Raw genomic sequence first — 54,750 nt, forward strand, 5'->3', positions numbered from 1 at the left:
GGTGGCCACCAAGGAGCTGATCCTCGCGCCGCGGCGCGAGGAGGTGCGGCGCGCCCGCGAGCGCGAGGACGCCGCGTTCGCCCGCCTGCTCGGGGAGGCGGGCGCCGACGGCCGCATCGCCGCGCGGCTCGGCTGACCCGCCGGACGCGCCGGGCTCACTCCTCCGCGGGCAGGCCGCGCAGCGCCGCCTCGCCGAACAGCGGCTCGAAGACCGAGGAGTAGTCGGGGCCCCGGCGCAGGTGGTGGCCGCCGTCCACGTTGAGGATCTGCCCGGTGATCCACGACGCGTCCGGGCCCGCCAGGAACCCGACGGCCGCGGCGATGTCCTCCGGCTCCCCGACCCGGGCGAGCGGCATGCAGGCCAGGTAGTCCTCCAGCACGGGACCGGTGTCGGCGATGCCCGCCACCAGCTCGGTGCGGGTCAGACCGGGGCGGATCCCGTTCACCCGGATCCCCACGCCGCCGAGCTCGTCGGCCGCCAGCCGGACGAGGTGGTCCACGGCCGCCTTCGACACCCCGTACGCGCCGAACCAGCGGTGGGTGTTCGACGAGGCGATGGACGAGATCGCGATGATCGAGCCGCCGCCCGCGCCCGCCATCGCCCGGGAGGCGTGCCGGATCGTCAGCATGGTGCCGGTGGCGTTCAGCTCCATCGTCGCGCGCCAGGCGTCGAGGTCGAGGTTCCCGATCGGCCCGATCGAGCTGGACCCGCCCGCGCACGCCACGGCCGTCCGCAGCGGCCCGCGCCCGGCCGCCGTCCGGACGGCGTTCGCGACCTGCGCGTCGTCGGTGACGTCCGCGACGACGTACCCGATGCCCTTGCCCGCCTTCGCGGCGGCCTCCCGCAGCCGGTCCTCGGTGCGCCCGCAGATGGTGACGGCGGCGCCCTGCTCGGCGAGCCGGACGGCGCACCCGAGCCCGATGCCGCTGCCGCCGCCCGTGACCAGCGCCGCCGTCCCGTCCAGGTTTCCCATGTCGTCTCCTCTTCAGCGGTCGACGGCGGTGGTGCCGCCGTCGACCGTCAGGTGCGTGCCGGTGATGAAGGACGCCTCGTCGCTCATGAGGAACCGGACCGCCGCGGCGACCTCCTCGGGGCGGCCGAGCCGGCCGACCGGGGCCTTGGCCTCGAACAGGGGGCGCATCTCGGCCGGCACGTCCGTGCTGAGCATCGGGGTGTCGATGTAGCCGGGGCAGACGGCGTTGACGCGGACGCCGTCGCCGGCGAGCAGGTGCGCCATCGAGCGGGTGAGGCCGAGCATCCCCGCCTTGGACGCGCAGTACGAGGGGATGAACAGGCTCCCGACGAACGCCTCGATCGAGGCGATCCCGACGATCGCCGAGCCCTCCTGCGCGCGCAGGTCGTCCAGCAGCGCCTGCGACAGCAGCGCGTGCGCCCGCAGGTTGACGTGCTGGACCGCGTCCCAGCGGGCCTCGTCGAGGTCGCCGACCGCGGCCGGTCCGGAGATCCCGGCGGCGTGCACGAGGCCGCCGATCGGGCCGAGCGCGGCCCGGCTGCGCCCGATCGCGTCCGGGAACGCGGCGGCGTCGGTCACGTCGACGGCGACGGCGAGGGTCGCCGTCCCGGTGTCGGCGGTGACGGCGGCGGCGACCCCTGCGGCGTCGGAGCGGTCCCACAGGGCGACCGGGCGGCCGGCCTCGGCGAGGGCGCGGGCGCAGGCGGCCCCGATGCCCGAGGCGGCGCCGGTGACGACGACCGCGGTGCCGGGGGACGCGCTGCGGATCGCCATGGCGACTCCTTGATACTTGATACTTGATGCAAGTTCGGATCGAGATTAGCGTGCTCGCGACCCCGCCGACAGGGGCGGGACGGCCGGCGCTGGAGGGTGCGGTGCGGGAACTGCGCGGGAGGGCGGCGGCCGTGACCGGCGCCGGAAGCGGCATCGGACGCGCGCTCGCGGTCCGGCTGGCGAGCGAGGGGGTGCGCCTGGCCCTCGCCGACATCGACGAAGAGGCCCTCGCGGAGACCGAGCGCGCCCTGAGCCCCGGCACCACGGTCGTCACGCAGGTCACCGACGTCGGCGACGAGGAGTCCGTGCGGGCGTTCGCCGACCGCGCGTTCGCCGCGCTCGGCGAGGTGCGCCTGCTGTTCAACAACGCGGGCGTCTACATGGGCGGGCGCACGTGGACGCGTCCTGCCGCCGACTTCGAATGGACGTTGCGGGTCAACCTCTGGGGCGTCCTGCACGGCGTCCGCGCCTTCGTGCCCCGGATGATCGAGCAGGGCGGCGAGGGGCACATCGTCAACACCTGCTCGGTCGCCGGGCTGTTCGCCGGGCCCGGCGCGGCGCCCTACACCGTCTCCAAGTGGGCGGCGTTCGCGGCGACGCTCAGCCTGGCGCAGGAGCTGGCGCTGGAGAACTCGCCGCTGGGGGTCTCGGCGCTGTGCCCGGGCGGCGTGCGGACGCGCATCCACGAGTCGGAGCGGGGCCGTCCCGCCGGGCTGGCGACCGAGCCGGGCGAGGACTCCGCGTTCATGGAGGAGGTGATCGCCGCCACCGTGGCCGGCGGCATCCCCGTGGAGGACGCGGTGGAGGCGACGCTGAGCGCCGTCCGCGAGGGCCGCTTCCTCGTCCTCACCCACCCCGAGTACGAACCGGGACTCGCCGAGCAGGCCGAGGCGCTCGCCGCCGGGCGGCTGCCGCGCCTGCCCGACTTCGAAGGAAAGGGATGACGATGCCACCGCAGGGGACCGCCGCGCCCAAGGGCCTGGACTCGCCGATCGTGCCGAAGATCCTCAAGGTCATGTCGCGGCTCAACATCGCGGCCTACCGGGCGACCGGCGGCCGGGTGGGCGGGACGTGGCGGGTCGGCAGCGCCTTCCGCAAGGGCGTCCCGATCTGCCTGCTCACCACCAAGGGGCGCAAGACCGGCCGCCCGCGCACGCAGCCGCTGCTCTACATGCCGGACGGCGACCGCGTCGTCATCGTGGCGTCCCAGGGCGGCCTGCCCAAGGATCCCCTCTGGTACCTCAACCTGTGCGCCGACCCGCACGTGACCGTCCAGGTGCGGCGCGACGTCCGCCGCATGCGCGCCCGCACCGCCTCGCAGGACGAACGCGCGGCGCTGTGGCCCCGCCTGGTCGCCGTCTACGCCGACTTCGACAAGTACCAGTCCTGGACGGACCGCGAGATCCCCGTCGTCATCTGCGAACCCGCCTGACACCGACCCCGTGCCGCGGTGGGGCGGGCGGGTTCCGGTTGACGCCTCTATTGGCTAACCGCTATTCATTAGCTAGCCGTTAGGGGTGGTGCATGCAGGACGCGGTGCTGGCGATGCTCGCGAAGGAACCGTCGCACGGTTACCTCCTCCGCGAGCGGCTCCGGCGCGCCCTCGGGCCGCTCGGGGAGTCGATGAACGCGGGCCAGGTCTACGTGACCCTCACCCGGCTGGAGAAGCAGGGGCTGGTCGCGTCCGAACGCGCCGACGGGCTGCCCGACCGGCCGGACCGCAAGGTGTACGCGCTGACGCCGGCCGGGCAGCAGCGGGTGGCCGCGTGGCTGGGCGAGGTGAACTGGCCGAAGCCGAACCTGGCGGAGTTCCACCTGAAGCTCGCCGCCGCGGCCGCGGGCCGGCTCGCCGATCCGGTGGAACTGGTGGACGCGCAGCGCCGCGAGCTGCTGCGCCGCCTGAGCGACGTGCAGCGCGCCGTCCTGGCCGAGCCGGACGGGTCGACCGCCGGCCTGCTGCTGGAGGGCGTCGCGCTGCGGCTGCAAGCGGACCTGCGCTGGCTGGAATCCTGCGAGCGCGTCTGGTCGAGGCTTCGAGACGAATCCGGGGACGCATGAACGAGGCGGGCGCCGTGCTGCAGAGCCGCGGCCTGTGCAAGGAGCACGGCCAGGGGCAGGGGCTGGTCCGGGCTGTCGACGAGGTCGACCTGGACGTCCCGGCGGGCGAGATGCTGGCGGTGACCGGCCCCAGCGGTTGCGGGAAGTCCACGCTGCTGCACCTGCTGGGCGGCCTGGAGAGGCCCAGCCACGGGGAGGTGTGGCTGGCCGGCCGGCGCATCGACGCCCTGAGCGAGCGGGCCCTGGCCCGGCTGCGGCGCCGGTCGGTCGGGTTCGTCTTCCAGGCGTTCCACCTCGTGGAGGAGCTGTCGGCGAGGGAGAACGTGGAGCTGCCCGTGCTGCTGGCCGGCCGTTCGCCGCGCGCGGCCAGGCGCCGGGCGGCCCTGCTGCTGGAGCAGGTCGGGCTCGCCGACCGTGCCCGGCACCTGCCGTGGGAGCTGTCGGGAGGGCAGCGGCAGCGGGTCGCCATCGCCCGTGCCATGGCCAACGAGCCGCTGGTGCTGCTGGCGGACGAGCCGACCGGGAACCTCGACACCGCGGCGACGCTCGACGTCCTGCGGCTCTTCGAGGGGCTGCGCGCCGCCGGGCAGACCCTCGTCATCGTCACGCACGACGAGCGGGTCGCGGCGACCGCGGACCGGGTGGTCTCGATGCGCGACGGGACGTTCGTCGACGACACCCGGCTGGCGGGCCGGGCCACCGGAGGGCTCGGGGACATGCTCGGGCTGGGAGAGTGAGCCGCATGGGCCGCGTCCTGGTGGTGCTCCGGCTCGTCGTGGCGGACGTGCGCCGCCATCCCGCCCAGGCCGCGATGATGCTGCTGGCGATCACCGCGGCCACTGCCACCCTGTCCCTGGGCATGTCGCTGCGCGGTGCGACCGACGCGCTCTACCTGCACACCCGCGCCGCCACGGCCGGGCCGGACGTGGTCGCGCTCGCCCCCGGGGGCGACCGGGCCACGTCCTCGGCCCTGGCGGCGCTGGCACGGCAGTCCGGGGTCGTCGCCCATGGCGGACCGTACCGCCAGTACTACACGACCGCGACGGCGCACGGCGTGACCTCGGCCGCGGTGGTGCAGGGCGCCGGCGGGGCTCCGGGCCCGGTCGATCGGCCGCTGGTCACCTCGGGCACCTGGGTGCGTCCCGGCGGTGCGGTGGTCGAGCGCGGCTTCGCGTCCGCCCTGGGAGTCAAGGTCGGCGACCGCGTGACCGTCGCCGGCCGATCGCTTCCCATTGCCGGGATCGCCGTGACGACGGCGCACCCCATCTATCCCGGGGCGCAGATGATGGGCCCCGGCGGCGGTCCGAGCGACTACAGCGGCCTGGTCTGGATGACCGTGGCGGACACCCGGGCGCTCGCGGCCGCCGACCTCCCGGTGACCTCCCTGCTCTACCTGAGACTGCGGGACCCCGCCGCCGCCCGGGACTTCGTCGCCGCTCGCCGCCACGTCAGCGAAGAGCACCCGACGAACTTCTTCACCTGGCAGTTCATGGCCGAGCAGGACGCGGACATGCTCCGCCAGAGCCGGTCGGTGCTGGTCATCGGAAGCTGGCTGCTCGCCCTCCTGGCCGTCGGCGGCGTGGCGACGCTGGCGGCGGGACGCGCCACCGGGCAGACCCGGCGGGTCGGGCTGCTCAAGGCCGTCGGCGCCGCCCCCGGGTTCATCGCCGCCGTCCTGCTCGCCGAGTACCTGGCGCTGGCGCTGATCGCCGACGTGCTGGGGCTGGTGATCGCCCGGCTGGCCGCGCCCGGCCTCGCCAACCCCACCGCGAGCCTGCTGTCCGCCGCCGCGGGCCCGACCGGTGACACCATCGCCGCCACGACCGTCCTCGCCCTGGCCGCGGCGGTCCTCACCACCCTCGGCCCGGCGCGGCGCGCCCTGCGCACCGAGACCGTCACCGCGCTGGCCGACGCCGCCCGCCGGCCCGCCCACCGGGCCCGGCTGAACAGGCTGTCGGCGCTCCTGCCGACCCCGCTGCTGCTCGGGCTCCGCCTGATCGCCCGCCGGCCCGGCCGCGCCGTCCTGCACGCGTGGAGCATCGCGGTCATGATGATCGGCGCCACGGCCCTGCTGATGGCCCGCGTCCAGCCCGACTACGACTACGGCCTGGGCTCCTCCGCCCTGGGCAACGTGCAGAGAGAGCAGGGCCACCGGGTGATGCTGGCCGTCACCGTCGCCCTGGCCGTGCTCGCCGCGGTGAACATCGTCACGATCACCTGGACGACCGCGCTGGAGGCCCGGCCGGTCATGGCCATCGCGCGCACGATCGGCGCGACCCCCGGGCAGATCACGGCCGGGCTGTCCGCCGCGCAGCTCCTCCCGACCCTGCCCGGCGCCCTCGCCGGCGTCCCCCTGGGGATGTTCCTGGTGCTGTTCTTCTCTCCTCCGAACGTCGCCGTTCCTCCCGTGTGGTCGCTGTTCCTCCCGGCACTCGCCGCCCCTCTGGCGACGGCGGCGCTGACCGCCCTGCCCGCGCGCCTCGCGGCCCGCCGGTCCGTCGCGCGGACCCTCAGCGCCGAAGGGGCCTGAGCTCCGGCGGTCAGATCAGGCCGAGTGAGCCCAGGTCGCGGATCGCGGCGCAGGACCGGGTCGCCATGGCAAGGAACATCCGGTCGCCGCGCTCGGTCCGCGTCCCGTACGCGCAGCCGAGGACGGTGATCAGCGGGCCCTGGAGGGCGGCGAACCGGTAGTCGTCGAAGCACTCCTCCAGGCCGTAGCCCTCCACCCCGTACCCGGTCAGCGCCGCGTGGTAGGCCGCGACCAGCGACCGCTCGTGCTCCGCGCGGTCGCCGGGGTCGAGGCTCGTGCCCAGGAAGAAGGCGAGGTCGCGCAGCGGGTGCCCGAGGCTGAGCGTCTGCCAGTCCACCGCCGTCGCGCCGCGTTCCGGCGCGGGCGGGAACAGCAGGTTGTCGAGCCGGTAGTCGCCGTGGACGAGGCCGAAGCGCTCGGGACGCGCCGTCACCCACGCGGCGATCGCGCCGGCGGTGTCGCGGAGCGTGCGGACGTCCCGGTCGCCGAGGTCGGCGGCGAACCGGTCCGCGAAGGTCTCGACGGCGGGCGCGAACACCTCGGCCAGCGTCGCCGCGTCGTCCGCGCCGACCGCGCTCAGCCACGGCAGGTCGGCGAGCGTCGGGTCGCACCAGCGGGGGCCGTGCAGGCCCGCCAGGTTCGTGACGGCGTCGGCGGCCTGCTCCGGCGTGCAACCCGCGATCTGGTCGCCCTGCGTCGCCGGATGCAGGTCGTCGAGCAGCAGGACGAAGGCGGTCCCGTCGTCGGACTGGGCGCTGTAGTGGCAGCGGGGCGTCCGCACCGCGACGGTCGGTGCGATGTCCCGGTAGAAGGACACCTCGGCGCGGTAGGCGGGGCCGAGGAACGCGCGGGACGCCTCGTCCTCGGCCGCCATCTTCGCGACCAGGCGGCGCGGCACGCCTTCGGCGCCCTCCAGCCGGACGCGGTAGCACGCGCCGATCTGCCCGGAGCCGACCCTCTCCCAGGCGACGGAGGTCACCGGGGCCTCGAAGATCTCGCTGAGCGCGGCGGGCGTCAGCCCGGACGGGCCGTCGATGACGGGCACGGGTCAGCTCCGTCCGGGGTTGTGCCGGGCGGCGCGCGCGAGGCCCTCCGGCCTGACGTCCCGGTAGGCGGCCACGACCGGTTCGACCTCCGACGGCGTCACCCCGTGCAGGATCACGCCGTCGGCCCCGGCGGCGAACTGGTCGAGGACGCGCCGCGCGCACGCCTCGGCGGTGCCGGTCGCGGAGGCGGCGAGCCACTCGTCCGGGACGAGCGTCGCGACGTGCTCCAGCTGCTCCGCCGTGCCGATCGCGTCGAACGCACCGGGGAAGCCGCTGACGAGGCCGTCCGCGCGGAACCGGGCGAGCGGCGCCGGGTCCCAGCCGTTCACGCGGACGAGCAGGTCGCCGTACCCCTGCAGGTAGGTCGCGAACCGGCCGACGAGCTTGCGCAGCCGCTGCTCCTCGTCCAGGTGGTCGCCGACGGTCGCGAGGACCGACCAGACGCGGACGCCCGCGGGGTCGCGCCCGGCGCGCTCGGCGCCCCGCCGCACGGCCCGCACCGAGCGCTCCAGGGTCTCGTCGGTGAAGAAGGTGTGCAGGACGACGCCGTCCGCGACGCGGCCGGCGAACTCGAGGGTCTTCTCGCCCATCGCGGTGAGCAGGATCGGGATGTCCTCGTCGAAGGCCGCGTCCTGGTTCAGGTACGGGAAGTCGCCGGCGGGCCCGTGGTGGTCGACGACCGCCTCGCCGCGCCACAGCCGCCGCATGATCCCGATGAAGTCCTCGAGCTGCGCGGACGTGACCCGCGGCAGGCCCATCACGTCGAACAGCAGGTCGAAGCCGCGGCCGAGGCCGAGCGCGAAGCGCCCGCCGGTGAGCCGGTGCATCGTCGCCGCGAACGTCGCGGTGACGAGCGGGTGCCGGGTGTTGTGGTTCGTGGCTGCGGTGGCGATGCCGAGCCGCTCGCTCACCGCGCCCGCCGCGCCCGACAGGGTCGCGGCGTCCTTGGTGGCGAAGCGCTCGGACAGGAACACCGAGCCGAGGCCGAGCCGCTCGCCGTCGCGCACCTGGCCGAGCAGGTCCCGGGGCGAGGACGAGTGCCCGGCCAGCCCGTAGAAGCCGAGTTCCGGCAGGTCGTCCACCGTCAGGCCCCCAGCGGCGCGGACGGGGTGAACCGCACCTTGAACGACTCGTAGCCGGAGACGAAGTTCGCGGCCCGGTGGGCGGGCTCGCCGTCCTCGATCGGCTCGATGTCGGGCAGCCGGGCCATCAGCCGCTCGAACATCACCTTCAGCTCCAGCCGGGCGAGGCTGTTGCCGAGGCAGAAGTGCGGGCCGTTGCCGAACGCGATGTGGTCGTTGGGGGTGCGCTCCACGTCGAAGCGGAACGGGTCGTCGAACACGTCCTCGTCCCGGTTGGCCGACGGGTACAGCAGCAGCACCTTGTCGCCCTCGCGGATCGTCCGCCCGCCCAGCTCGACGTCGCGGGTCGCGGTCCGGTTCATGTTCTTGATGGGGGAGACCCAGCGCAGCATCTCCTCGACCGCCGTCGGGATCTTCCCGGGGTCGTCGATGAGCGCGCGGCGCTGGCCGGGGTGGAGGCACAGCTGGTACATGCCGCCGGAGATGACGTGCCGGGTGGTCTCGTCGCCGCCGATGAGGATCAGCAGCGACTCCTGGAGCAGCGAGTCGTGGTCGAGGTGGTCGCCGTCGATCTCGGCGTGCACCAGGATGCTGAGCAGGTCGTCGCGCGGTTCGGCGCGGCGCAGCTCGACGGCCCGGGCGGCGTACTCGTTGAAGCCGCTGAAGGCCTCGCCGGCCTTGACCATCAGCTCCAGGTCGTCGCCGCCGGTCAGGGCGCGGAGCATGTCGTCCGACCAGGCCAGCAGCTTCTGCCGGTCCTCCGGGGCGAAGCCGAGCGCGTCGCCGATCACGATCAGCGGGAGCTGGGCGGCGATGTCGTGGACGAAGTCGCACTCGCCCTTCTCGCAGACGCCGTCGAGGATCTCGTCGCAGATCCGGCGCAGGTAGTCCTCCTGCGCGGCGACCCGGCGCGGGGTGAAGCCGGCGCTGACGAGCTTGCGGCGCAGCTTGTGCTCCGGGTCGTCCATGTCGATCATCATCGGCATCGCGGCGTTGTCGGGCCGGATGCCGTGCGCGCTGGAGAACGCCTCCGGGTTCCGGGACACCGCCTTGACGTCGGCGTGCTTGGAGATCCCCCAGACGCCGCCGTTCTCGTCCCGGTACACCGGCTCGTTCTCGCGGATCCAGCGCAGTTCCTCGTGCGGGTCGCGGCCCCAGAACTCGCCGCTGACCAGGTTGATCGACTCGTGCATCGTGCCATCTCCACCAGTAGCGGGGGCCGGACGGCCCGGCCCGGCGTGTGCGGTTCGCGCCCGACGGATCGAAATGAGACTGCCGTCTCATCCTTTCGTAGACTTGATGTTATATACAAGGGGTGACTCGACCCGGCGGCCCGACGGGAAGTGATCGATGCCCGCTCCCTCGACCCTGGCGTGGCACGGCGACGAGCTGCTCGACGACGGTGTGCGCGAGCTGCTCTGCGGGCCCGGCGCGATGTTCGAGCGCCGCGTCGAGGACGTGCTCGGCGTGCCGACCGAGGTGTTCGCGCAGCGGGCGCCGCACGTCCCCGCCATGCTCGCCGGCGCCGCGTCCGGCACCCCCGGCCTGACCTACCTGGCCTTCGCCGGCGCGCCGGACCGCGCCGTGACGTTCGCCGAGGCGCACCGGCTGGCCGCCGCGTACGCCCGTGTGCTGTCGGCCCGGTACGGGATCGGCAAGGGCGACCGGGTGGCGGTCGCGGCGCCGAACGGGCTGGAGCACATCCTGCTGTGGTGGGGGACGCTCTCCCTCGGCGCGATCATGGTCGGGCTGAACGGCTGGTGGACGCCGCGCGAGCTCGACCACGGCATCGGCCTGGCCGGGCCGGCCGTGCTGTTCGGCTCGGGGAAGCCGCTGGTGCGCCTGGCCGGGACCCGCGCCGCCGCCGACGGCGTCCCGGTCGTGTCCCTGGACGAGCTGCACGCCGCCGCCGTCGCGCTGGAGGACCCGCCGGCCGCGCCGCCCGGCGCCGGGATCCACGAGGACGATCCCGCGGCGATCATGTTCACCAGCGGGACGACCGGACGCCCGAAGGGCGCCACCCTGTCGCACCGCAACCTCGTGCACTTCGGGCTGTTCGGCGGGCTCGGCGGCGCCGTCGCCGCCCTCACCGGCCCGCCCGGCCGGAGGCAGGTGCCGGACGGCGTGCAGCGCGCCTCGGTGTTCGCCAACCCGCTGTTCCACGTGTCCGGCGCCTGCCTCGCGCTCGCGAACGCGCCGCTGTTCGGGCTCAAGCTCGTCCTGCCGCCGCCCGGACGCTGGGACGCGGAGGCCGCGCTGAAGCTCACCCACGACCACGGGCTGACGCAGTGGACCGGCGTCCCGACCCACTTCTGGCAGATGCTGGCCCACCCGCGGTTCGCCGAGTACGACACCTCCCGGGTCGCGACGGTCGGCAGCGGCGGCGCCGCGTTCGCGCCCGAGCTGGTGCGGCTGTTCGAGGAGAAGCTGCCCGGCGTCGGCATCACCAACGGCTACGGGATGACCGAGACGACCGGGACCGGCACCTTCCTCAACGGCAGGGAGATGGACGGGCATCCCGCCTCGGTCGGCGCCGCCGCCCCCACCGTCCGCGTGCAGGTCCGCGACGAGGACGGGAACCCGCTGCCCGAGGGCGAGGTCGGGCGCGTCCACATCGCCGGCGCGGGGGTGTTCCTCGGCTACTGGGGCGACGAGGAGGCGACGGCGGAGGCGCTCACCCCGGACCGCTGGTACCGGTCGAGCGACTTCGGCCGGATCGTGGACGGCGTGCTGTACCTGGAGAGCCGGATGCGCGACCTCGTCATCCGGGGCGGCGAGAACGTCTACCCGATCGAGATCGAGTACCGGCTCGTCGAGCATCCCGGCATCGCCGACGCCTGCGTCGTCGGCGTCCCGCACACCGTCCTCGGCCAGGAGGTCAAGGCCGTCGTCGTGCCCCGCGAGGGAGCCCGCCTCACCGAGCGGGAGGTGCGGGACTGGGTGGCCGCGGCGCTCGCGCCCTTCAAGGTGCCGGCCCACGTGGAGTTCCGCGAGGCGCTGCCCTACAACGAGGCCGGGAAGGTCATGAAGCGCCTCCTGGAAGAGGCGCCGCCGCCCGGGCGCGACCATGCGGTCTGACAACGGCTACAATATATTCTTTGCGCGCCGGCCGCGGAGGTGCGCCGCCACGGCGGGCGCGCCGGCCCCGCGGGCCGCCGGACGCGGAGAATGCGCGCTGCGAGCCTTGCGTTGCGTGCCGGGCGGTGTCGGACCGCCCACCGGACCTAGGGGTGAGGACGATCCCGCGGAGCCAGGAACCCGAGCTGCGGGGCGCCGCCATGACGGACGGGGCCGACGTGCTGCCGGGCCAGAACCTGTCCCGGCTGACCAGCGGCGAGCAGGTCCGGCTCTACCTGCGCCGGCTGATCTTCGACGGCGTGCTGCGGCAGGGCCAGCGGGTCCCGCAGGACGCGGTGGCCCGCGCGCTCGGGGTGTCGCGGATCCCCGTCCGCGAGGCGCTGATCGCGCTGGAGCGGGAGGGCTGGATCACGATCATCGCCCACCGCGGGGCGTTCGTGAACGCGCTCGACGAGCCGTCGGTCCGCGACCACTACGAGCTGTACGGGCTGTTCTACGGCTTCGGGGCGCGGCGCGCGGTGGAGCGGCAGGGCGCCGAGCTGGGCGAGCGGCTCGCGCCGCTGCAGAAGGAGATCGCCTCGGCCGGCGACGCGGAGGCGCTGCGCGAGCTGACGGCGCGCTTCCACGGCCTCGTCGTGGAGGCCGCGCAGTCGCCCCGGCTGCGCAACATGCTGAAGCAGATGACCGGCATCGTCCCCGGCAACGTCTTCGAGCTGGTGCCCGGCGTGCCGGCCGCGGAGAAGCGCGGCACCGGCGCGATCGTCCGCGCGATGAAGAAGGCCGACGCGCGGGCCGCGGAGCGGGAGTACGGCGAGATGCTGCGCGCCGAGGGCGACCTGGTCGTCCGGCTGTTCCGCGGCCGGGGCATGTTCGACCGGCCGGACGCGGAGGCGGCGCCCGCCTCGCCCTGAGAACGTCCCGGCGCCTTCCGCCGGGAGGGCCGGCCCGTGGCGGGCGCGGCCCGGCCGCCCGCCCGGCGGCCTGAGCGACGATGGTAGAGGTGCCTGTGACGAACACGTCCGAATCCCCGCATCCCGCGCTGGAGGGCCGCGAAGACGAGTCCGCGGCGCTCACGGCCGCCGTCCGGCGCCTCATCGCGGTCGCCACGGCGACGACGGCGCCCGCGGACGCGACGCTGGCGGCGGCGCGCGAGCTGGAGGCCGTCGCGGACGCCCTGGAGCGGCACGTCCCCGACCCGCCGCTGCCGAAGACGCTGCTGCACCTCGCCGACGACGGCCGCGCCGACTTCGCCGGGCGCATGTCCTACGACGCCGTCATCGGCCGGCACAACCCGATGGCGCTCCCGCTGGAGGTGGCGTTCGAGCCGCCGAAGGCGCTGCTGCGCGGCACGTTCACCCGCCCGTACGAGGGGCCGCCCGGCTGCGTGCACGGCGCGGCGATCGCGGGCGCGTTCGACATCCTGTGCGCGGCGGCGAACTTCGTCGCCGGGGCCGCGGGCCCGACGGCCCGGCTGGAGATCGTCTACCGCCGCCCGACCCTGCTCGGCGAGCCGTGCCTGTTCGAGGGCGAGGTCGAGGCGCGCCAGGGCAGGCGGGTGCGGACGGTCGGGCGGCTCCTGCAGCGCGGCCGGGTGACGGTCGAGGCGACGGGGGACTTCGTCCACCTCGACCGCGAGACCATCGCCCGCATGGCCGCCCAGCTGGAGTGACCCGGCGGCGCCCGTGCCGCGGCGCGGCCGGGGTCAGGACGCGGCGGCGACCGCGACGATCTCGTCCAGGTCGGCGGCGAGCAGGAACCCGGCCGCGACGGCCCGCTCCGCCGCCGCCCCGAACGCGGGCAGGTAGCCGGAACCGCTCGCCGTCCGGCTGCCGCGCCCCCGCCGACCGCAGCAGCCCCGCCACGTCCGTCTCGCTCTGCACCGTGATGACCGGGGCGTCGCCGTCGGGGCGGATCCGGACGCGCCCCGCCCGCGGCTCCCGGAGGGCGCCGTCCAGCGGCGCCGGGCCGCCCGGGCGGCATTGAGCCATTCGACGACGACCGTCCCGCCGAACGCCGTGGGATCGGCCGGGCGGTACACCACCAGGCGCGTCGTGAAGGGCGCGCGGCGGCCTCGGCGGGGGGGCCGGCCACGAGCCGGACGTCCATTCCTCGATGTCCTTTTTCGCCCGGGGGAGGGCGCGGGCCGGCGGCCGGAGAGCGTCGGGGAACGTCAGGGGCGCGGCCAGGGACGTCCGCTCAGCCGCTCGATGTCGGTGTTGAACCGCTTGAGGCAGTCGGCGAAGGTCCGCACGTCCTCCGGCGGCCAGTCGGCCATGATCTTGTCCAGGCTCGCGACGATCCGGCCGCGCTCCTCCTCCAGCCGGCGCTCGCCCTCGGCGGTGATGCGGAACTTGCGGGCGATGCCGCCCTCGGGATCGGGGATGCGCTCGGCCAGCCCGGAGCGCACCATGGCGGAGGTCTGCCGGTTCAGCGTGGACTGGTCCAGGCCGAACGCCTCGCTCAGCTGGCGGATGGACATCGGCCCCTCGACCCGGATGCGGCTGAGCAGGATGTAGGCGCTGCGCTCCAGATGCCCGGCCGCGCGGGCGGAGCCGCCCGCGAACTCCAGGCTGTGCCGTCCGAGCAGCATGGTCTCGTACTCGACCCGGTGCGTCGGTTCGTCCATGGTGCCTCCGATCCGTGCCCCCGGGATCGGCCGTCCGGGCGCGTGTCCTGCCTATCACAACGCATATGCGCGTTACACACTTTGTGTATCGACCACATCGTATGTATCGTGCATACGGCTGATCCCGTTCCCTGAAGAGGAGACCCCCGTGGACGACTCCGGTCCCGCCGTCCGCCCGAACGGCATCGTCGCGGTGCTGGCCGTCGCGGGCATCGTCGCCGCGTTCATGCAGACGCTGGTGGTGCCGCTGATCGCCGACCTGCCGAAGCTGCTGCACACGACGGCGTCCAACGCGACCTGGGTGATCACCGGCACGCTGCTGGCCTCCGCGGTCGCCATGCCGATGATCGGCCGACTCGGCGACCTGTACGGCAAGCGCCGGCTGATGCTGGCCTGCATGGGGCCGCTGGTCGCCGGCTCGGTGCTCTGCGCGCTGTCGAGCTCGCTCTGGCCGATGGTCATCGGTCGCGGGATGCAGGGCCTCGGCATGGGCATGATCCCGCTCGGCATCAGCGCGCTGCGGGACCTGCTGCCCCCCGAGCGGCTCGGCTCGTCCATCGCGCTGATGAGCTCCTCGATGGGCATCGGCGGCGCCTTCGGGCTGCCGATCGCCGCGCTGGTCGCCGAGAACACCAGCTGGCGCGCGCTGTTCTGGGGGTCGGCCGCGCTGAGCGTCCTCGTCGCCGTGCTGATCTGGCTGCTGGTGCCCGCCGTGCCCGCGCAGGCGAAGGGCCGCTTCGACGCCCCCGGCGCGGTCGGGCTCGGCGCCGGGCTGGTGTGCCTGCTGCTGGCCGTGTCCAAGGGCGCCGACTGGGGCTGGGCGAGCGGCACCACCATCGGCCTCTTCGCCGCCGCCGTGGTCGTCCTGCTCGCCTGGGGCCGGTGGGAGCTGCGCACCCGCGACCCGCTCGTCGACCTGCGCGTGACCGCGCGGCCGCAGGTGCTGCTCACCAACGCCGCGTCGGTCGTGGTCGGCTTCTCCATGTACGCCCAGTCGCTGATCGCGCCGCAGCTCCTCCAGCTGCCCGAGCAGACCGGGTACGGGCTCGGCCAGTCGATGGTGGCCGCGGGACTGTGGATGGTCCCCTCCGGCCTGGTGATGATGGCGGTGTCCCCGCTCGGCGCGCGGCTGTCGGCCGCCCGCGGCCCCAAGGTCACCCTGATCTGCGGGGCGCTGGTGGTCGCGGCCGGGTACGGCTCGTCGCAGCTCCTGCTGGGGCACGCCTGGGGCCTGATGCTCTTCACGGCGATCTGCGGCGGCGGCGTCGGACTGGCCTACGGCGCGATGCCCGCCCTCATCATGAGCGCGGTGCCGCGGTCGGAGACCGGCTCGGCCAACAGCTTCAACACCCTGATGCGCTCGATCGGCACGTCGGTCTCCGCCGCCGTGGTCGGGGCCGTGCTGTCGCAGATGACGGTCAGCCTCGGCGGGCACGCGCTGCCCTCGGAGAACGGCTTCCGCACCGGCCTCGCGATCGGCTGCGGCGTCGCGGTCCTCGCCGCGCTCATCGCCATGACGATCCCGGGCCGCCGCGCGGCCGCCGCCGTCAGGGACGCCGCGCACGCCGAGCCGTCCACGGAGCCGGTGGCCTGACCGGGCCCACCGGAACGCCTCGGAGCGCCCGCTACGAGCGGCCGGGCGGCGGGGGCGTGGCGATCTCCGCCTCCTCCGGCGGCTCCAGGGGCGGGTAGTGCAGGTCGAACGCCGGGCGCATCGAGCGGATCCGCGGCATCGCGCGGAAGTTGTGGCGGGGCGGCGGGCACGAGGTCGCCCACTCCAGCGAATTGCCGAAGCCCCACGGATCGTCCACGCCGACGGGTTCGCCGCGCCGGTGCGTCCGGTAGACGTTCCACAGGAACGCGAAGGTGGACGCGCCGAGGATGAACGCGCCGATCGACGACGCGAAGTTCAGCGCCGCGAACTGCTTCGGGTAGTCGGCGTAGCGGCGCGGCATGCCCTCGGCGCCGAGCCAGTGCTGGACGAGGAAGGTGGTGTGGAAGCCGACGAACAGCGACCAGAAGTGGATCTTCCCCCAGGTCTCGTCGAGCAACTTGCCCGTCATCTTCGGCCACCAGAAGTAGAACCCGCCGAACATCGCGAACACCACGGTGCCGAACAGCACGTAGTGCATATGGGCGACGACGAAGAACGAGTCGGTGAGGTGGAAGTCCATGGCGGGCGACGCGAGGATCACGCCGGTGAGGCCGCCGAACAGGAACGTCACGAGGAAGCCGATCGCCCACAGCATCGGCGTCTGCAGGCAGATCTCGCCCTTCCACATGGTGCCGACCCAGTTGAAGAACTTGATGCCGGTCGGCACCGCGATCATGAACGAGGTGATGGAGAAGAACGGCAGCAGGACCTGGCCGGTGGCGAACATGTGGTGCGCCCAGACGGTCATCGACAGCCCGGTGATGCTGATGGTGGCGGCGACCATGCCGAGGTAGCCGAAGATGGGCTTGCGGGCGAACACCGGGAGGATCTCGGTGACGATGCCGAAGAACGGCAGCGCCACGATGTACACCTCGGGATGGCCGAAGAACCAGAACAGGTGCTGCCAGAGCAGCGCGCCCCCGTTCGCGCCGTCGTAGATGTGGGCGCCGAGCTTGCGGTCCGCCTCCAGCGCGAACAGCGCGGCGGCGAGCACCGGGAACGCGATGATGACCATCAGGCTGGTGAGCAGCACGTTCCACGTGAAGATCGGCATCCGGAACATCAGCATGCCGGGGGCGCGCATCGTGACGACGGTCGTGATCAGGTTGACCGCCGTCAGCGTCGTCCCGACGCCCGACAGGATCAGCCCCATGACCCACATGTCCTTGCCCAGCCCGGGCGAGAACGTCGGCGAGGTCAGCGGCGAGTAGGCGAACCATCCGTAGTCGGCCGCGCCGTCCGGCATGACGAAGCCGAACAGCACGATGGCCGAGCCGAACAGGAACAGGTAGTAGGTGAGCGCGTTCAGCCGCGGGAACGCCACGTCCGGCGCGCCGATCTGCAGCGGCATGATGACGTTGGCGAACCCGAGGAACAGCGGCGTCGCGAACAGCAGCAGCATGATCGTGCCGTGCATGGTGAAGAGCTCGTTGTACTGCAGCGCGTTCATGACCTGCAGGCCCGGCCGCAGCAGCTCCGCCCGCATCAGCATCGCCATCAGCCCGGCGATCAGGAACATCGCGAACGACGTCGACAGGTAGAGGTAGCCCACCGTCTTGTGGTCGGTCGTCGCCAGGACGTTCCCGATCCTCGTCCCGAGGCTGTGCCGTTCCAGCGCCTCCTCGGCGCTGGTGTCGGCCGCCTCCTCGACCGCCGTCATCCGGGTCCCCCTCCCGCTGGCCTGCCTACACGGGCACTAGCCGGAGAAGGCCCACGTCAAACGCCCCATACGCCCTGATCATCGTCATGCGGCGGCCGCGCGGCGGGGCCCGGTCCCCGGCCGGCGCGCGCCCGATACGCTCTCCTGAGGATCAAGGACGACCGGCCGGACGGCGGGCGGCCCCCGCCCGACCGTGCGGCATGACCGGGAGGGAGGGCGCCGTGGATCTGTCCGGTGCCGGCGTGTGGAGCCAGCAGCTGCGCTACGGGGACGCCGCCGAGGCTGCGGAGGCCGCCGCGGAACTGGAGGAGCTGGGGTACAGCGCGATGTGGGTCCCCGACATCGGGGGACCGGTGTTCGACGCGGTCGGCAACCTCCTCGGGGCGACCCGCCGCGCGGTCGTCGCGACCGGCATCCTGAACCTGTGGATGCACACGCCCGAGGACGCCGCCGCCTCGTTCGCGTCGCTGTCGGCCGAGCACGGCGACCGCTTCCTGATGGGCATCGGGGTGAGCCACGCCCCGCTGGTGGACTCCACGGAGCCCGGCCGGTACCGCCGGCCGCTCGCGGCGATGTCCGCCTTCCTCGACGGCCTCGACGCGGCCGAGCGGCCCGTCCCCCGGGACGGCCGGGTGCTCGCCGCGCTCGGGCCCCGCATGCTGGAGACGGCGGCGAAGCGGGCCCGGGGCGTCCACCCGTACCTCGTCCCGCCCGAGCACACCCGGATCGCCCGCGAGGCCGTCGGCGACGGCCCGCTCGTGCTCCCCGAGCAGACGGTGATCCTCTGCTCGACGCGGGACGAGGCGCGCGAGATCGGGACGGACTGGCTGCGCTCCTACCTCGGCCTGCCGAACTACGCGGGCAACCTGCTGCGGCTCGGGTTCACGCAGGAGGACGTCGACACGGTGAGCGACCGGCTGTTCGACGCCCTGATCGCCTGGGGCGACGAGGAGGCGGTCCGGCGCCGGGTCGACGAGCACCGCGCCGCCGGCGCCGACCACGTCTGCGTGCAGGTGCTCACGGCGGACGGCAACGCGTTCCCGCGCGAGGAGTGGCGGCGCCTGGCCCCGGCGCTGCGCTAGCGCGGTCCGGTCCGTCCTTGGCGCCCGGCGGGCGGGCTGTCAGGCTGGGGCGATGCGGATACTCGTGATCGGCGCGGGGATCGTCGGGGCCGCGCTGGCCGACCGGCTCGCCCGCCCGGCGGACGGCGGGCGGGCCGCGGGCGCGGGCGACGCGGTGACGGTCGTGGAGGAGCTGCGGCCCGGCGCCGGGACGTCGGGGACCAGCTACGCGTGGCTCAACGCCAACGACCCCGCCGACCCCGCGTACCACCGGTTCCGGACGGCCGCCCTGCGCGCCTGGCGCGACCTGGCCGCCGGGTTCGGCGGCCCGTCCTGGTACCGGCCGGCGGGCAACACCGCGTGGGCGGCGTCCGAGGACGCCGGAGCGCGGCTGGCCGCGCGCGTCGGCGACCTGATCCGTCTCGGCTACGCCGCCCGCCTGATCGGCCCCGACCGGCTGCGCGAGCTGGAGCCCTCCGTCCGCGTGCCGAGCGACGCGCTCATCGCGCACTACCCCGACGAGGGTTTCGTGCACGGCGGCCCGGCGGCGCGGGCCCTCGCAGCGCGGGCGGCGGAGTCGGGCGCGCGGATCGTCACCGGACGCCGCGCGGTCCGCCTCAACGCCGACGGCGGCCGCGTCACCGGCGCGCGCCTCGACGACGGCCGCGACCTGGACGCCGACCTCACGATCTGCGCCGCCGGACGGCACGCACCGGCGCTGCTGGCCACCGCCGGGATCGCGCTGCCGCTGGTCGACCCGTCCGAGCCCGGTTCGGCCGCGCCCTGCCTGGTCGCCACGACGACCCCGGTGCCCGGCGCGCTCAACGGGCTCGTGCACGGCCCCGCGCTGTCGGCCCGGCCGGCGGAGGACGGGGGCCTCGTCCTGGAGGCCGACGACATCGACGCCGGCATCGACGACGCGGTCCCGGCGGAGCGGATCGAGGCCGCCGGCGCCGAACTCCTCGTCCGTGCCCGGGCCCTGATCCCCGGTCTGGGCGCGGACGTCGCCGGAGTGCGCCGGTGCGTGCGGCCGCTGCCCGTGGACGGCTACCCGCTCGTCGGCCCGCAGCTCCCCGGCCTCTACACGGTCGTGACGCACAGCGGCATCACGCTCGCCCCGCACCTCGCCGAACTGGTCGCCCAGGAGGTCCACGGCCGTCCCGCCGAGGCGCTGGAGCCGTACCGGCCGGGATCGCGGGGCTGACGGGACGGTCCGCGATCCCGGCCGGGCCGGTTCAGGTGTGCGCGATGAGGACGGCCGGGTCCTCCACGCAGTCGGCCACGTAGCGCAGGAACCCGCCCGCGGTGCCGCCGTCGCAGACCCGGTGGTCGAAGGTGAGGGACAGCTGGGCGACCTTGCGCGGGACGACGGCGCCGCCGTGCACCCAGGGCCGGTCGACGACCCGGCCGACGCCGAGCAGCGCCGCCTCCGGATGGTTGATGATGGGCGTCGAGCCGTCCACGCCGAACACCCCGTAGTTGTTGAGCGTGAACGTGCCGCCGGTCAGCGCCTCGGGCGGCAGCTTCCCGGCGCGGGCGAGGCCGGTGAGCCGGGCCAGCTCGGCGGCGAGGTCCCCGGTCGTCATCAGGTGGGCGTCCCGCACGACCGGGACGACCAGCCCCCGGTCGGTCTGCGCGGCGAAGCCGAGGTTCACCCGCCCGTGCCGGACGATCTCGGCGCGGCCGGTGTCGACCGAGGAGTTCAGCTCGGGGAACCGCCGCAGCCCGGACACGCAGATCCGGGCGAGCAGCGCGAGCAGCCCGATGCCGAGGTCCGGGCGGGTCCGGCGCAGCGCGTCCTTCACGTCGAGCAGGCCGGTGGCGTCGACGTCCACCCAGGTGGTGGCGTCGGGGATCTCGGCGCGGCTGCGGGTGAGCTTGTCGGCCACCGCCCGGCGCACGCCGCGCAGCGGGACGCGCTCGTCCGCGAGGCCGGGCGCCGCCGCGGCCGCCCGCTCCGCGGCCGTCCGCTCCCTGGGCGTCGGCTCCCTGGGCTCCGCGGCGGCGATGGCCTGCTCGACGTCGCGGCGCAGGATGACGCCGCGCGGGCCGGTCGGGGCGACGGCGGCGATGTCCACACCGTGCTCGCGGGCGATCCTGCGGACCAGCGGGGAGATCACGCGCGGCGCGAGCGGCGGCCGGGCCGCCGGCGCGGCGGCCTCCGCCCGGACCACTTCGGCGGCCTCCGCCCGGACCTCCCCGGCGGGCGCCCCGCCGGTGGGACGCGCCCTGCCGCGCCGCCGCCTGCGCGCGCCGGACGCGCCGCCGGTGCCGTAACCGATCAGCACGTTGCCCGAGCCCGCCTGCTCCTCCTCGCGGTAGCGGGCGGCGGCCGGGTCCTCGGGCGCGGCCCCGGCCGCCCCGACCTCGATGAGCGGCTCGCCGACGCCGAGGACGGCGCCCGGCCCGGCGTGCAGCCTCAGCACCGTCCCGGCGAACGGGACCGGGACCTCGACGGCCGCCTTGGCGGTCTCCACCTCCACCACGACCTGGTCGACCTCGACGGTGTCGCCGACCGCGACCTTCCACTCCAGGACCTCGGCCTCCGTGAGCCCCTCGCCGAGGTCGGGCAGGCGGAACACCCGCGCGGCGACGGCGGTGGTCACGACGCCTCCCGCATGGCACCGCCCGGCAGGAGACGGGCGTCCGCGGCCGCCGGCTCCTCCTGCGCGAGGTGGCGGGTGTCGGGCTCGTCGTCGAACTGGAGCCGGTCCACCGCGTCGAGCACCCGGTCGGCGTCCGGCAGGTGCGAGCGCTCCAGCTTCGGCGGCGGGTACGGGATGTCGAACCCGCTGACGCGCAGCACCGGGGCCGCCAGCGAGTGGAAGCAGCGCTCCTGGACCCGCGCCGCGATCTCCGCGCCGACGCCCGCGAACCCCTGCGCCTCCTGGACCACCACGCAGCGGCCCGTCTTGCGGACGGACGCCACGACGGTCTCGTCGTCGAACGGCACGATCGACCGCAGGTCCACGACCTCCAGCGACCGGCCCTCGCCCTCCGCGGCCTCGGCCGCCTCCAGCGCCACGGACACGCTGGGCCCGTAGGCGACGAGCGTCGCGTCCGTCCCGGCGCGCCGCACGGCCGCCCGCCCGATCCCCGCGGTGCGGCGGTCCGGCGGCGACACCTCGCCCGAGGACCAGTACAGCCGCTTCGGCTCCATGAAGACCACCGGGTCGGGATCGGCGACGGCGTCGCGCAGCAGCCAGTACGCGTCGTCCGGCGTGGCGGGGGTGACCACCTTCAGGCCGGGGGTGTGCGCGTAGTAGGCCTCGCTGGAGTCGCTGTGGTGCTCGACGCCGCCGACGCCGCCCGCGTACGGGATGCGGATCACCATCGGCAGCGGCAGCAGGCCGCGCGTGCGGTTGCGCATCTTCGCCACGTGCGAGGCGATCTGCTCGAACGCCGGGTAGGCGAACGCGTCGAACTGCATCTCGACGACCGGGCGGAACCCGCCCATCGCCATGCCGACGGCCAGCCCGACGATGCCGGCCTCGGCGAGCGGGGTGTCGAAGCACCGGTCCTCGCCGAACTCGGCGGTCAGCCCGTCGGTGATGCGGAAGACGCCGCCCAGCGGGCCGACGTCCTCACCGAAGACCAGGACCCGCTCGTCCTCGCGGAGCGCGTCCCGCAGCGCGGCGTTCAGCGCCTGCGCCATCGTCATCTCCGCCTTGCGGGTCGTCGTTTCCGTCATGTCAGTCCTCCAGGGCGGCCAGCTCGGACGCCAGCTGGGCCCGCTGCTCGCGCAACTGCGGCGTGGGCTCGGCGAAGACGTGATCGAACAGCTCCAGCGGGGTGGGCGCGGGCTCCGGGTCGGCGTTCAGCGCGTCGCGGACACGGGCGGCGAACTCCTCGGCGGCCCTGTCCGCCGCGGCGACCCCCTCGTCGTCCAGCACGCCCCGGCCGCGCAGGTAGGTCTCCAGGCGGGCGATGGGGTCGGCGGCCTCCCAGCGCGCGACCTCGTCGTCCTCCCGGTAGCGGGTGGCGTCGTCGGCGTTGGTGTGGGCGTCCATGCGGTACGTGTGCGCCTCCACCAGCGACGGGCCGCCGCCCGCGCGCGCGTGCTCCACGGCCGAGGCCAGCACGGACAGCACCGCGACGAGGTCGTTGCCGTCCACCTGCTCGGAGCGGACGCCGTACCCGACGCCCTTGTAGGCGAGCGCGGGCGCGGCGGTCTGCTTGGCCAGCGGCACCGAGATCGCGTACTGGTTGTTCTGCACGAAGAACACCACGGGCGCGCGCCGGACCGCCGCGTAGTTGAGCGCCTCGTGGAAGTCGCCCTCGCTCGTGCCGCCGTCGCCGACGAAGGCCATCACGACGCCGTCCTCGCCCTTGCGGCGCAGGGCCTCGGCCATTCCCACCGCGTGGAGGGTCTGGGTGGCCAGCGGGGTGCACTGCGGCGCGACGCGCACGGCGGCCGGGTCGTACCCGCAGTGCCAGCCGCCCTGCAGCAGCGTGAGCACCTCGGCGGGGTCGAGGCCGCGGGCGACCAGCGCCACCGAGTCCCGGTAGGTGGGGAACAGCCAGTCGCCGTCGCGGAGCGCGAGCACGCCGCCGACCTGGCACGCCTCCTGGCCGCGGCTCGACGGGTACACCGCGAGCCTGCCCTGCCTGGTCAGCGCCGTCGCCTGCCGGTCGAAGCGGCGGCCGAGCACCATCCGGCGGTACGCCTCCAGCAGCTCGCCGTCGGCGGGCGCCGTCCGGCCCGCCGGGGGTTCGACGGCCGTGCCGTCCTCGGCGACGAAACGCACGGGGGCGGCGGACGGCAGCAGGCCCTCGACCGCGGGCCGGTGATCGCGCGCGGCCTCCCGCGCGGCTCCGGCCTTCCGCGCGGCCCCGGCTCCCCGCGCGGCCCCGGCCTTCCGGGCGGGCACGGCTTTCCGCGCGGGCTCGGGCTTCCGCACCTGCATGGGCTTCCGCACTGGCATGGCGCGCCTCGCTTTCCTTGGACGCTTGACGACCAAAGCGTCCGTCCCGGCGACCATCTGTTCAAGACATGCCGGATAATGAGCGACAAGTGGTTCTCAATGGGGTGTGAGGATGGCCAAATGTCGAACGATGACGCCGCGGACGGTGCCTGGCCGGGACGTTCTGCCGGACGGCTGGACGCAGTGGACCGGGCGATCATCGCCGAGCTGCTCCGCGACGGCCGGATCTCGGTGCGGGCGCTCGCCGAGAACGTGCACGTCTCCCGCGCGAACGCCTACGCGCGCCTCACCCGCCTAATGGACGACGGCGTCATCACCGGTTTCACGGCGGAGCTGGCGCCGCACCGGGCCGGGCTCGGCACCAGCGCGTACGTCTCGATCACGATCGAGCAGAACTCCTGGCGGGCGGTGTCGGCCGGGCTCAAGGAGATCACCTACGTCGAGCACTTCGCGATGGTCGGCGGGGACTACGACGTGCTCGCCCTGGTCAGGGCCCCGGACAATGCGGCGCTCCGGCACGTGGTGCTGGAGCGCGTCCAGGACATCCCCGGGGTCCGCGCCACCCGCACCTGGCTGGTGTTCGACGAGGCCCGCGGCCGGGGGGCGGAGTGGGGGGCGCCTCCGGCCGGGTGAAACGCGGCCGCCGCCCGCCTCGTCCGGGACGAGGGGGCGGCGGCGGGCTGGCGGGTCAGCCGAGGGTCTCGCGCACCTCACCGGAGAACATGGTCGTAGAGGCGACCTCGTACTTCGCCGCGTCCTCGGCGGCCGCGGCCATCTCCGGGCTGCCCAGCGCCGCCGCGAGGGCGTCGCCGTCCTCGAACCACAGCTCGGCGACGAGGTAGGGCGCGTCGGTCCCGAGCGCCTGCGGGCGCGTCAGGGTGAACGACTTCAGCCCGGGCAGGGCGTGCACGAGCGGGACGTGGGTGCTCTCGTAGCGCTCGTCGAACGCCGCCGGGTCGGCGGGGGAGAAATACTGGACGGTGAGGCGGTGCATGCGGTCCTCCAGGGTGGATGAGGCCGGCCGGTGTCCGGGCCACCTCACCGTAGCCCGCGCGCCCCTGGCGCGGATGCGCCGGGCCCATGGCGCGGATGCGCCCAGCCCATTGCGCGGAGGCGCCCGCCCGTGCGACCGTATTACTGACCGAACGATAAGTAATTCGTCCGACCGGTGAGGAGGGGACATGACGACGACCCCCGTGGATCCCGCGCCGCGCGAGGCGGCGGCGCAGGAGCGGTTCGACGCGACCATCGCGCGGGGCGACCGCATCGAGCCCCGGGACTGGATGCCGGACGGCTACCGCCGCACGCTCGTCCGCCAGATCGCCCAGCACGCGCACTCGGAGATCATCGGGATGCAGCCGGAGGGCAACTGGATCGGGCGCGCCCCGTCCCTGCGCCGCAAGGCGATCCTGCTGGCGAAGGTGCAGGACGAGGCAGGGCACGGGCTGTACCTGTACTCGGCGTGCGAGACCCTCGGCGTCTCCCGGGCCGAGCTGACCGAGATGCTGCTCGCCGGCCGGCAGAAGTACTCCTCGATCTTCAACTACCCGACGCTGTCGTACGCCGACGTCGGCACGATCGGCTGGCTCGTCGACGGCGCCGCGATCTGCAACCAGGTGCCGCTGTGCCGCACGTCCTACGGTCCGTACGGCCGCGCGATGATCCGCATCTGCAAGGAGGAGTCCTTCCACCAGCGGCAGGGCTACGAGCTGCTGATGACGATGATGCGCGGGACGGACGCCCAGCGCGCCATGGTGCAGGAGTCGGTCGACCGGTTCTGGTGGCCGTCGCTGATGATGTTCGGCCCGCCGGACGCCGAGTCGCCGAACAGCGCGCGGTCGATGGCGTGGGGCGTCAAGCGCAACTCCAACGACGAGCTGCGCCAGAAGTTCGTCGACATGACCGTCCCGCAGGCCGAGGCCCTCGGGGTGACGCTCCCCGACCCGGACCTGCGCTGGAACGAGGAGCGCGGCCACTACGACTTCGGCGAGCCGGACTGGGCGGAGTTCGCCGCGGTGGTCGGCGGGAACGGGCCGTGCAACGCGCAGCGGCTGGCGCACCGCCGCGCCGCCCACGAGGACGGCGCCTGGGTGCGCGAGGCCGCGACGGCGTTCGCCGAGCGGTCCGCCGAGGGAGGCGCCCGATGAGCGGCGACCGGCGGGAATGGCCGCTCTACGAGGTGTTCGTCCGCGGCAAGCGCGGCCTCAACCACGTGCACGTCGGCTCGCTGCACGCCCCCGACGACGTGATGGCGCTGCGCCACGCGCGCGACGTCTACACGCGCCGCAACGAGGGCGTGAGCATCTGGGTCGTGCGGGCCGACGCCATCACCGCGTCCAGCCCGGACGAGAAGGACCCGCTGTTCTCACCGAGCGGCGACAAGGTCTACCGGCACCCGACGTTCTATGACATCCCCGACGACGTCCCGCACATGTGAGGGCGGACCACCGATGAGCGACGACCTTCTGAACAGCGACCTCGGCGGCGTGTTCGACGGGCTGGCCGGCGGCGAGTCCTCGCAGTGGGCGTTCGGCACCGGCTTCGAGGACCCCCTCGCCGGCGTCGACACCACCGTGCCGGACGGCGCCGACCGCGCCGACCTCGCCGCGTACTGCCTGATGCTCGGCGACGACGCGCTGATCATGTCGCAGCGCCTGTCGGAGTGGTGCAGCCGCGCCCCCGACCTCGAAGAGGACATCGCGCTCGCGAACATGGCCCTCGACCTGCTCGGGCAGGCGCGGCTGCTGCTGTCGCGGGCGGCCGCCGCCGACCCCGCCGCCGTGCCCGCCCTCCCCGAGGGCTCGCCGGTGCCGGGCGAGGACGCGCTCGCCTTCTTCCGCGAGGCGGGGGAGTTCCGCAACGTCCGCCTCGCCGAGGTGCCCAACGGCGACTTCGCGCACGTGGTCGTGCGCCTGCTGCTGTTCTCGGTGGCGCGGCTCGCGCTGCTGGAACGGCTCCGGGCGAGCGCCGACCACGTGCTGGCGGCGGTGGCGGCCAAGGGCGCCAAGGAGGTCACCTACCACCGCGACTGGGCGGGCCGCTGGTTCCTCACGCTGGCGCGGGGCACCGAGGAGTCGCGCCGGAGGCTCGTCGCCGCGCTGGACGCGCTGTGGCCGCTCCAGCCGGAACTGGTCGCCGCGCACCCGATCGAGGCGTCCCTCGCCGAGGCCGGCGTGGGCGTCGATCCCACCGCCGTCCGCGACGAGGTCGACGCCGTCCTCGACCAGGTGCTGGCCGTCAGCGGCGTCGACCGGCCGGACCGCGCGCCCCTCGCCGGGGTCGGCGGGCGGACGGGCCGCGACGGCATGCACACCGAGGCGTTCGGCCGGCTGCTCGCCGAGATGCAGGTGGTCGCGCGCGCCCACCCGAGCGGGCGATGGTGAACGCCCGCACGACGGCCCGCGAGCGCGCCCTCGACGCGGCCGGGCGGGTGCGCGACCCGGAGATGCCGATGCTCACCCTCGCCGACCTCGGCGTGCTGCGCGGCGTCGACGTCGAGCGCGACGCCGACGGCGGGGAGGCCGTCGTCGCCTCGATCACGCCGACCTACACCGGCTGCCCGGCCCTCGCGACGATGCGCGACGACCTCGTCCACCGGCTGAACGGCGCGGGGTTCCCGCGCGTGCGGGTCCGGATCGTGCTGGACCCGCCGTGGTCGAGCGACTGGATCTCCGAGCGCGGGCGGGCCGCGCTGCGGGAGGCGGGCCTGTCGCCGCCGGGGCCGGTCCGGCGGCCGTCCGGGCCGCTCGGGCTCACGCTCGGGCCGACCCGCCGCGCCCCCGCCTGCCCGCGCTGCGGCTCGCCGTCCACCCGCCTGACCTCCGAGTTCGGCGCGACCGCGTGCAAGGCCCTGTACCGCTGCACCGACTGCCTCGAGCCGTTCGAGCACGTCAAGGAGATCTGACATGACCACCCTCGCGCCCGGGGCCGCGCCCGCCCGCAGGGCCGGCGCCTTCCACGCGCTGACCGTGGCGGCGGTCGACCGCCTCTGCGAGGACGCCGCCGCGATCACCTTCGCCGTCCCGGACGGCCTGCGCGACGCCTACGCGTTCCGGGCCGGCCAGTCCCTCACCCTGCGCCGCTTCGTCGACGGGCGGGAGGAGCGCCGCTCGTACTCGATCTGCGCGCCCGCCGGCGCCGCGCCGCGTATCGGCGTCCGCGAGATCCCGGGCGGGCTGTTCTCGTCCTGGCTCGTGAACGAGGTCGCGCCGGGCACGCGCATCGAGGTGCAGACCCCGAGCGGCTCCTGGCAGGCGGACCCGGCGGCGGGCGAGCGGCACCTGTGCATCGCCGCCGGCTCCGGCATCACCCCGATGCTGTCGGTCGCCTCGACGGTGCTCGCCCACCCCGGCGCGCAGGTGTCGCTGCTGTACGGCAACCGGACGAGCCGCACCGTGATGTTCACCGAGGAGCTCGGCGACCTGAAGAACCGGTACGGGCCGCGGTTCCAGCTGGTCCACGTGCTGTCCCGCGAGCCGCGCGACGCCGAACTGTTCTCCGGCCGCCTCGACGGCGACCGCCTCGCCCGGCTGCTCACCGGCCTGGTGCCCGCGGAGGTCTTCGACCACGTCTGGATCTGCGGGCCGCTCCAGATGGTCGAGGACGCGCGGAAGGTCCTCGCCGACCTCGCCGTCCCCGCGCCGGTGCACGTCGAGCTGTTCTATGTCGACGCCCCTCCGCCGCAGCCGAGGCGCGCCGACGACGCCCTGGCCGGTGCCACGACCGAGCTGACGGTCGTGCTCGACGGCCTGCGCACGACGTCGCGGGTGTCCCGCGAGACGACGATCCTGGAGGGCGCCCAGCGGACCCGGGGCGACCTGCCGTTCGCCTGCAAGGGCGGCGTCTGCGGGACGTGCCGTGCCCGCGTCCGCGAGGGGGAGGCCGACATGCGCCGCAACTACGCCCTCGAACCGTCCGAGGTCGACGCCGGGTTCGTTCTGACCTGCCAGTCGTTCCCGGCCGGCGACACCGTCACCGTCGACTACGACGCCTGACCGGAGCAGAAGGCGACGGCCAGGCCGTCCACTGCCGGGGGTGTCGGGGCGTCCTTCAGGGAGTCACCGATCTCTCCGGTCCGGTGGCGTCTCGTGGCGGGCGAGGCCGTCGAAGGCCAGGGCGGTGACGGCGTCGGCGACGGTCGCCGTGTCGTAGGCGCCGTCCGGCCGGTACCACTCGACCAGCGAGTTCACCATGCCGAACAGCAGCCGGCTCACCAGCGCCGGCGGCACGTCCCCGCGCAGCGCGCCCTCGGCGACGGCGTCCGCGACGAGCTCGGCGAGGCGGTCGTCCAGCCACCGGCGCCGCTCCAGCGCGGCCAGCTCCACCTCGCTGTTGCCCCTGACCCGCAGCAGGAGCGTGACGGACGGCCGGTGCGCGACGAGGACCTCGACGCTGCGCCGCACCACCGCGCGCAACCGGCCGTAGGCGGTCGTCCCCTCCCGCTCGCGGGACGCCTCCGTGACGGCGGCGGTGAGCTCGTCGAGGGCGTCGTCCAGCGCCAGGCCGAGCAGCTGCTCCTTGCCCGCGACGTGGTGGTAGATGGCGGGCTTGGTGAGGCCGAGCTCCCTCGCCAGGTCGCCCATGCTGGTGGCGTCGTAGCCCTTGCGGTTGAACAGCTCCACGGCGGCGCGCAGGATCGCCGCCTGGTCGTGGCCGGGACGGCCGCGCCGGCGGCGCGGAGAGGATGCTTCCGGACCGGTCGTCGCCACGACCGCAGCATCTCACGGACGGTCCGGACGGCCCGCCGCCGTGCCGCCGCGCATCACTGCGCGCGGTGATGCCCCGGACCGGTCGGCCGCCGAACCCGGGGGGTCCGATTCGACGAGCCGGGGCCCTCGGCCGGCGGTGGCGTCCGGACGCCGGGGCCTGAGGAGGATCCAGGCGGCGGCGGCCGTGGCCAGCAGGACGGCGGCGCCGACGCCGGCGGTGCAGCGCAGGCCCGCGGCGAAGGCGTCGCGGGCCGCCGCCATGAGCGCCCGGCCCTCGGGACCGCCGAGGGCGGCGGCGGCCCGGGCGGCGCCGCCGATCGAGTCGTGCGCCGCCGCGGCGGCGCCGGCGGGGACCCCGTCCGGGGTCGCGAAGCCGCGGTAGACGCCGGTGGTGATCGACCCGAGCAGCGCGATGCCGAGCGCGGCGCCGAGCTCGTAGGCCGTCTCGGAGACCGCGGACGCGGCCCCCGCCTGCTCCTTCGGCACCAGGGAGACGATCATGTCGGACGTCGTCGCGAAGGCGAACCCGGCACCGGCCCCGGCGAGCAGCAGCGCCGCGAACAGCAGCGCGTAGCCGGTGCCGGCGTGCAGGCCGGCGAGCAGCGCCAGGCCGAGGCCCATGGCCGCGAGCCCGCCGGCGACGACGGCGCGGACCGACGTCCGCCGCACGGCCGCCGCCGCGAGCAGCCCGGTGACGATGGAGCCGATGGTGGCGGGCAGCTCGGCCAGCCCCGCCTCGAGCGGCGAGCGGCCCTGGACGAGCTGGAAGAACTGCGAGAGGAAGAACACCAGCCCCGCGAGTCCGAGCACGGCGAGCAGGTCGGCGCCGACGGCCGTGCTGAAGCCGCGGTCGCGGAACAGCCGGACGTCGATCAGCGGCGAGGCCAGGGTCCGCTGCCGGCGGACGAACCAGGCGAGGGCGGTGACGCCCGCGACGGCGGCCGCGCCGGCCTGCGCGGACCAGCCGTGCGCCGCGGCCTCCTTGATCGCGTAGACCGTCCCGATCATGCCGACGAGGGACAGCGCGGCGCTCGGCAGGTCCCACGGCCCCGGCGACGGGTCCTTCGACTCCGGGAGCAGCCGGGCGCCCGCCACGACCAGCACCGCCATCACCGGCAGGTTGATCAGGAAGACCGAGCCCCACCAGAAGCGCTCCAGCAGCAGGCCGCCCACCAGGGGGCCGACGGCGGCGCCCGCCGAGACGCCGGAGGCCCAGATCCCGATGGCCATGGAACGTTCCCGCGCGTCGGTGAAGATGTTCCGGATCAGCGCCAGCGTCGACGGCATCAGGGTCGCGCCCGCCACGCCCATCAGGGCGCGGGCCGCGATGAGCAGCTCCGGGCCGGTGGCGTAGGCGTTGAGCACCGAGACGGCGCCGAACGCGGCGGCGCCCGCGAGCAGCAGCCGCTTGCGCCCGATGCGGTCGCCGAGGCCGCCCATCGAGACCAGCAGGCCGGCGATGACGAACGAGTAGACGTCGCCGATCCACAGCAGCTGGGCGCCGGACGGCCGGAGGTCCTCGCTGATGAACGGGGTGGCGAGCCCCAGCACGGTCGCGTCGACGGCGACCAGCAGCACGGCGAGGACGAGGACGCCGAGCGAGACCCAGCGGCCGGGGTCGCGGTCGTGCCGCACGGGCGCGTGCGGCGGCGCGGTGGTCATGGTCGCACCGTCCTCAGGGGTGCCCGGGGGTGCGGCGCTCGACGCCGCCCAGCAGCAGCCCGGTGATCATCGCCGTGTAGTCGCGGGGCGCGGTCCTGCCGGTCTGGATCGTCCAGGCGGCGGAGGCGATGAGCCCGTACAGGGCCTCGGTGAGCCAGGCGGGGGAGAGGTCGATGCGGAACTCGCCGGACTCCTGGCCGCGCCGGAACAGCGCGGCGACGCGCGCGTCGAGCCGTTCCCAGCCCGCGTTGACCCCCTCGCCCTCGAACAGCTGGTTCTCGGTCGCGAGGAAGGCGAGGAAGGCCGCGACCGGGCGGCTGGCCTCGACCAGCCGCACCAGCGCGTCGGTGGCGGTGCCCTCCTCGGGGCGGGCCTCGTCCATCACCGCCTCCAGGCGGCGCAGGCCCAGCTCCTCGAGCGCGCGGACGAGGCCGTCCCGCCCCGCGAAGTGGCGGTGCAGGGTGGCGCGGCTGATCCCGGCGGCCTGCGCGATCTCGTCCTGGGTGGCGGTCGCCTTGCGGGACAGCAGCTCCGCCGCGTCGGCGAGGATCCGCTCACGGTCGAAGGTCATGAGACGATGCTACCTCGAATGAGACATCATCGTCTCATATGAGTGGCTCGCGTCACTCCCGCCCGGGTTCCGGGCGGGGTGCGAGAGCGGTCAGGACGCGCTGCGGACGAGGTCGTGGACGGCCTCGCTCATCGTCACCGGATCGACGTCGCCGAGCGGCACGGGGTCCTGCGGCGCGCGGGCCGGGGCCGGGCCCGCCCACAGGCAGGTGATCTCCTGGTCATCGCCCTCGCCGTACATGTAGTGGCCGAGGCCGGGGCTCAGGCTCGCCACGACGTACAGGCCCGCCGGGTCGCGCCGGGCGAGCCACCCGCCGGCGAAGGCGCCCTCGGCGTCCACGGACTCCCAGCGCCCCTGCGAATGTCCCTTCGCCTTCCCGTACGGCAGGACGAGACCCTCGACACGGGCGAGCCTGCGCGCGCTCCGCTCCTCGTCCGTCAGCCGGTAGACGGGCCGTCCGAGCTGCTCGAACGGCTGCAGGATCTCGTAGTCGGCGAACAGCTCCGCCCAGGCGCCGAGGTCGTCGCCCAGCAGCAGTGGATGGGCGATGCTGATCCGGGCGTCCGGCGCCGGTGCGAAGGCGTCGTCGTCGATGTCGGCGTAGGTGCGGTCCTCGGCGACGCGGAACGCGGTGCCGTCATCGGTGATCCACACCAGCCGGCGGACGATGTGCCCCAGCAGCGGGTGCTCGACGAACAGGCGGCGGAAGTCGTCCGGCGTCCGGCTCCGCCGGGCGATCATGGCCTTCTCCAGGCGCTTGATCTCCCGGTCGGCGATCGTCCGCAGGTCCTTGCGCAGGCCGGTGAACAGCGCGTGCGCGGCCGGGGCGAGCGCCGGATCGTCCTTCGGGCCGGGCTTGGGCGCGCTCTTGCGGACCTTCCCGTTCGCCTCCACGACCAGCGGGACGAGCTGCTGGTCGAAGGTCACCGTGAACCGGCGCGGGCCGTAGTCCAGGACGAGCGTGCCCTTCTCGTCCAGGCCGAAGTCGGGGACGGCGCGGTCGGCGAGGTCGTCCGGCGTGATGCCGCGCGCGGCGGCGATCTCGTCGATCTTCTGCGCCGCCTTCGCCTTGAACCCCTTGTACTTGCCCTGGCGGCTCAGCTCGAACAGGTGGGCGAGGGCGACGTCGGAGCCGATCCCGGCCAGCACGTCCAGCGCCGCGACGGCCCGGGCGGACGCGCCCTCGCCCGGCCACTGCTTGATCAGCGGAGCGAGCCGCCGCACCGTCGTGTCGTCCCCGATCAGGCCGAGCTGGGCGAGCGCCCAGTTGTGCCTGGTCGGCGCGCCGAGCGCGTACCAGCGCTGGAACACCGCCCAGGAGAACTCGGCCAGCGAATGCCGGTCGCAGAAGTCCCGGACGTCCGCGGCCTCGGGCGCCTTCTTGGCGAGCAGCCCCAGCAGGCGCTTCGTCGCGTCGGCGGGAAGCGCCCGGTCCCGGTCGCGGGTGAGGATCTGCGGGAGCGAGGCCGGGTCGGCCCAGTCCGCCTTCGTGCCGCGGGCGGGCCTGCCGGTCAGCACGGCGGGCAGGTCGTCGCAGTCGGGGACGATCGGGCGCGGCAGCAGGTCCTCGGCGGCCCCCTGCGGCAGCGCGTTCGCCAGGTCGGGCCGCGCGGACAGGAGGCCCCGCACCAGCCCGGCCGCCTGCAGGCCCCGGACCGACCGCTCGTGGACGAACGGCGCCAGCGCCCGGACCGCCTCCACCGGATACCGTCCGGCCGCCTCTTCGAGCGCGGCCGGCACGCCTTTGATCCCCATATGGCCGAGCAGGACCCGGAAGAGCCTCTCGTCCGCGATCGCCAGCAGCGCCTTCAGCACGAGCGGACGCGCCTCGTCGATGCCGCGGTAGTCGTAGGCGAGGGCACGTTCGAGCAGCGGGAAGGCGTCCGCGCCCAGCCCGTCGAGCAGCGTCGCGAGCACGCCCGGCGACACCGGCGTCCAGCCGATCCGGCCGACGTGGCCGGGGGTGGACAGCGAGCACAGCAGGTGATCGTGCCCGAGGACCGCCTGGGACCGGTCGCCGAGGGCCTCGTCCGCCCAGGCCGGCTCGGTCGGGGCCAGGTAGGAGGCCGTGCGGCGCCTCGACGGGTCGCCGCGGTGCGCCGCCAGGCGTGCGACGGCGTCGCGGTACTCGTCCTCGGGGGCCGCGGCCAGCAGCGCGCGGAGCCGCTTCACCACGGCGTTCTCGGCGATCCACCGGTGGTCGTGGGGGTGGTCCCGGGACGTCATGCGCCGGAGCTCGCCGCGCCATCCCTTCGGAGGAGTGGTGTAGCTGTGCATGACGACGCGGATGACGCCGTCGGGGCCCGGCCTCGCCGGCTTCGGTAGCGGGCCGAGCGCGACGGAGGACGCCTCGGTGAGCGCGCAGGCCGCGAACGCCGGGCCATGGTCCAGGACCCAGGCGTCCACGAAGGCGGCGCCGTCGACGCCGTCGAGGTGCTTCACCGCGACGGCGGCGAGGACCGCCGCGCCCGCCGGGTCGGCCACGCCGTCCAGCCAGGCCCGCACGGCCTCCCGGAGGGCGGGGTCGGTGCGCTCGTGCGCCGCCATCTCCTCGGCGATCGGGCGCGCCGCGCGGTCCCATCCGCGCGCCCGCCGTGCGGCCTTCTCGTCCAGGACGACCGTCGGCCCGGCGACGCCGCCGTGCCGGGGATGGAGGTGCTCGCGCCACTCGACCGGAATGTCCACCGTCTCGATCATGGCCCCGGAACCTAACGGCCCCTGCCGACACTCTCGCCGAGGCGGCTCGGCCGCCGGCGGCGTTCCAGCGGCTAGCATCGCCGAATGCCGCTGATCGCAGCCGGTCGCTTCGTCGCGTACGGGCCGTCCCACTGGGCGGTGCTCGGGGTGTTCGCGATCGGCTGCGCCGTGCTCGTGGTGCTCGGCCGCGGGCAGCGGGAGCCGGGCACGGGTCCCAGTGAGCAGGCGAAGGGCTTCGGCCGGGCGTACGCGCTGGCGATCCTGTTCGTGATGGCCGGCACGCAGGTGCACACCCTGCTGCCCCAGGAGTGGCGGATCGGCGGGTCGCTGCCTCTGCAACTGTGCGACGTGGCCTGGCTGACCGCGGCCGGCGCGCTGTGGACGCTCGGCCGCCGCTGGTACGCGCTGACCTACTACTGGGGGCTCACCCTGTCGGTGCAGGGCCTGCTCACGCCGGCGCTCAACGGCGGTGACTACCCCGACATCGACTTCCTGGCGTTCTGGGGCATGCACCTGATGATCGTGTGGGCGGCGGTGTACCTGACCTGGGGGCTGGGGATGCGGCCGGACTGGCGCTCCTACCGGTTCGCGGTCGCGGTCACCGTGGTGTGGGCCGCCGGCGCGTTCGTCTTCAACGAGATCGCCGGGACGAACTACGGGTACCTCAACGACAAGCCCACCACCGGCTCGGCGCTGGACCTGCTCGGTCCCTGGCCCTGGTACGTGCTGGCCGAGGTCGTGATCCTCCTGGCCGGCTGGGCGGCGATCACCTGGCCCTGGACGCGCGTGCGCCGGGAGCCGCCGACCGCCCGCTGAGAACGCCGTCCCGCCACCCGTGATTGGACCATTCCACTGCTGGTCCGTTCCATGCCGTTCAGATTGTTATATGCGCTGAGATGTTGTTTTGTAGGGCGACAATCCACGGTCCCGGAGTGAGTGGGACATTGCGGACCAATTACAGCAAATCGAGCCTGGATCCCTGCAATCTCGGCATTCCGCGCGTCCTCTGAGAGGCGTTGTGTCAGCCTGGACACGGCTGTGGGCCCACGAGTCCGTATCGATCAGTTCACTGATCTTCGAATGTCCGACGTACCGAGGACGCCGATGCCTGACTTCTTCGAACCCGCCGCCGGGGCCGATCGCCGGGACGTCCAGCGCTGCGACAGGACCCCGACTCATGGCAGGCACCGCCAGACCGGCATGCACGTCGTCCATCTGGCCATCTCCGTGCTTCCCGCGGCCGCCGTCGGGCTCCTCGGGACCGTCGCCGTGGCCGCGCTGTACGACGGCGGCGCGCTGCCGCGGTCGACGCGCACCGTCCTGGCCGTCGCCGCGCTCGGGACCGTGACCGCCCTGCTCGCCGCCGCGTGGGCGGCGGGCGCGGCCACCCGGCGGGTGGAACGGCACCGGGTCCAGGGCGCCGGCCGCGACCTGGACGCCGTGCGCCGCCGGCTGGGCGAGCTCGCCGTCCTGGCCGTCCGCGGCCGGCGCGAGCTGCGGGAGATGGCCGACCGGCTGGGCGCGGGCGAACCGGTCGGCCGCTGGAACGAGGACCCGCCGCCCGCCGACCCGGCCGACCCCGCCGCGCAGCTCGCCTGCGAGCTGCGCCGGGCGCAGGGCGAGGCGTGGAACGCGGTGCTCGACGCCGCGAGCCGCAGGGCGGCGAGGGGCGACCGGCGCGTCGACGTGTTCGTGAGCCTCGCCCGCCGGATGCAGTCGCTGTCGCACCGCGCCATCCAGGGCCTCGACGGGCTGGAGAACCAGGTCGAGGACCCCGACCTGCTCAAGGGGCTGTTCAAGGTCGACCACCTCGCCACCCGCACCCGCCGCCAGGCCGAGAGCCTCGCGGTGATCGGCGGGGCCGCGTCCCGCCGCCAGTGGACCCGGCCGGTGACCGTGTACGAGATGCTCCGCTCGGCCATCGCCGAGGTGGAGCACTACAAGCGGGTCAAGGTGGTGCCGCCCGTCGAGGGCAGTGTGCACGGCGGCGCGGTCGCCGACATCGTCCACCTGCTCGCCGAGCTCATCGAGAACGCCACGAAGTACTCGCCGCCGCACACCCAGGTGCTGGTCCGCGTCGAGGGCGTCGCCGCCGGCCTCGCCGTCGAGGTCGAGGACCGCGGCCTCGGCATCCCCGGCGAGGACCGGCGGCGGCTGAACGACCTGCTCGCCGACCAGGAGCGGGGCCACACCGAGGAGCTGCTGGGCGAGGGGCGCATCGGGCTGCACGTCGTCTCCGCGCTGGCGCGCCGGCACAAGGTCCGCGTCCAGCTCCAGACCAACGTCTACGGCGGGACGCAGGCCGTGGTCGTGGTCCCGACGGAGCTGACGGGCGGGCCGGAGGAGGCCGAGGCCCCGGCGCGGGCCGGGCACGCCGCTCCCGTGCCGGCCCCGGACGGGCCTCCGCCCGGCCCGCGGCACGCCGCACCCCCGCGGACGGACCCCGCGCCCGGGGGCCCCGCCCACGACGACGCCGCGCCCGGCGGCCCCGCACACCATGACCCCGCCGCGCACGACGGCCAGGGCGTCCCGGTGTTCGCGCAAGGTGCCTCCGTGCCCGCAGCCCCCCACCGGCCCGCGGCGCCCACATGGGACACCGGCCCGCAGCCGCCGGTGGCGGGCCCGGCCGCCGGGCCCGCCGTCCCCCCGCCGGACGGCGAGCGGCCGGAACTGCCGCGCCGCCAGGCGCAGAGGCATCTGTCGCCCGAACTGGCGACCGTCCCCGTCCATCGGGAGCCAGACCATGAGGCCGAGCACAATCCGGGATTGATGGCGGCATTCCAGAAGGGCATGCGCAGCGCGCTGGACAATGACGCCGCCGCGGACGGGCCGGACACCGGGAAATGACGGGCCACCAGGAAATGACGAGGAGGTCCCCTTGAATACCGTGTCCTCGAACGAGCCGCAGGATCTCGCCTGGCTGTTGCAGGGGCTGGGCGACGAGGTCCCGGCCATCCGCGGCAGCGTGCTGCTGTCCGCCGACGGCATGCTGAAAGCGGCCCACGGATTCGACCGCACCAGCGCGGAGCAGATGGCGGCGCTCGCCTCCAGCCTGTTCTCCATCACGCGGAGCGCCGGCACCAGGTTCGACGGGAGCAACGAGGTCCGGCAGGTCATCGCCGAACTCCGGTCGAGCCAGCTGTTCCTCTCCTGGGCCGGCTTCAACTCCGTCCTCGCGGTGATGGCGAGCGCGGACGCCGACCCGTCCGTGGTCGGCTTCGAGATGGCCCGGCTGATCCGCGCGGTGCGGCCCTTCCTGGACACCGCGGCGCGTCCGGCGGCCGCGGCGGACGAGCGAGCCTCCTCGCCATGACGGCCGGCGGCGAGGAGATCTGGGTCGACGCCGCCGCCGGGCCGCTCGTGCGCCTGTACACGGTGACCGGCGGCCGCACCCGCCCGGCCGTCCGGCTCGACCTGCTGTCGCTGGTGGTGGCGACCGGCCGGCGCCCCCCGGAGCCGGCCCCGGAGCACGCCGAGGCGCTCGCCTGCTGCCGCGCCCCGACATCGGTCGCCGAGGTCGCGGCGCGCCTGCGGCTCCCCGTGACCATCACCAAGGTCCTCCTCTCCGACCTGCTGGAATGCCGGGCGATGACCACGCGGGCGCGGCGCACCGCGGCCGACCCCACCGACCGGGCCCTCCTGGAGCAACTGCTCGATGGCCTTCAACGAGCCTGACGCGTCCCGTCGCCGTGCGGCGCAAGGCGCGGGCCGCGGACCTGATGCAGGTGATCCGACGGCGCGTGGAACGGCCCGCCTGACCCCGGGCGCTGATGCCGAACGCCGTTTCACGTGGTGGCCGCTAGGGCGCCGTCACCGCTCCGGCCCCCTCCCGTAGCGCGAGAGGACGGCGGCGCCGATCCGCTCGGCCGACAGGCATTCCAGGTGCACGGGCGGCCCGCCGGCCGGGAACAGGCGCTCGCCGGTGCCGAGGACGGTCGGGAAGGTCAGCAGCCGGTACTCGTCGACCAGGTCCTCGGCCATCAGCGCGCGCACGACGCTCAGGCTGCCGGTGACGACCACGTCGCGGCGCTCGCCGCGGACGGCCTCGGCGAGGCCGCCCTGGAGGATCCGCGAGTTCTCCCACGCGGAGGCGTCGGCGAGCGTGCGGGAGGCCACCAGCTTCGGGACCGCGTTCATCCGCGCGGCGAACGGGTCGTCGCGGCCCGGCCACAGCCGCGAGAACAGCTCCCAGGTCCGTCGCCCCAGGAGCATGACCCCGTCGTCGAGGACGGAGCCGAGCCGGAACTTGTCCCCGGCGACCGCCTCGCGGCCGTGCCGGAACGCCCAGCCGCCGTCCGGCGTGCCGCCGGAACCGTCCGGGTCGGACACGATGCCGTCGAGGGTGACGAACTCGATGACGATGACGCTCACGATGGTGTTCCTCTCGGTCGGTGCTCGCCGGTATCTACCGGCGGCACCGGCCGGAGTCATCGCTCGCGCCCCGGATCGCCGCGCGCTCGGCGATCCGGGGCGCGAGCGGCGGTCAGCCGCGGCCGGGGAGGAGCAGGATCCCGTCGCCGACGCTGCGCTCGCCCGCGGCGTCGGACGGGCGGTTGACGAGGGCCCCGCCCGCCGTGGCCATGGTCGTGGAGCCGCCGCCGTCGACGTTCATGGCCTGTACCGCGCCGAGCGACCGCATGACCTTCGCGGCCTCCTCGACGGACAGGCCCTCGCTGTAGCCGGGCGCGCGGCCGTCCGCCGCGACCATGATCAGCCGCCCGTTCCGGTCCACCCCGACCATCGTGCGCGGGTTACGGCGCAGCACCCAGTTGTAGTAGAACGACTGGTCGTCGCCGGTGTGGACGAGCCCGTCGGCGTAGGCGTCGACCCAGACCCGGCCGTCCCGCACGAGCTGCGGGCCGGCCCCGAGGATCGAGGTCCGGGAGTCGAGGCGGACGGGGCGGCCGTGGTCGAGCACCCGCTCCGAGATCGCGAGCCGCGTGCCGGGCCGGGCGTGGGCGCGCAGCCAGTCCGCGGCCGTCCCGATCGCCTGGACGGTGCGGCCGCCCGCCGGGATCGCGGTGCCCCGCGACTCGCGGAACTCCGTCACGCGGCCGGACGCGTCGAGGACGGCCTCCGCGCCGGTCCCGGCCGGGCTCGACGCCCCGTACACCGGAGTGAAGGCCACCAGCTCGTCGGGGTCGGTGCAGGTCACGTCGTGCTGCGGGCGCTCGGTCGGCTGGTCGCCGCCGACGCCGCCGCAGTTGTCCACGAGTCCCGGCAGCCGGTCGACGCCGTCGAGCTCGCGGGTCGCGCGGTCCTGGGCGCGGACGCGCAGGTCGGTGCCGAGCTGCGCGATCCGCACGCCGCGCCCGCTCTGCGGCAGGATCAGCGCGGTGCGGCCGTTGTTCGCCTCGCTGGTCGGCTCGCCGTTCAGCACGTGCAGCCCGGCCGAGCCGCCCTTGCCGGCGGACGTGAAGTAGGTGCCGTTGACGCCGGCGACGGCGCCGCTCGCGCGCACCAGGTCCGACACCTTGTCCGTGGCGGTGAGCGTGCCGCCGACGGAGGAGACCACGCGGCCCGCGAACCGGCGGGGATCGACGGTGATCACGTGCAGGCGCCACGGGCCGGTCGCGGCCGTCCCGTCCTCGGCCGTGTAGGACGTGCCGGCCGAGAACCCGGCGGCGGTGAGGGCCGGGAGGTCCTTCTTCGCGTCGGCCTCCGTCGCGTACCGGCCGACCCGGACGACGTAGCCGACGCGTCCGGCGGGCACGTCGGCGAAGCGCGGGCCGTCCACGGCCTCGACCCGCGGGTGCAGCCCGGCCGCCTCCAGGCGGCGCGCGGCGTCCTCGGCGGTCGCCTTGGGCGCGATCACGGCGGACGCGTTGCCCGGCACGGACAGGCGGACGTGCAGCGTCCAGGCGTCGGCGGCCGAGCTCTCGCCGCGGACGATCGAGGTGAGCGCGACCCCCGGCGCGAGCTGCTCCGTCTCGCGCTGCTCGTGCAGGCCGGAGGGACCGAGGGGGAGGGAGGGCGTGTGCGCGGAGGCCGTGGCCGGGGCGGCGAGCGCGGCCATCGCGGCGGCGGACAGCGCCGCGGCGAGAAGGGGACGTCTCATGCGGTCATGATCGTCGCGGCCGGTGACGCGCGAGTGGCCGCCAGATGATCGTTTCCGCGGCGCGAGCCGTCGTCGGCGCGGATCCGCCCCGGGCGGCGCGCCGGTGGGACCGGGCGTGAGGGCCGCTGGTCCGCGGGTATCCACCACCGGTCAGGCGGCAGGCGCGGTACGAGGCGAAGGGGGCAGGGGAATGGCCGAGCAGTTCTCCGTCGGGGACCACGTCAGATGGAACTCCGAGGCCGGGTACGTCGAGGGCGTCATCGTCGGGAAGCACACCGAGGACGTGGAGTACAAGGGGCATGTGCGCCGGTGCAGCCCGGACGATCCCCAGTACGAGATCAAGAGCGACAAGACCGGCCACATCGCCATGCACAAGGGCGCCGCGCTGACGAAACCGTAAGGTCCCGCGATTGCCCGGGTACGGCCGTGCCCGGCGTCAGGGCGCCGGCGAGCGGCGTCCGCGGGACGATGCCGCTACGGGTCTTGTCACCGTCCGCCCACCTCCGGTGCCGCCGCGGGAGGGCGGAGCAGCGCCGCGCCCATCGCGACGGCCACCGACAGCCAGGCGGCGAACCCGGCCCACACCTCGACCCGCGCTATGTCGACCATGAACCCCAGGCCGCGCGCCCGGCCGTAGGCCGCGGTCGCCGCCGCGTACATGCCGAGCGGGAACACCATGCTCCACAGCGTGGGCTCGTAGCTCACCGGGGCGCCGCGCACCAGGTGCCGCCACACCGCGAAGAACAGCAGCAGGGGGATCCACCAGGTGCCGAACGCCCAGAGCAGGAACGCGAGCCCGGACACCACCTGGCCGGTCGAGCCCAGGATCGCCAGGTTCCCGGGAAGCGCCAGGATCTTGGCCGCGGCGAGGACGGTGATGGCGGTCGCTCCCATGTAGACCCAGTAGGTCGGGCTCAACGCGTGCGGCGTGACCGGCTCGTCCAGCAGGCGGGCGGTGACCAGGCTTGCCAGCATCAGGTACAGGACGACCCCGATGCCCCAGAACGCCACCGCCAGCGGTGCGAGGGCATTCGCCCACCCGTGCTTCGAGGCGGCCACCGTGGCCGCCGAGACGGCGAGCGACTGGGTCCCCACCACCCACATGAACCAGCTCCCGTTGATCCTGGGCAGGACGGGATCCTCCCGGTGGCCCACGATCAGCGCGCCGGGGATGCCGTAGGTGAGCACCAGCCAGATCGGGACGCTCACCAGCGCCAGCACGGTGCTCGTCAGGACGTGGTGGTCGAGCGCCAGCCGGGTCCCCACCACGTTGGGAGCGGCCACCAGCGAGAAGTACCCGAAGCCCTTGCCCGGGTCCCGGGCGTCGGCGAGCAGGCGCCGCGGGTAGGCGACCGCCCGCCAGACGTACGCCGCCGCCAGCACGACCAGCGCGACCACCGCCACGGCGAGCAGCGCGTCGGACAGCGCGTCCCAGCCGAACGCCTCCAGCCCCGTCGAGACGATCCCGGTCGCCATCACCAGCGCGGCGTAGCCCGGGTGGAGGTCGGCGACCTGGCGGCGAACGCGGTTCATCCCGGGCGTCCCACCGGTGCCGGTCCGCCCATCAGGTCTCGAACCGGACGCAGGTGCCGTACGCGATGTACTGGGTCTCGGTGTGGATGCGCATGACGTCGGTCGTGGTGAAGTCGGTGCGGCCCACCACGTTCGGGACGGCGAGAAGGCACACCCCCAGGACCGCGTCGGGCCGCAGGTCGGCGCTCGCGCGTTCGAGGTTGGTGAAGGCGGACTCGGGGCTCGACGCCGGCTGGCCGGCCCTGACCCCCAGCGTGGTGACGCCTTCCTGGTCGTCCGGGACGCGGTCCGTCGTGTACATCGGTGTGCTCACCGGTGATTGATGCCCACGCCGCGCCGAAGCCCCTTCAGGGGCCATTCATGGCTCGGGAAACTTCGCATGCCGTCCGCCCTGTGCGGCGCCGCGTGCGGTGGGCCGGGCTGCCGGCCCACCGCACGCGGCGGAGGGGCCTAGCAGTGGTGCACCCGGCCCTTGATGATCCTGATGTAGCGCCCGGCGACCCACTCCGGGGTGCTGATGCCGAGCCGGTACCAGGTGCGGTCGCCCCTCACGGACTGGCCGCGCGCCCAGCACTTGATGTCGACGATCTGCCCCGGGCGCAGCGAGCCCAGGCGCTCGGAACGGGTGGTCGGCCTGCTCCGGATGGCGAGCCTGTGGTGGGACGTCACCCGGCCCTTCGGGTAGGCGCTGGCGGTCGTCGCCGTGACCGAGACCCGGTCGGGGCCCGTCCGGCCCGCGTCCGCCAGCGCGGCCGGCACGGTCGCGACGCCGGTGCCCATGACGCCCGCCATGACGGCTATTGCCGTTTTGTAGTGCATGTTCAAGGAGGTTCTCCTACGCGACTCTGATCGCCGCCGCGACCGCAGGGCCGGCCGCGGGCTCGCGACGATTTTCACCTCCCGCTTTTTAACCGTTTCAATCCGCGCCGACACGCCGCAGGACGGCCCGCTGCGGCGAACGGACGACTTCGCGCGCCGAACGGCCGGGCGAGGCCGGTCCGGTCGCGCGTAGATCGTTGTTTCCGCAGGTCGGAGCATATCTGGACGTTGTTTCGCGTCCTACGGGCTATGTTCGCTAAAAGGGGCAGAGGCGACGTGGCGAACATAGCCGTGCGCACCCCCTTGCAGCCGGTTAAATCCGGCATCTGACAATGACCGGCGTCACGACGAGAACTGGAGTGGTGACGATGGCTCGAAGCAAGTCTTCCGACACTGGCACCACCGACAAGCGCGAGTCCGGCAACGGCGCGACGGACGGGCTTCCCGTCGACAAGCTCAAGGAGGCCGGGCAGGAGTTGCTCCAGGCGCTGATGGTGAAGGCGCTCAAGAGCGCGACCGGTCCGGTGAAGGACATGGCCGAGCGGCTCGCGGACTCCGGCGGGGGCGGTGCCAAAGCGAAGATGGCGGCCAGCGGCGTCGAGAGCCTGCAGGAAGGGAAGTCCCCGCTCAAGGCCGGGCTCAAGGCGGGCATGACCGGCGCCAAGGAGACGGCCAAGAACGTCGTCGGAGGCGGAGGCGGCGGCGGCAAGGGCGGCGGCGAGGACGAGGCCAAGGTCATCAACATCGTCGAGAAGTTCGACGTGGGGCTGCCGCGGCGGGTCGCCTACGACCAGTGGACGCAGTTCGCCGAGTTCCCCAGCATGACCAGCAAGGTCGAGAAGGTCGAGCAGGAGTCCGACGAGAAGCTCAACTGGCGCGCCAAGATCTTCCTGTCCCATCGCGACTGGGAGTCCACGATCGTCGAGCAGGTGCCCGACGAGCGGATCCTCTGGAAGTCGGAGGGGCCGAAGGGCTACGTCGACGGCGCGGTCACCTTCCACGAGCTGTCGCCCGACCTGACCCGCATCCTGCTGGTCGCCGAGTACCACCCCGACGGCTTCCTGGAGAAGACCGCGAACCTGTGGCGCGCCCAGGGCCGCCGGCTCCGCCTGGACTTCAAGCACATCGAGCGCCACATGATGACGCGGACGATGCTCCAGCGGGACGACATCGAGGGCTGGCGGGGCGAGATCCGCGACGGCGAGGTCGTCAAGACGCACGAGGAAGCGCTGAAGGAAGAGAAGCAGGCGGACGAGGACTGACCGCCCAGTTCCCGATCCCCGGCTTGGAGGAGCGATGGCCGACAACACGGACGTCACGAACCGGGAGCGCGACCGGAGCGACTCCGGCGAGATCCAGGAGAAGACGGGGCGGATCGTCCCGCCCGAGGCGGAGCGCCCGTCCGCCGAGGGACCGGACGTCTACCTCAACGTCCCGGAACTGAAGGTGGACGAGATCTCCCTGGAGGTCAACGACCTGGAGGCGCACGTCTCGCTGGTCGCCGAGGTGCTCGACCTGCTCAAGCTGAACGTCGGCGCGGACGTGGGCCTGGGCAGGGTCAAGCTGGAGATCAAGGGCGTCGCGGCGCAGGCGCTGCTCCAGGTCCGGCTCGACAACGTGGCCGAGATCGTCGACCGGGTCCTGACCACCCTCGACCGGAATCCGGAGATCCTCCAGCACCTCGGCCGCGGCGTGGAGGCCATCGCGCGCGACGTCGGGTCCGGGACCGGCGAGGCGGTGGGCCAGGTCGGCCGGGGCGCCCGGGGCGCCGTCGAGGACGTCGGGAAGGGCGCCGGACACGCGGTCGAGGACGTCGGCGAGGGCGCCGGGGGCGCTGTGAAGGACGTCGGCGAAGGAGCCGGCGGTGCGGTCAAGGACGTCGGGAAGGGCGCCGGTGGTGCCGTCGACAAGGTCGGCGAGGGGACCGGCGGTGCGGTCAAGGACGTCGGGAAGGGCGCCGGTGGTGCCGTCGACAAGGTCGGCGAGGGGACCGGCGGCGCGGTCAAGGACGTCGGGAAGGGCGCCGGTGGTGCCGTCGACAAGGTCGGCGAGGGGACCGGCGGCGCGGTCAAGGACGTCGGGAAGGGCGCCGGTGGTGCCGTCGACAAGGTCGGCGAGGGAACCGGCGGCGCGGTCAAGGACGTCGGCGAGGGCACGGGAGGTGCCGTCGACAAGGTCGGAGAGGGCGCTGGCGGTGCGGCGAAGGAGGTCGGCGAGGGCGCCGGTGGTGCGGCGAAGGAGGTCGGCGAGGGCGCTGGCAGTGCGGCGAAGGAGGCCGGGAAGGGCGCCGGTGGTGCCGTCGACAAGGTCGGCGAAGGAGCGGGCGACGCCGCCGGCAGCGTCGGCGAAGGGGCCGGTGCGGCGGCGGAGAGCGCGGGCGAAGGCGCGGGCCAGGCCGCCGAAGGAGCCGGCAAGGCCGCCGAGGGCGCAGGTAAGGCCGCCGAGGGCGCCGGGAAGTCCGGTGGAGGCCCCGAGGACTCTTCCGAAGGCGCGGGGGAGGCCGCCGAGAGCGGCGGGGAGTCCACGGATCGCCCCCGTGACGAGGATCGGCCCCGTGACGAGGATCGGTCGGGTGACGAGGGCGAGTCCCGCGACGAGGGCGAGTCCCGCGACGAGGAGTCGGCCTCGGATGAGAAGGACGAGGCCGACGACCTGCAGAGCGCTCTGCACGAGGCCGAGGACTCCGTCCGGGAGCTGGGCCGTGCCCTGCTCCGGATGGTCACCCGGTAGCCGGCGCGGTCAGTTCCCCGTGACGCGCCGGACGGCGCTCACGTACCGGCGGACGGCCTCCGGGGAGGGCCGTCCGCCGGGGAGTTCGACCACGAACGCGCTGCCGCCGACGATGGTGTTCTCCCAGCCGGTCGCGCTCCCGGGATAGTCGGGCAGGGAGCGCAGCGGAAGGCCGGCGTCGCGGGCGAAGCGGCGCTCGACGTCCTTGGGGCCTTGGGAGCCGTCGACCACGGCGAGGTGCTGGTGGAACCAGATCGCCACGGTCGGCCGGACGCGCCGCACGAAGCGCGCGGCCGCCGCGGACTCCGGTTCCGACAGCGGCGCCGCACCGGGATGGTGGGCCGATCCCTGCGCGCCGATCCGGCGCCACCCGGACGGGAAGTTCCGGTTGAGGTCGACGCCGTGGGCGTTGCCCCGCGTCCCCGCCGCCATCCCGTCCGGGTTGAGCACGGGGACGATCCAGAGGTCCGCGTGCGCCGGGCGCGGCCCGGCGGCCAGGGCGTCCGCCACGGCCGCTCCGGCCGGTTCGTCGCCGTGCAGGCAGCCGACGACGAGCACCCGCCGCGCCGCGCGCGGATCTCCCAGCTCGACCGCGGAGATCGGACGGCCCTGGACGGATCCGCCCAGCGGCACCGTCCGGTGGACCGTGCCGCCCGCCTGCGACGCGCCGCTCCGCCCGCACGCGGCCAGGAGGATCGCGACGGCGCCGAGGAGCGCGCCGGGCCGGCGTCCGGCCGCCGTCCGCCGCACCGCCATGGCCTTCCCCCGGTTCCACCTCGCCGGCCGATTCGGGGGAGTGCCTCACCAATGCCCTCCGAGCGGCCGGTGATGCGCACGGCGCCGGGCCTGACCTCGAGCCGGCTCGAGGTCAGGCCCGCCGCATCAGGCCGGCGCGCCCGCCGTGCCGAGATGCCGGGTGAGGAACGGGGCCGGGTCCTCGAACGCCGGGGCCCCGCCGTGCCCGCCCAGGTTGGCGTGCATCGTCTTCTCCTTCGAGCCGATGGCGTCGAACAGCCCGAGCGCGGCCTGCCGGTCGACGTGCTCGTCGTCCCACTGGAGCATGAACAGGACCGGGACGGTGACCCGCCGGGCCGCGTCGAGCAGGGCGTCGTACACGACGAACCCGCCGCCGAAGATCGCGGCGGTGATCCTCGGGTCGGCCGCCGTCAGCGGAATCCCGATCGCGGTGCCGAGCGTGATGCCGCCGCCGTAGGCGACCGGGGCGTCCGCGCCGATCTCCGGCAGGTCCTGGAGGGCGTCCAGCGTCGCCCGCCACTCCGGGACGGCCTGCTTCGCGAGCGACGCGCCGTACCGGGCGCTGACCGGGCCGATCGGGTCGCCCGCCGCCATCGCCTGCCGGAGCTCCGCGCGGGCCCGCTCGTCCTCCGCCGTGCGCGGCCGGTCGCCGTGCCCGGGGGCGTCGATGGCGGCGACGGTGTAACCGCAGGTGGTGGCGAGGTGCCGGGCGCGGGCCGCGAGGCCGGGCGTCTTCTTGTGCAGCCCGCCGCCGTGGCCCATCAGCACCAGCGGTGCGTGGTCGGGGCCGGAGGCGGGCGCCCAGAGGACGCCGGTGACGTCGCCGAGGGTGAAGTCGCGTTCGACGACGCCGTCCGACGTGGTCTCCGCGGTGAAACGCAAGGAATTCATGGTGGTGCCTTTCGGGATCGCCTTTGGTGGGGCGCTCCCGGCGACACCTGCGTCAGTCGCCCACCGTGAGAGCGAAGGGGAGCACCCACTTCGGAACAGCGTTCATGGGTCTCACCTCCTCGCGTGGTTTCACGGCGTCGCGTACGTTATCAGCCCGCCGCCGTCCCGCCCACTCCTTTTTCGGGCGGGCTCGCCCGACCCCGGTTCCGCGGGCGGGCGCTCCCGCTGGCCGGGAACGCCCGCCGCGCCGTCCGGCGCGCGCGGTTAGCGTTGCGCGATCCACTCTGAGAGGGGTTCGACATGGCGGACGACGCAGGGGGCCGCTCCCTGGAGCAGCGGGTGGCCGACCTGGAGCGCATCGAGGCGATCAAGGCCCTCAAGCACCGGTACTGGCGCGCGTGCGACGCCAAGGACCCCGTCGCGTTCCGGGACGGCTTCACCAAGGGCCCCGCGTCGATCGACTACGGTTCGCTCGGCACGTTCACGGACGCGGACGCGCTCACCAGGGTGTTCACCGACATCGCGCTGCGCGAGGTCGACGGCGGGTACGCGGTGCTCGACATGCACCACGGCTTCCACCCCGTCATCACCGTGCTGGACGACTCCACGGCGACCGGCACCTGGTCCCTGCGCTTCAGGCAGCTGAACCGGGTGGACGGCACCGAGCTGCTCATGGCCGCGGAGTACGACGACGAGTACGTCGTCGAGGACGGCAGCTGGAAGATGGTGAAGTCGCACGTCCGGACGCTGTGGACGATCCTGCGCCCGCTGCCCGAGGGCACCCGCGTGAACCAGCTGATGGGGCCGTGACCCGTTCCCGGCCGGTCCGCCGGTCGGGAACGGGTCGGGTCACCGCCCGCTCGCGACCGGGTCCGTGGACAGCGCCCAGAAGCCGGCGTAGCGGCCGCCGCGCCGCAGCAGCTCGTCGTGGGCGCCCTCCTCGACGATCCGGCCGCCGTCCAGGAAGACGACGCGGTCCGCGCGCCGGACGGTCCGCATCCGGTGCGCCACCATCACCACCGTCCGGCCCGCCGCCAGGCGTTCGATGCCGTCGTGGACGGCCGCCTCGTTCACCGGGTCCAGCGCGGAGGTCACCTCGTCCAGCAGCACGATGGGCGCGTCCTTGAGCAGCGCCCGCGCGATGGAGACCCGCTGGCGCTCACCGCCCGACAGCAGCTCGCCGCCCTCGCCGACGTCCGCCGCCCAGCCGCCGGGCAGCCGCTCGACCACCTCGTCCAGCCGCGCCGCGCTCGCCGCCGCCCGCACCTCCGCGTCGCTCGCGTCCGGACGGCCGAGCCGGACGTTCTCCTCGATCGTGCCGTCGAAGAGGTGCACGTCCTGGAAGACGACGGCGATCCGGGACATCAGCGCCTCGGCGCCGATGTCCCGGACGTCCACGCCGCCGACCCGGACCGAGCCGCCGTCCACGTCGTAGAACCGCGCGAGCAGGTGCAGCAGGGTGCTCTTGCCCGCGCCCGACGGGCCGACCACGGCGAGCCGCCCTCCCTCCGGCACGGACAGCGACACGTCGTCGAGGACCGTCCGGTCGCCGTGCCGGAACGTGACGGACGCGAACTCCAGGCCGCCGTGCTCCGGCAGGGCGGGTTCGCGGGGCTCCGGCAGCGGCTCGGTGCTCAGTACCGCGTCGAGCCTGGCCAGCTGGGCGCGCGCGCCGCGCAGCCTGCCGCCGAGCTCCGACAGCGACAGCAGCGGGTCGGCGCAGCGGGCGGCGAGGACCAGGAGGGCGAGGACGTCCGCCGCGCCGATGCGCCCGCCGAGCGCGAGGTAGGCGCCCAGGGCCAGGAGCACGGTGAACACCGCCTGCACCGTGAACGTGAGGCCCAGGATTCCGGGCAGCGCCGACAGCGTGGAGCGCCGGGACGCGCGCTGGAGCCCGCGGAGCGAGTCGTCGAGCATCCGGAAGCGCTCGGTGGTCCGGCCGCCGGCCCGCAGCACCGGCTGGGCCCGCAGGTACTCGACGACCCGCGCCGTCGCCTCGTGGTCGCGGTCCGCGCGCTCGGCGTCGGCGGCGTCCATCGCGCGCCCCGCCCGGACCTGGACCGCCGCGACGAGCGGCGCCGCGAGCAGCGCGGCCAGGCCCATCCGCCAGTCGAAGCCGACCATCACGGCGGCGATCGTCAGCGGCGTCACGCAGGCGGACACGAGCGGGGCCAGCAGGTGTGCGATCACGCTCATCGCCTGCATGAGCCCGCGCCCGGCCAGGACGGACACCTCCCCGACGCGGCGCGGGCCGTACCAGCCGACGGGCAGCCGGGCCAGATGGTCGCCGAGCCGGTAGTACATCCCGTGCAGCAGCGTGGTCCCCACGCGGAACCCGGACAGGTCGCTGACGTACCGCAGCGCCCCGTACACCGCGACCGCGGCCCCGAACGCGATCAGCCAGGGCCGGGCGTCTCCGGGCGCGTCCCCGAGGAGGCCCCGGAGGACGGGGACCAGCAGCGCGTAGGACAGGCCCTCGACCACCGCGGTCGCCGTCATCAGGGCCACGGTGCGGCGTACCGGACGGGCGTGTTCGGCCCCCAGCACGCGGAACAGCGTCGAGATCATCACAGGTCGTCTCCTCGCTGTGCGCCGGGGCCGGGAGCGGCCTCGCCGCCGACCGCCGAGAGGTGGGAGCGCCAGAACGCGGCGAACCGCCCGTCCCGGCCCAGCAGCTCGGCGGGCGCGCCGCGTTCGGCGATCATCCCGTCCTCCAGCAGCACGATGGTGTCGGCGTCGGCGATCGTCTCCAGCCGGTGGGCGATGACCAGGATCGTCCGGTCGCCTCCCGGCGCCGTCAGGGCCCGCCGCACCGCCAGTTCGGTCTGCGGGTCGGCGAACGCGGTCGCCTCGTCGAGCACCAGGACGGGCGTGTCGGCGAGCAGCGCGCGGGCGATCGAGATCCGCTGCGCCTCGCCGCCCGACAGGTCGGCCTCCTCGCCGAGCACCGTGTCGTAGCCGCGCGGCAGCTCCAGGACGCGGTCGTGGACGTTCGCCCGCCGGGCGGCGCGGACGATGTCGTCCATGGCCGCGCCGGGAACCGCGAGCGCGATGTTGTCCGCGACCGACGCGCGCAGCAGGCGGACGTCCTGGAAGACGAAGGAGACCGTCCGGTAGAGGTCCCGTCCGGCGAGGTCCCGCAGGTCGACGCCGCCGAGCGCGACCGAGCCCCGGGCCGGGTCGAAGAACCGCGGCAGCAGCCGCACCAGCGTCGACTTCCCGCTGCCCGACGGCCCGACGACCGCGGTGACCGTGCCCGGTTCCAGCACCAGGTCGATCCCGCGCAGCACCTCGCGGTCGGGCCCGTACCCGAAGTGGACGTCGCGCAGCTCCACCCGGTGCCCGCGCGGCGCGACCGGGACCACGGGCTCGGGCAGCGGCGGCACCGCGAGCACCTCCCGGATCCGCCCCACCGCGCGCCGCGCGCCCTGCAGGTCGTCGAAGCCGTGGAAGAGCACCGCCACCGGAGCGGTCAGCCCCAGCCCGAGCAGCAGGAAGGGCAGCAGGTCGGCCGGGGGCATGCCGCCGCGGTCGATCAGCACCGCGCCGCCGGTCAGCACGGCCAGCAGCACGAACGGCGGCGACAGCACCAGCTGGATCGCGGCGGCGACACCGGCGAGCGCGCGGACCATGCGGTAGAAGGCGGTGACGAACGCGTCCACGGCCTCGACGAACCGCCGGAGGGCGCGCTCGCCTCCGCCGAACGCCTTGACGACCGCGATGCCCTGGACGAACTCGACGACGGAGCTCGCGATCCGGCCCATCGCCGCGTCGAACTCCTTCTGCTCGCGCAGCCGGCCCGGCGTCGTCATCAGCGGCACCAGAGCCACCGCCAGCAGCACCGGGACCAGCGTGATCAGCGTGAGCCGCCAGTCGACGGCGAACAGGTAGACCAGCGACACCGGCGGCACCACGAACGCGGTGACGAGCTCGCCGGGGATGTGCGCGATGAACGGGTGCACGGCGCTCACGTCGTCGCCGACGAGCTTCGCCAGCTCACCGGTCCGGCGGCCGGACAGCCAGCCGATCGGGACCCGCCCCAGCCGCGCCGCGAGCCGCCGCCGGAACGCCAGCTGCACCCGGCCGTCGAGCAGGTGCCCGATCCCGGAGGACGCGGCCGTGCACAGCAGCCGGACCAGCAGGCCGGCGGCGCCCGCGACCACGGCCGTCCAGACGCGGCCGTGGTCGGCCGGGCCGGGCGAAAGGAGGGCGCGGCCCACCTCGGAGACCGCGAGGAGCGGCGCCAGCCCGGCAACGGCGCCGACCACCTGCAGGGCGACGAGCGCGGCGAAGCCGCGGACGTGCGGGCGCAGCAGCCCGCCCGGTTCGCCGTCCGCCGCGGAACCGGCGGAGGAGGCCGGCGGGGACGTCGGCTCGGCGAGGCCGGCGGCGGTCATCGGCGCGCCTCCACCCGGCTGCCCTGCGGCAGGGTGACGGCCATGATGCTGCTGGGCACGTCCAGCGCGATGCGGTGCCATCGCCCGCGCGGGACGATCGCGGCGGTCCCGGCCGGCAGCCGGACCTCTTCCTCCTCCTGCCCCGGTTCCTCGGGACGCAGGTAGAGCCGGATCTTCCCGATGAGGCAGGAGACGACCTCCTCGGCCTCGGGATGGACCTCCCATTGGCCGCCGTGGACGTCGGCGTCGGTCTTCGCGTGGAAGGCCGTCAGTCGCCAGCCGTCGTGGCCGGAGCACACCGTCCTCTTCTCGGCGTGGATCGTGCCGCCTTGGCGGAGGTGGAGAAGGGACGCGAAGAGGTCGATCGGAGCGACGGGCATGCCGGGCCGTCCTTCCTGTGGAGAGCGGGCGGAGGGTGGTGCGGAGGGGGCCCGGTCAGTCGGCGGCGGCGACCGGCTCGAGGTCGCCGGTCCGTCCGGCCGGCGCCGGAGGGCCGCTGCGGCGCAGCACCGTGAGGGCGATGACGACGGCGCCGAGCAGGAGCACGGCGCCGAGGGTGAAGCCGAACGCGTACCCGTCGCTGAGCGAGGCGGGCGTGACGGCGTCGCCGGTGCGGTCGTGGGCCGCGGTGCCGAGGGCGGCCAGCCCGAGCGAGGCGCCGATCTGGCGGACGCTGTTGAGCAGCCCGGACGCGGCGCCGGCCTCGTGGGGCGCCACCCCGGTGGTGGCGGTGGAGACGATCGGCGCGAGGCAGAGCCCGAACCCGACGCTGGCGACGACGGACGGGCCGAGGACGTCGGTGAGGAAGGAGCCGTCCGCGCCGATCCGGCCGAACCACGCGAACCCCGCCGCGGTCATGAGCCCGCCGGCGATCAGCAGCGTGCGGGCGGGGAGGCGGTAGCCGAGCTTGACGGCGAGGAAGGAGCCGACGATCACCCCGAGCGCGAACGGCACGAACTCCAGCCCGGTCAGCGCCGGTTCCGTCCCGAGGACGCGCTGCAGGTAGAGGGAGACGAAGTAGAAGGACGACGACAGGGCCGCCCCGGTCAGCAGGTTGTAGGCGTTCGCGCCGGCGACCGAGCGGTTCGCGAGCAGCCCGAGCCGGATCAGCGGTTCGCGGGCGGTGGACCGCTCGACGAGGACGAACGCGGCGAGCAGCGCGACCGCGGCCGCCAGGGTCGTCACGGTGGCCGCCGACGTCCACGGGTGCCGGTCGGTGCGGACGACGCCGAACACCAGCAGGGTCACGCCCGCCGTGGCCAGGACCGCGCCGAGGACGTCGGGGCGGCCGCCGCGCTCCGCGGGCGCGTCGGCGGCGACGCCCCGCCAGGCCATGGCCAGCGCCGTGGCGGCCATGGGCACGTTCACGAACATCACCCAGCGCCAGCCGGCGTATTCGGTGAGCAGCCCCCCGATCAGGACGCCGAAGGCGCCCCCGGCGGCGTTCATCGCGCTCCAGATCCCGAACGCGCGGACGCGGGCCCGTCCGGCGGGGAACGTCGCGGTCAGCAGGGCCAGCGCGGCCGGCGCCAGCGCGGCGGCCCCGACGCCCTGGGCGACGCGGGCGGCGACCAGATGGCCGGGTTCCTGCGCGAGGCCGCCGAGGAACGACGCGAGGCCGAACAGGCCGAGGCCGAGCTGCAGCACCCGCTTGCGGCCGTACCGGTCGGCGGCCTTGCCGCCCAGCAGGAGCAGCCCCCCGAACGAGAGGGCGTAGGCGTGGATCACCCAGGTCACGCCGACCGCGCCGAACCCGAGGCCGGACGCGATCCGCGGGAGCCCGACGTTCACCACCGACAGGTCCAGCGACACCATGAACTGCACGACGGCCACCGCGGCGAGCGTGAGCCCGGGCCGTGGGGCCGGCTCGGCGCCCGCCCGTCCGCGGGCCGACTTCCGGATCGTGTACATGCCGGAAATGGTGCTGTTCGCACTGGTCGGCGGTCATCGTGCCGGGGAAGACTCCTGCGCCCGGCACCACGGGAGTACGCCCGGCCGCACTACGACGCCGGGAGTAGTCCGGGATTGCTCCGTCCAGCGGAGGACGCCGGAGAAAAAGGCCCATAACCTACCTCAATGAGGTTCTTGGACGGGAGGCGGCCGCTCGCCGAGGACGGCCTGCTCGCCGCGGCGATGGCCGTCCTGCTGACGGTCGTCATGCTCTACTCGCCGCGCGCGGGCGCGCTGGACGTCGCGGCCGGCATCGCCGGTTCGCTGGCGCTCGTCGCGTGGCGGCGGGCGCCGCTGGTGGCGCTCGTCCTCGGCGCGGCGTTCATGCTCGTGGTCGCGGCCCGTACCCAGCCGGGCCCGGCGGCGGCCTATCCCGTCATGGTGGCGGTGTTCGGCGCGGTCAGGGCCGGGCACCGGGTGGCCGCGGCGGTGGTGAGCGTGGCCTTCCTCGGCATCGCCGTGGCGGTGAACCTGCCCGGCGCCGACGGGGCCGAGGAGAACCTCCAGAGCGTCGCGCTGCTGGTCGGCTGGTTCGTCGCGGCCGGCGTCGCGGCGACCGTCACCCGGCACCGGCAGGCGTACCTGGACGAGGCCGAGCAGCGGGCCGCCGAGGCCGAGCGCACCCGCGAGGAGGCGGCCCGCCGCCGCGCGGGGGAGGAGCGGCTCCGCATCGCCCGGGAGCTGCACGACTCCCTCACCCACAGCATCTCGGTCATCAAGGTCCAGGCGGGGGTGGCCGTCCACCTGGCGCACCGGCGCGGTGAGGAGGTCCCCCCGGCGCTGCTGGCCATCCAGGAGGCCAGCGGCGACGCCATGCGGGAGCTGCGCGCCACCCTGGAGGTGCTGCGCGACTCCGACGGCGGCGACGGATCCGAGGGCGAGGCCGCGGCCTCCGGCCTCGACCGCCTCGGCGACCTGGTCGACCGGGCCCGCTCCGCCGGCCTGGACGCCACGGTCACGGTGTCCGGCACCCGCCGCGACCTGCCCGCCGAGGTGGACCGGGCCGCGTACCGGATCGTCCAGGAGGCGCTGACCAACGTCTCCCGGCACGCGGGCGGCGCGGCCGCCGCGGTGTGCGTCGACTACGCGGACGGCGCGCTGGTCGTGCAGGTGGAGGACGACGGCGAGGCCGACCCGGACGCGCCGCCTGTGCCCGGCAAGGGGCTGCTCGGCATGCGGGAGCGCGTCGCGGCGCTCGGCGGGCGGCTCCGCGCCGAGCCCCGCGCCGAGGGCGGCTTCGTCGTGCGCGCCGAACTGCCCTTGGAGGGAGCGGCGTGATCCGCGTGCTCCTCATGGACGACCAGGCGCTGATCCGCGGCGGCTTCCGCGCCCTGCTGGAGATCGAGGACGACATCGAGGTGGTCGCCGAGGCCGCGAACGGCGAGCAGGGCGTCGCGCTCGCCCGCGAGCACCGGCCCGACGTCGCCCTCGTCGACATCCAGATGCCGGTCATGGACGGCATCGAGGCGACCCGGCTGATCGCCGCCGACGAGCGGCTGAGCGGCGTCCA

General features: G+C 74.6%; 54 protein-coding genes and 1 pseudogene (2 of these 55 running past the window's edge). 28 read left to right on the top strand and 27 right to left on the bottom strand.

The window, feature by feature from the left end; all coding sequences use genetic code 11:
- Positions 1 to 136, top strand: the end of a protein-coding gene (locus tag J4557_RS17040) for an enoyl-CoA hydratase/isomerase family protein (protein ID WP_208267534.1). The gene continues 629 nt to the left of window position 1, outside the view; only the last 136 of its 765 coding nucleotides appear in the window; the start codon falls outside the window, past its left edge; it ends in the stop codon at positions 134 to 136.
- Between the two features lie 19 nt (positions 137 to 155).
- Here J4557_RS17040 and J4557_RS17045 read toward each other — a convergent pair whose 3' ends face one another.
- Both J4557_RS17045 and J4557_RS17050 read right to left on the bottom strand, forming a co-directional pair.
- Complete coding sequence (locus J4557_RS17045; RefSeq protein ID WP_208267536.1) at positions 156 to 974, bottom strand: SDR family oxidoreductase; 819 nt, start codon at positions 972 to 974, stop codon at positions 156 to 158.
- 12 nt (positions 975 to 986) lie between these two features.
- Complete coding sequence (locus tag J4557_RS17050; protein WP_208267537.1) at positions 987 to 1,748, bottom strand: SDR family NAD(P)-dependent oxidoreductase; 762 nt, start codon at positions 1,746 to 1,748, stop codon at positions 987 to 989.
- 26 nt (positions 1,749 to 1,774) lie between these two features.
- Here J4557_RS17050 and J4557_RS17055 point away from each other — a divergent pair, with 26 nt between their 5' ends.
- The 5 genes from J4557_RS17055 (at position 1,775) to J4557_RS17075 (ending at position 6,336) form a co-directional block, all read left to right on the top strand.
- A complete protein-coding gene (locus J4557_RS17055; RefSeq protein ID WP_243775936.1) occupies positions 1,775 to 2,692 on the top strand; it encodes an SDR family NAD(P)-dependent oxidoreductase in 918 nt (305 codons plus the stop codon).
- Positions 2,689 to 3,180: a nitroreductase family deazaflavin-dependent oxidoreductase gene (locus J4557_RS17060; protein ID WP_307799896.1), complete on the top strand. Its 492-nt coding sequence runs from the start codon at positions 2,689 to 2,691 to the stop codon at positions 3,178 to 3,180. Before J4557_RS17055 ends, J4557_RS17060 begins: the two co-directional genes overlap by 4 nt.
- A gap of 92 nt (positions 3,181 to 3,272) precedes the next feature.
- Positions 3,273 to 3,806, top strand: coding sequence for a PadR family transcriptional regulator (locus tag J4557_RS17065; RefSeq protein ID WP_208267541.1), 534 nt, complete (start codon positions 3,273 to 3,275; stop codon positions 3,804 to 3,806).
- The gene (locus J4557_RS17070; protein ID WP_208267542.1) at positions 3,803 to 4,543 is read left to right on the top strand and encodes an ABC transporter ATP-binding protein; all 741 of its coding nucleotides are present in this window, start codon (positions 3,803 to 3,805) and stop codon (positions 4,541 to 4,543) included. The genes J4557_RS17065 and J4557_RS17070 overlap by 4 nt, the downstream gene beginning before the upstream one ends.
- A gap of 5 nt (positions 4,544 to 4,548) precedes the next feature.
- Positions 4,549 to 6,336 carry an ABC transporter permease gene (locus J4557_RS17075; RefSeq protein ID WP_208267544.1) on the top strand — a complete coding sequence of 596 codons (1,788 nt, stop codon included), beginning with the start codon at positions 4,549 to 4,551 and terminating at the stop codon, positions 6,334 to 6,336.
- 10 nt (positions 6,337 to 6,346) lie between these two features.
- Here the strand turns inward: J4557_RS17075 and J4557_RS17080 are convergent, their stop codons facing one another.
- From J4557_RS17080 to J4557_RS17090, 3 genes are read right to left on the bottom strand one after another with little or no spacing between them, the layout of a single operon-like run.
- The gene (locus J4557_RS17080; protein WP_307799899.1) at positions 6,347 to 7,381 is read right to left on the bottom strand and encodes a phosphotransferase family protein; all 1,035 of its coding nucleotides are present in this window, start codon (positions 7,379 to 7,381) and stop codon (positions 6,347 to 6,349) included.
- A gap of 3 nt (positions 7,382 to 7,384) precedes the next feature.
- A complete protein-coding gene (locus J4557_RS17085; protein WP_208267545.1) occupies positions 7,385 to 8,464 on the bottom strand; it encodes a TIGR03857 family LLM class F420-dependent oxidoreductase in 1,080 nt (359 codons plus the stop codon).
- Positions 8,465 to 8,466: 2 nt separating this feature from the next.
- The gene (locus J4557_RS17090; protein WP_208267546.1) at positions 8,467 to 9,657 is read right to left on the bottom strand and encodes a cytochrome P450; all 1,191 of its coding nucleotides are present in this window, start codon (positions 9,655 to 9,657) and stop codon (positions 8,467 to 8,469) included.
- Between the two features lie 157 nt (positions 9,658 to 9,814).
- Here J4557_RS17090 and J4557_RS17095 point away from each other — a divergent pair, with 157 nt between their 5' ends.
- The 3 genes from J4557_RS17095 (at position 9,815) to J4557_RS17105 (ending at position 13,211) form a co-directional block, all read left to right on the top strand.
- Positions 9,815 to 11,542, top strand: a complete 1,728-nt coding sequence (locus tag J4557_RS17095) for a class I adenylate-forming enzyme family protein (protein WP_208267547.1) — start codon at positions 9,815 to 9,817, stop codon at positions 11,540 to 11,542.
- A gap of 152 nt (positions 11,543 to 11,694) precedes the next feature.
- Entirely contained in the window at positions 11,695 to 12,453 is a 759-nt protein-coding gene (locus J4557_RS17100) for a GntR family transcriptional regulator (RefSeq protein WP_307799900.1), read from the top strand.
- A gap of 89 nt (positions 12,454 to 12,542) precedes the next feature.
- The gene (locus J4557_RS17105; RefSeq protein WP_208267548.1) at positions 12,543 to 13,211 is read left to right on the top strand and encodes a PaaI family thioesterase; all 669 of its coding nucleotides are present in this window, start codon (positions 12,543 to 12,545) and stop codon (positions 13,209 to 13,211) included.
- A gap of 33 nt (positions 13,212 to 13,244) precedes the next feature.
- Here the strand turns inward: J4557_RS17105 and J4557_RS17110 are convergent.
- Positions 13,245 to 13,601 (bottom strand): annotated as a pseudogene (locus J4557_RS17110) (alpha/beta hydrolase domain-containing protein); the annotation flags it as partial.
- A 111-nt stretch (positions 13,602 to 13,712) separates the two neighbouring features.
- A complete protein-coding gene (locus J4557_RS17115; RefSeq protein WP_208267550.1) occupies positions 13,713 to 14,168 on the bottom strand; it encodes a MarR family winged helix-turn-helix transcriptional regulator in 456 nt (151 codons plus the stop codon).
- Between the two features lie 148 nt (positions 14,169 to 14,316).
- Here J4557_RS17115 and J4557_RS17120 point away from each other — a divergent pair, with 148 nt between their 5' ends.
- Positions 14,317 to 15,762, top strand: coding sequence for an MFS transporter (locus J4557_RS17120; RefSeq protein WP_307799902.1), 1,446 nt, complete (start codon positions 14,317 to 14,319; stop codon positions 15,760 to 15,762).
- 31 nt (positions 15,763 to 15,793) lie between these two features.
- On the opposite strand, the gene ctaD is transcribed toward J4557_RS17120, so the two are convergent.
- The gene (gene ctaD / locus J4557_RS17125) at positions 15,794 to 17,482 is read right to left on the bottom strand and encodes an aa3-type cytochrome oxidase subunit I (RefSeq protein ID WP_208267553.1); all 1,689 of its coding nucleotides are present in this window, start codon (positions 17,480 to 17,482) and stop codon (positions 15,794 to 15,796) included.
- A 221-nt stretch (positions 17,483 to 17,703) separates the two neighbouring features.
- On the opposite strand from ctaD, the gene J4557_RS17130 reads away from it, so the two are divergent.
- Both J4557_RS17130 and J4557_RS17135 read left to right on the top strand, forming a co-directional pair.
- A complete protein-coding gene (locus J4557_RS17130) occupies positions 17,704 to 18,564 on the top strand; it encodes an LLM class F420-dependent oxidoreductase (RefSeq protein WP_208267554.1) in 861 nt (286 codons plus the stop codon).
- A gap of 52 nt (positions 18,565 to 18,616) precedes the next feature.
- Positions 18,617 to 19,747, top strand: coding sequence for an NAD(P)/FAD-dependent oxidoreductase (locus J4557_RS17135; RefSeq protein ID WP_208267555.1), 1,131 nt, complete (start codon positions 18,617 to 18,619; stop codon positions 19,745 to 19,747).
- Positions 19,748 to 19,778: 31 nt separating this feature from the next.
- On the opposite strand, the gene J4557_RS17140 is transcribed toward J4557_RS17135, so the two are convergent.
- The 3 genes from J4557_RS17140 to pdhA are packed head-to-tail and all read right to left on the bottom strand — an operon-like array spanning position 19,779 to position 23,468.
- Positions 19,779 to 21,149, bottom strand: coding sequence for a dihydrolipoamide acetyltransferase family protein (locus J4557_RS17140; protein WP_208267556.1), 1,371 nt, complete (start codon positions 21,147 to 21,149; stop codon positions 19,779 to 19,781).
- The gene (locus J4557_RS17145; RefSeq protein WP_208267557.1) at positions 21,146 to 22,234 is read right to left on the bottom strand and encodes an alpha-ketoacid dehydrogenase subunit beta; all 1,089 of its coding nucleotides are present in this window, start codon (positions 22,232 to 22,234) and stop codon (positions 21,146 to 21,148) included. Before J4557_RS17145 ends, J4557_RS17140 begins: the two co-directional genes overlap by 4 nt.
- Before the next feature lies 1 nt (position 22,235).
- The gene (gene pdhA, locus J4557_RS17150) at positions 22,236 to 23,468 is read right to left on the bottom strand and encodes a pyruvate dehydrogenase (acetyl-transferring) E1 component subunit alpha (RefSeq protein WP_243775899.1); all 1,233 of its coding nucleotides are present in this window, start codon (positions 23,466 to 23,468) and stop codon (positions 22,236 to 22,238) included.
- Positions 23,469 to 23,588: 120 nt separating this feature from the next.
- On the opposite strand from pdhA, the gene J4557_RS17155 reads away from it, so the two are divergent.
- The gene (locus tag J4557_RS17155) at positions 23,589 to 24,101 is read left to right on the top strand and encodes an Lrp/AsnC family transcriptional regulator (RefSeq protein WP_208267558.1); all 513 of its coding nucleotides are present in this window, start codon (positions 23,589 to 23,591) and stop codon (positions 24,099 to 24,101) included.
- Positions 24,102 to 24,156: 55 nt separating this feature from the next.
- On the opposite strand, the gene J4557_RS17160 is transcribed toward J4557_RS17155, so the two are convergent.
- On the bottom strand, positions 24,157 to 24,462 hold the full coding sequence (locus tag J4557_RS17160) for an EthD family reductase (protein WP_208267559.1): 306 nt from the start codon (positions 24,460 to 24,462) through the stop codon (positions 24,157 to 24,159).
- Positions 24,463 to 24,649: 187 nt separating this feature from the next.
- Between J4557_RS17160 and paaA the strand changes: the two genes are divergently transcribed.
- From paaA to paaE, 5 genes are read left to right on the top strand one after another with little or no spacing between them, the layout of a single operon-like run.
- Positions 24,650 to 25,615, top strand: a complete 966-nt coding sequence (paaA, locus tag J4557_RS17165) for a 1,2-phenylacetyl-CoA epoxidase subunit PaaA (protein ID WP_208267560.1) — start codon at positions 24,650 to 24,652, stop codon at positions 25,613 to 25,615.
- Entirely contained in the window at positions 25,612 to 25,905 is a 294-nt protein-coding gene (paaB, locus tag J4557_RS17170; protein WP_208267562.1) for a 1,2-phenylacetyl-CoA epoxidase subunit PaaB, read from the top strand. The genes paaA and paaB overlap by 4 nt, the downstream gene beginning before the upstream one ends.
- Before the next feature lie 13 nt (positions 25,906 to 25,918).
- The gene (gene paaC, locus J4557_RS17175) at positions 25,919 to 26,851 is read left to right on the top strand and encodes a 1,2-phenylacetyl-CoA epoxidase subunit PaaC (protein ID WP_208267564.1); all 933 of its coding nucleotides are present in this window, start codon (positions 25,919 to 25,921) and stop codon (positions 26,849 to 26,851) included.
- Positions 26,845 to 27,372: a 1,2-phenylacetyl-CoA epoxidase subunit PaaD gene (gene paaD, locus J4557_RS17180; RefSeq protein ID WP_208267566.1), complete on the top strand. Its 528-nt coding sequence runs from the start codon at positions 26,845 to 26,847 to the stop codon at positions 27,370 to 27,372. The genes paaC and paaD overlap by 7 nt, the downstream gene beginning before the upstream one ends.
- A 1-nt stretch (position 27,373) precedes the next feature.
- Complete coding sequence (gene paaE, locus J4557_RS17185) at positions 27,374 to 28,462, top strand: 1,2-phenylacetyl-CoA epoxidase subunit PaaE (RefSeq protein WP_208267568.1); 1,089 nt, start codon at positions 27,374 to 27,376, stop codon at positions 28,460 to 28,462.
- Between the two features lie 63 nt (positions 28,463 to 28,525).
- Here the strand turns inward: paaE and J4557_RS17190 are convergent, their stop codons facing one another.
- The 4 genes from J4557_RS17190 to J4557_RS17205 all read right to left on the bottom strand — a co-directional run bounded on the left by J4557_RS17190 (position 28,526) and on the right by J4557_RS17205 (position 34,106).
- Entirely contained in the window at positions 28,526 to 29,176 is a 651-nt protein-coding gene (locus J4557_RS17190) for a TetR/AcrR family transcriptional regulator (protein ID WP_307799904.1), read from the bottom strand.
- Positions 29,177 to 29,188: 12 nt separating this feature from the next.
- Complete coding sequence (locus tag J4557_RS17195) at positions 29,189 to 30,838, bottom strand: MFS transporter (protein WP_208267569.1); 1,650 nt, start codon at positions 30,836 to 30,838, stop codon at positions 29,189 to 29,191.
- Between the two features lie 13 nt (positions 30,839 to 30,851).
- Positions 30,852 to 31,409, bottom strand: coding sequence for a TetR/AcrR family transcriptional regulator (locus J4557_RS17200; RefSeq protein WP_208267571.1), 558 nt, complete (start codon positions 31,407 to 31,409; stop codon positions 30,852 to 30,854).
- Between the two features lie 90 nt (positions 31,410 to 31,499).
- Positions 31,500 to 34,106 (bottom strand): DUF4132 domain-containing protein, encoded by a 2,607-nt coding sequence (locus J4557_RS17205; RefSeq protein ID WP_208267573.1) that lies wholly within the window; start codon positions 34,104 to 34,106, stop codon positions 31,500 to 31,502.
- Positions 34,107 to 34,190: 84 nt separating this feature from the next.
- Here J4557_RS17205 and J4557_RS17210 point away from each other — a divergent pair, with 84 nt between their 5' ends.
- The 4 genes from J4557_RS17210 (at position 34,191) to J4557_RS17225 (ending at position 37,781) form a co-directional block, all read left to right on the top strand.
- Positions 34,191 to 34,922 carry a YwaF family protein gene (locus tag J4557_RS17210; protein WP_208267575.1) on the top strand — a complete coding sequence of 244 codons (732 nt, stop codon included), beginning with the start codon at positions 34,191 to 34,193 and terminating at the stop codon, positions 34,920 to 34,922.
- A gap of 288 nt (positions 34,923 to 35,210) precedes the next feature.
- Complete coding sequence (locus J4557_RS17215) at positions 35,211 to 36,953, top strand: sensor histidine kinase (RefSeq protein ID WP_208267576.1); 1,743 nt, start codon at positions 35,211 to 35,213, stop codon at positions 36,951 to 36,953.
- Between the two features lie 40 nt (positions 36,954 to 36,993).
- Positions 36,994 to 37,419 carry a roadblock/LC7 domain-containing protein gene (locus J4557_RS17220; protein ID WP_307799940.1) on the top strand — a complete coding sequence of 142 codons (426 nt, stop codon included), beginning with the start codon at positions 36,994 to 36,996 and terminating at the stop codon, positions 37,417 to 37,419.
- Positions 37,416 to 37,781, top strand: a complete 366-nt coding sequence (locus tag J4557_RS17225) for a DUF742 domain-containing protein (RefSeq protein ID WP_208267578.1) — start codon at positions 37,416 to 37,418, stop codon at positions 37,779 to 37,781. The genes J4557_RS17220 and J4557_RS17225 overlap by 4 nt, the downstream gene beginning before the upstream one ends.
- Positions 37,782 to 37,916: 135 nt before the next feature.
- Here J4557_RS17225 and J4557_RS17230 read toward each other — a convergent pair whose 3' ends face one another.
- Both J4557_RS17230 and J4557_RS17235 read right to left on the bottom strand, forming a co-directional pair.
- Positions 37,917 to 38,477, bottom strand: a complete 561-nt coding sequence (locus J4557_RS17230) for a dihydrofolate reductase family protein (RefSeq protein ID WP_208267579.1) — start codon at positions 38,475 to 38,477, stop codon at positions 37,917 to 37,919.
- Positions 38,478 to 38,589: 112 nt separating this feature from the next.
- Positions 38,590 to 40,164 carry a phosphodiester glycosidase family protein gene (locus tag J4557_RS17235; RefSeq protein WP_208267580.1) on the bottom strand — a complete coding sequence of 525 codons (1,575 nt, stop codon included), beginning with the start codon at positions 40,162 to 40,164 and terminating at the stop codon, positions 38,590 to 38,592.
- A gap of 190 nt (positions 40,165 to 40,354) precedes the next feature.
- Between J4557_RS17235 and J4557_RS17240 the strand changes: the two genes are divergently transcribed.
- On the top strand, positions 40,355 to 40,564 hold the full coding sequence (locus tag J4557_RS17240; protein WP_208267581.1) for a hypervirulence associated TUDOR domain-containing protein: 210 nt from the start codon (positions 40,355 to 40,357) through the stop codon (positions 40,562 to 40,564).
- Between the two features lie 86 nt (positions 40,565 to 40,650).
- On the opposite strand, the gene J4557_RS17245 is transcribed toward J4557_RS17240, so the two are convergent.
- The 3 genes from J4557_RS17245 to J4557_RS17255 form a co-directional block, all read right to left on the bottom strand.
- The gene (locus tag J4557_RS17245; RefSeq protein WP_208267583.1) at positions 40,651 to 41,697 is read right to left on the bottom strand and encodes a tellurite resistance/C4-dicarboxylate transporter family protein; all 1,047 of its coding nucleotides are present in this window, start codon (positions 41,695 to 41,697) and stop codon (positions 40,651 to 40,653) included.
- 31 nt (positions 41,698 to 41,728) lie between these two features.
- A complete protein-coding gene (locus J4557_RS17250) occupies positions 41,729 to 42,010 on the bottom strand; it encodes a hypothetical protein (protein ID WP_208267584.1) in 282 nt (93 codons plus the stop codon).
- A 137-nt stretch (positions 42,011 to 42,147) separates the two neighbouring features.
- Positions 42,148 to 42,516 (bottom strand): SH3 domain-containing protein, encoded by a 369-nt coding sequence (locus J4557_RS17255; protein ID WP_208267586.1) that lies wholly within the window; start codon positions 42,514 to 42,516, stop codon positions 42,148 to 42,150.
- Between the two features lie 368 nt (positions 42,517 to 42,884).
- Here J4557_RS17255 and J4557_RS17260 point away from each other — a divergent pair, with 368 nt between their 5' ends.
- A complete protein-coding gene (locus J4557_RS17260) occupies positions 42,885 to 43,778 on the top strand; it encodes an SRPBCC family protein (protein ID WP_208267588.1) in 894 nt (297 codons plus the stop codon).
- A 34-nt stretch (positions 43,779 to 43,812) separates the two neighbouring features.
- Positions 43,813 to 45,246: a putative sodium/potassium/calcium exchanger gene (locus J4557_RS50935; protein ID WP_208267590.1), complete on the top strand. Its 1,434-nt coding sequence runs from the start codon at positions 43,813 to 43,815 to the stop codon at positions 45,244 to 45,246.
- Between the two features lie 9 nt (positions 45,247 to 45,255).
- On the opposite strand, the gene J4557_RS17270 is transcribed toward J4557_RS50935, so the two are convergent.
- A complete protein-coding gene (locus J4557_RS17270) occupies positions 45,256 to 46,002 on the bottom strand; it encodes a DUF2817 domain-containing protein (protein ID WP_208267592.1) in 747 nt (248 codons plus the stop codon).
- Positions 46,003 to 46,128: 126 nt separating this feature from the next.
- Positions 46,129 to 46,893, bottom strand: coding sequence for a dienelactone hydrolase family protein (locus tag J4557_RS17275; RefSeq protein WP_243775903.1), 765 nt, complete (start codon positions 46,891 to 46,893; stop codon positions 46,129 to 46,131).
- A 300-nt stretch (positions 46,894 to 47,193) separates the two neighbouring features.
- Between J4557_RS17275 and J4557_RS17280 the strand changes: the two genes are divergently transcribed.
- Positions 47,194 to 47,703 (top strand): nuclear transport factor 2 family protein, encoded by a 510-nt coding sequence (locus J4557_RS17280; RefSeq protein ID WP_208267593.1) that lies wholly within the window; start codon positions 47,194 to 47,196, stop codon positions 47,701 to 47,703.
- Positions 47,704 to 47,742: 39 nt separating this feature from the next.
- On the opposite strand, the gene J4557_RS17285 is transcribed toward J4557_RS17280, so the two are convergent.
- Genes J4557_RS17285 through J4557_RS17300 form a run of 4 tightly spaced genes read right to left on the bottom strand, consistent with a single transcriptional unit; the run spans position 47,743 to position 53,201 of the window.
- Entirely contained in the window at positions 47,743 to 49,461 is a 1,719-nt protein-coding gene (locus tag J4557_RS17285) for an ABC transporter ATP-binding protein (protein ID WP_208267595.1), read from the bottom strand.
- The gene (locus J4557_RS17290; RefSeq protein WP_208267597.1) at positions 49,461 to 51,290 is read right to left on the bottom strand and encodes an ABC transporter ATP-binding protein; all 1,830 of its coding nucleotides are present in this window, start codon (positions 51,288 to 51,290) and stop codon (positions 49,461 to 49,463) included. Before J4557_RS17290 ends, J4557_RS17285 begins: the two co-directional genes overlap by 1 nt.
- Positions 51,287 to 51,670, bottom strand: a complete 384-nt coding sequence (locus tag J4557_RS17295) for a cupin (protein ID WP_208267599.1) — start codon at positions 51,668 to 51,670, stop codon at positions 51,287 to 51,289. The genes J4557_RS17290 and J4557_RS17295 overlap by 4 nt, the downstream gene beginning before the upstream one ends.
- A gap of 55 nt (positions 51,671 to 51,725) precedes the next feature.
- A complete protein-coding gene (locus J4557_RS17300) occupies positions 51,726 to 53,201 on the bottom strand; it encodes an MFS transporter (RefSeq protein ID WP_208267601.1) in 1,476 nt (491 codons plus the stop codon).
- A 165-nt stretch (positions 53,202 to 53,366) separates the two neighbouring features.
- Between J4557_RS17300 and J4557_RS17305 the strand changes: the two genes are divergently transcribed.
- Both J4557_RS17305 and J4557_RS17310 read left to right on the top strand, forming a co-directional pair.
- A complete protein-coding gene (locus J4557_RS17305) occupies positions 53,367 to 54,518 on the top strand; it encodes a sensor histidine kinase (protein WP_208267603.1) in 1,152 nt (383 codons plus the stop codon).
- Positions 54,515 to 54,750, top strand: the beginning of a protein-coding gene (locus J4557_RS17310) for a response regulator (protein ID WP_208267605.1). 424 nt of this gene lie beyond the right edge of the window; the window shows 236 of its 660 coding nt (coding positions 1–236); the start codon lies at positions 54,515 to 54,517; its stop codon lies off the right edge, out of view. Before J4557_RS17305 ends, J4557_RS17310 begins: the two co-directional genes overlap by 4 nt.

It is taken from the genome of Actinomadura nitritigenes (genome assembly GCF_017573545.1).
Lineage (GTDB): Bacteria > Actinomycetota > Actinomycetes > Streptosporangiales > Streptosporangiaceae > Spirillospora > Spirillospora nitritigenes.

Coding starts and splice junctions, on each gene's coding strand:
- J4557_RS17045 (WP_208267536.1), bottom strand. CDS start 974: ATGGGAAACCTGGACGGGACGGCGGCGCTGGTCACGGGCGGCGGCAGC.
- J4557_RS17050 (WP_208267537.1), bottom strand. CDS start 1,748: ATGGCGATCCGCAGCGCGTCCCCCGGCACCGCGGTCGTCGTCACCGGC.
- J4557_RS17055 (WP_243775936.1), top strand. CDS start 1,775: ATGCAAGTTCGGATCGAGATTAGCGTGCTCGCGACCCCGCCGACAGGG.
- J4557_RS17060 (WP_307799896.1), top strand. CDS start 2,689: ATGACGATGCCACCGCAGGGGACCGCCGCGCCCAAGGGCCTGGACTCG.
- J4557_RS17065 (WP_208267541.1), top strand. CDS start 3,273: ATGCAGGACGCGGTGCTGGCGATGCTCGCGAAGGAACCGTCGCACGGT.
- J4557_RS17070 (WP_208267542.1), top strand. CDS start 3,803: ATGAACGAGGCGGGCGCCGTGCTGCAGAGCCGCGGCCTGTGCAAGGAG.
- J4557_RS17075 (WP_208267544.1), top strand. CDS start 4,549: ATGGGCCGCGTCCTGGTGGTGCTCCGGCTCGTCGTGGCGGACGTGCGC.
- J4557_RS17090 (WP_208267546.1), bottom strand. CDS start 9,657: ATGCACGAGTCGATCAACCTGGTCAGCGGCGAGTTCTGGGGCCGCGAC.
- J4557_RS17095 (WP_208267547.1), top strand. CDS start 9,815: ATGCCCGCTCCCTCGACCCTGGCGTGGCACGGCGACGAGCTGCTCGAC.
- J4557_RS17115 (WP_208267550.1), bottom strand. CDS start 14,168: ATGGACGAACCGACGCACCGGGTCGAGTACGAGACCATGCTGCTCGGA.
- ctaD (WP_208267553.1), bottom strand. CDS start 17,482: ATGACGGCGGTCGAGGAGGCGGCCGACACCAGCGCCGAGGAGGCGCTG.
- J4557_RS17135 (WP_208267555.1), top strand. CDS start 18,617: ATGCGGATACTCGTGATCGGCGCGGGGATCGTCGGGGCCGCGCTGGCC.
- J4557_RS17145 (WP_208267557.1), bottom strand. CDS start 22,234: ATGACGGAAACGACGACCCGCAAGGCGGAGATGACGATGGCGCAGGCG.
- pdhA (WP_243775899.1), bottom strand. CDS start 23,468: ATGCCAGTGCGGAAGCCCATGCAGGTGCGGAAGCCCGAGCCCGCGCGG.
- J4557_RS17155 (WP_208267558.1), top strand. CDS start 23,589: ATGTCGAACGATGACGCCGCGGACGGTGCCTGGCCGGGACGTTCTGCC.
- J4557_RS17160 (WP_208267559.1), bottom strand. CDS start 24,462: ATGCACCGCCTCACCGTCCAGTATTTCTCCCCCGCCGACCCGGCGGCG.
- paaA (WP_208267560.1), top strand. CDS start 24,650: ATGACGACGACCCCCGTGGATCCCGCGCCGCGCGAGGCGGCGGCGCAG.
- paaB (WP_208267562.1), top strand. CDS start 25,612: ATGAGCGGCGACCGGCGGGAATGGCCGCTCTACGAGGTGTTCGTCCGC.
- paaC (WP_208267564.1), top strand. CDS start 25,919: ATGAGCGACGACCTTCTGAACAGCGACCTCGGCGGCGTGTTCGACGGG.
- paaD (WP_208267566.1), top strand. CDS start 26,845: ATGGTGAACGCCCGCACGACGGCCCGCGAGCGCGCCCTCGACGCGGCC.
- paaE (WP_208267568.1), top strand. CDS start 27,374: ATGACCACCCTCGCGCCCGGGGCCGCGCCCGCCCGCAGGGCCGGCGCC.
- J4557_RS17195 (WP_208267569.1), bottom strand. CDS start 30,838: ATGACCACCGCGCCGCCGCACGCGCCCGTGCGGCACGACCGCGACCCC.
- J4557_RS17200 (WP_208267571.1), bottom strand. CDS start 31,409: ATGACCTTCGACCGTGAGCGGATCCTCGCCGACGCGGCGGAGCTGCTG.
- J4557_RS17205 (WP_208267573.1), bottom strand. CDS start 34,106: ATGATCGAGACGGTGGACATTCCGGTCGAGTGGCGCGAGCACCTCCAT.
- J4557_RS17210 (WP_208267575.1), top strand. CDS start 34,191: ATGCCGCTGATCGCAGCCGGTCGCTTCGTCGCGTACGGGCCGTCCCAC.
- J4557_RS17215 (WP_208267576.1), top strand. CDS start 35,211: ATGCCTGACTTCTTCGAACCCGCCGCCGGGGCCGATCGCCGGGACGTC.
- J4557_RS17225 (WP_208267578.1), top strand. CDS start 37,416: ATGACGGCCGGCGGCGAGGAGATCTGGGTCGACGCCGCCGCCGGGCCG.
- J4557_RS17235 (WP_208267580.1), bottom strand. CDS start 40,164: ATGAGACGTCCCCTTCTCGCCGCGGCGCTGTCCGCCGCCGCGATGGCC.
- J4557_RS17240 (WP_208267581.1), top strand. CDS start 40,355: ATGGCCGAGCAGTTCTCCGTCGGGGACCACGTCAGATGGAACTCCGAG.
- J4557_RS17245 (WP_208267583.1), bottom strand. CDS start 41,697: ATGAACCGCGTTCGCCGCCAGGTCGCCGACCTCCACCCGGGCTACGCC.
- J4557_RS17255 (WP_208267586.1), bottom strand. CDS start 42,516: ATGCACTACAAAACGGCAATAGCCGTCATGGCGGGCGTCATGGGCACC.
- J4557_RS17260 (WP_208267588.1), top strand. CDS start 42,885: ATGGCTCGAAGCAAGTCTTCCGACACTGGCACCACCGACAAGCGCGAG.
- J4557_RS50935 (WP_208267590.1), top strand. CDS start 43,813: ATGGCCGACAACACGGACGTCACGAACCGGGAGCGCGACCGGAGCGAC.
- J4557_RS17270 (WP_208267592.1), bottom strand. CDS start 46,002: ATGGCGGTGCGGCGGACGGCGGCCGGACGCCGGCCCGGCGCGCTCCTC.
- J4557_RS17275 (WP_243775903.1), bottom strand. CDS start 46,893: ATGAATTCCTTGCGTTTCACCGCGGAGACCACGTCGGACGGCGTCGTC.
- J4557_RS17280 (WP_208267593.1), top strand. CDS start 47,194: ATGGCGGACGACGCAGGGGGCCGCTCCCTGGAGCAGCGGGTGGCCGAC.
- J4557_RS17285 (WP_208267595.1), bottom strand. CDS start 49,461: ATGATCTCGACGCTGTTCCGCGTGCTGGGGGCCGAACACGCCCGTCCG.
- J4557_RS17290 (WP_208267597.1), bottom strand. CDS start 51,290: ATGACCGCCGCCGGCCTCGCCGAGCCGACGTCCCCGCCGGCCTCCTCC.
- J4557_RS17295 (WP_208267599.1), bottom strand. CDS start 51,670: ATGCCCGTCGCTCCGATCGACCTCTTCGCGTCCCTTCTCCACCTCCGC.
- J4557_RS17300 (WP_208267601.1), bottom strand. CDS start 53,201: ATGTACACGATCCGGAAGTCGGCCCGCGGACGGGCGGGCGCCGAGCCG.
- J4557_RS17305 (WP_208267603.1), top strand. CDS start 53,367: ATGAGGTTCTTGGACGGGAGGCGGCCGCTCGCCGAGGACGGCCTGCTC.